Origin of the sequence: Candidatus Odyssella thessalonicensis L13, from assembly GCF_000190415.1 — a bacterium.
Classification (GTDB): domain Bacteria; phylum Pseudomonadota; class Alphaproteobacteria; order Paracaedibacterales; family Paracaedibacteraceae; genus Paracaedibacter; species Paracaedibacter thessalonicensis.
Genome location: NZ_AEWF01000002.1, coordinates 57,672 through 115,342, shown reverse-complemented (window position 1 = coordinate 115,342; position 57,671 = coordinate 57,672). Strand labels below are relative to the sequence as shown.

Below are 57,671 nucleotides of genomic sequence, written 5' to 3'. Positions count from 1 at the left end.
TGAGAAGGTCAGCTTTATCCTGAAGGGTAGAAATAGCCTCCTCGACGGCTAAACGCCACGCCTCCATCTGTGCGGAATCCTCTCCTTCCCTAGGAAGTATCGGATCCCCATATATAAAGATACCGCGCGAAAAGGGCAAGGGAAGTCGAAACTTATCCCAGCTCTTAAACTCAATAAAACGCGACGTTGCAAAGGCTAACGGCATAATCGGCGCTTGACTATGGCGGGACAACTGAATAATGCCAGGCGATAGCTTTTTAGCCGGCCCGCGTGGTCCGTCAGGAATAATTCCCGCAATATTCTTATCCTTTAAAACTTGTAAAAGTGACAGAAAAGCCCGTGCCCCGCCTTTATTAGTTGAGCCATTAATATAGTCAATTTTTAAACGCTTAAACGTTCGAGCCACCATCATGCCATCATCATGGGCAGAGATCAATGCGACAATCCGCTTATGGGGCCAATGGTTCATAAACGGAATCAGCGCCATACGGCCATGCCAAAAGCAAACAATTAAAGGACCTGTGTCAAAGTAGTGGTCAGCTTGCTCTTGCCCCATCCACGTCCAACGGGAGGTATAAAACACAAGTTTCAAATAAGCACTGATTAGCCCTGAGGTGAACTCTTGGAACCAGTTACTTTTTATGGCCTTCTTAAAGATTGTGCGCATTAAAGGAGCCTATCGTCGCCGGCAGACTGAGCCCGCCACAGATTCGCATAGTGGCCATTTTTATTGATAAGAGATTCATGGCTGCCCATTTCCACAATTTCACCGTGATCCATAACATAAATGGTGTCAACATTCACAATCGTTGATAGCCGGTGCGCTATAATAATGGTAGTCTTTCCTTTCATCAACGCCTCAAGAGCCGTTTGCACTTGACGTTCAGAATGGGTATCAAGGGCGCTGGTGGCCTCATCAAGCAATAAAATCGGTGCGTTTTTTAGCATAGCCCGGGCGATTGCGATGCGCTGACGCTGCCCACCAGACAACATAACGCCATTTTCTCCCACCACCGTATCATACCCGTGCGGTAACTTTTCAATAAACTCATGGGCTGCTGCGGCTTTTGCCGCTTCAATAATATCCGATCGGGTAGCAGAACTACGCCCGTACGCAATGTTGTTATAGATGGTATCATCAAACAAAGTCACTTCTTGACTGACGATTGCAATATGGTTACGCAGGGACGCTGTCATAATATTCTGCAGGGCAATGCCATCGACGCGGATCTCTCCTGCTGTTGTTTCATAGAACCGTGGAATCAGATTGATAAAGGTGGACTTTCCGGACCCACTGGCACCCACCAGGGCAATACTCTGCCCGGCCGCGGCCGATAAGGATACATTTTTTAAAGCTTGCGTCCCATTAGGATAGGAAAAATAAACGCCATCAAATTCCAGATCACCTTTGAGAGTGGCTATCTCTCGTGCATCAGGATGGTCGACAATGTTAGGCTGGGTATCAATAATATTAAAAACGCGCTGGGCAGCACTCAGCCCTTCTTGTAGGCTGGAATTAAGGTTGCCAAGCCGTTTTAAGGGATCGTAACACAGCAATAATGCTCCGGTGAAAGAGATAAACTCTCCCGCGGTGCGCTCGCCATTGATCACTTGCCAACCACCATAGGCAATAATTAACGTTACGGTTAATCCGCCTAAGACTTCAATAATCGGCGACGTGATCGCCCGGATACGTCCCGCCTTTATGATTAAATTATAAATCCTCTCGTTAGTCGTTTCGATACGATTAATCTCATAGGGTTCCATGCCATAGGTTTTAACCACCCGCATCCCTTGGAAGATCTGTGACAACTGGCCGGTTATCTTACCAAATTCGTCCTGGGTGTTATGGGTAACCTTACGCATGCGTCGCGATACCTTGGAGATAGGCAATACGACAGAGGGTAATAAAATGAAAGCGATACTGGCAAGCATCCAATCCCGGTAGAACATAATAGTAATTAACACTATTAGGCTGATGAAATCCTTTCCTAGCCCAACGACCACATTACTGACAGAATAGCGCATCAGCATAATATCATTGGTAAAGCGAGATATTAATTCACCACTGGATGTACGATGGAAAAAGCTAAGATCGAGGCGCATTAAATGGCTAAATAGCCGGTTTTGCAGATCACAAATAATCCGCTGACCAATCATTGACATCATTACTGCTTCGCCATAGGAGGCGGCGCCGCGGATAGAAAAGGCTAAAAAGACAGAAGCGCTAACAATAAAGAGAAGCTCCGGATTACCCTTATAGAAAATATCATCGAAAACATATTTTAAAATGAAGGGTACTGCACCATTAGCAACGGCTGCGACCATCATAAACATTAGGGCAATAATAAAGCGCGCGCGATAAGGGGCTACATGTTCTCTCAGAAGTCTTGTGGCAATCTGGCGCGTCGGCCCATCGCTAAGTATTTTTTTTAAAACTTTATTCATGATCATATTTTTAAACGATTTCCAATCTAAAATCCTAGCAAAAAATCCTGGCAAACGATATATAAAACGATTACAGAGACTGATTTTTTATTAAAAGAAAAAGGAAAGATCTAGCGCTTATCCGAGAAAACTTGTAGTTTCTCGAATAAATTCTCGACAGGAGCACCTGATATAATAAAATTTAAGAGTAGAGTTAAACTTTATGAGCATTTCAATTCATAAGCTGCTGATTATATTATTTTTCTGCAATCTATGCTTTGCCGATATTATACAAACGAGTGACATAAAATGCATCGAAACTACTCTTCAATCAGCCGACCAGGATACACTTGTTATCTTTGATATTGATGATGTATTGCTATTCCCAAAAGATCAAATTCTTCGCTCAGAGAATAGAAAATATCTTAAAGAATTAAGTAGCAGATTAGAGCGACTGGTTGGTGAAGAAGAAGCTCAATTACTTTACAGCATTATTTTTGAGCAACGGCAAAACGGTCCTGTTGATCCAAAAATGAGAGATTTGATTTCCAATTTACAATCTCAAGGGATTAAAGTTTTAGCTCTGACTAATTGCTTCACTGGAGCTTTTGGGAAAATTAAGTCTCTGGAAGAATGGCGGTGCCACGAACTCCACAAGCACGGATATCATTTTGATCAATCCTGGCCCGCTTTAAAGGCAAAGCAATTCCATGATCTTAACAAGCAAGAGAATGGCTTATCAACTAAAAACAATTCTATACCGATGTTTATCAGGGGGACTGTTTTCACAAGTAGTGTTTCCAAAGGAAAGGCTCTTCAAGCCTTTTTAAAATATGCTCAGCTTTCCCCTAAAAGGATTATTTTTATAGATGATAAAGAGAGACATTTAAAATCTGTCCAACGTGTTGCATTAGCTCACAATATCTCTTTTACAGGTATCAAGTATACTGCCGCCGACGATTTAGCAAGAGAGGCTTTAAATAAACAACGAGCAGAGTTACAATTTGAGGTACTGAAAAAAGATAAGAAGTGGATGGCAGACAGCGAAGCTAGTACCGTAGAAGCTAGTAAATCTATACTTAAGTGATTCAAATCCCTTTGATGTGGAGCAGCCTCTATTCTAAACTATGTAGAAATAATTCTATTTTGCTTCTTTGAGAAACATATTTGAGTTTATATTTTCAAGTTTACCAGAAAGCTTAAATAATAACTTTTTCAAGTATTATTAGCCACCAAGATTCTTGTAACATATCCCCTAGATATTCATCTGCCATATTTGTTGATGGGTTACATGCTCTGCTGTAACTTTGAAACAAATCGGCTTATATGAGGATCAGAGGCGTTTACAGGAATATTATCTAAGCTAAACCATTTGATGTTATTAAATTCTCGGGGATCAAATCTATACTGGCATCGATTATCTCCTTTTAAAATGTACCATAAACTGACATCCGTATGCCCAGCTGTTAGCCCTACTGTTTGAGTTACAGTAAGAAACAGAGGAGCTTCTCTCCAAAATTGGCCCTCTATGTCTAATTCTTCTAAGCATTCTCGTTTGACTGTTTCCCGCGGATCCTCGTCTATCTCTACATGTCCGCCTGATGGCAGCCAAAGCTGTGCCTTTTTATGATCTACAAGAAGAATTTGTGAAGCTTCCTCATCAAGTAGCACAAAATAGCAAACAAGATGCTTACTTGGTACATCGGGTTTCTTTATGCGAAACAATGGAGCACCGCTTTCAATCCATTCTAATGTTTCCCGTTTATGTTCTTCCTCAAGCTCATCATATGGATTAATATTTGCTATGATATTGTAGATTCTTTGGATAGAGGATCGCCAAGGCAGTTGCATCTGAGTATAGTGCATTAAAAGGCTCCTGTGTTGCGAAAGAAGTTTAGAATGAGCATATTCTAGCACAGCCTCCTATTCCCCTCCACTTGACAATGTCTCAACTAGCATTCGTTGATTACAAATAATTAAGAGGGCTGTTCACGATTTATTCCCTATCCCCAGGAATGGGCTCGTTATACAATATAAGTATTTAAAGGCCTAAGGGCATGGAAATTACTACTAAAAATATCGAGGTGAATATAATACCCCCCTGCATTATGGATTTAGCAAGCAAGAAAGCAAAGACATTAAATAATATCCTCTATACACATGCAAAATTAAAACTGGTTAAAGCCAGCGCAGGGTGGCCAAGCTATTGCTTTGCGGGACTTAATTCTGCTCCGTGCTTACTGATCACATTTGAAAAAGGCAGTGTTTCCAAGCTTTACTTGCCCCATATTTACGCATCACAATTTATAGAAAGCTAATTACACGATTCTTGGACAGCTATAAAAAAATTAGGCAGTATTAGGAATCTCTAGCCCATTCCAATCATGCGCGGCGGCTCATTCATTCCTTGACTATATCCATACGGCTGCGAAGCCCCATAAGGTTGGGAATAAGCAGAAGCAGGCAACGGCATTTGTTGAGCATAACCTCCCTGAGGCGTTGGCATCGGGGCAGGCGCCGGCTGGGGCTGAGGCGGAAAAGAAGGTGACCGAGCGACTGCAGCTGGGTACCCTTGCTGCGGGTAAGGTGTATCCGGATTACCTCTATATTGCTGTGGCACAGAGGGTGGTAACGGTTGTTGACGGACAAGCTGACCCGCTTGTCTAAAAGCTTGCTGCGAAGGGGTGTACTGCTTGCGATTAACAGGCATGGGCCGATAAGGTGGAGTGTTGGCCGCGCCATACCCACCCCTGTTCTGCAGGGGCATATTATTAGCGGATAACGGCGCCTGATAGGCCACTTGATTCGGAGCTGGCGGCGGTGGCAAGGCATTTAAAGATGAGGGATTAAAGGTCCCTTGCAGAGCACGACTACCGCCAATCACAACGGCTTGAGCTTGCTGAGTAAATTTGTTCTGCATTTCTAAAGCAAAAGGTTGCAGGGACATCGGCACCTTCTGCACGGCTGTATTTACCACATTACCACCGATCTTGCTTTCAATCATGGCTGCTTTCTGGTCAACGATGGTAGAGGCGACACTGCCCGCAGTTCGTAAAATAGAATTTTTAAAGGAAGAGTTTGCGGCAGCAGGTGCATTGGCTTGATGCCATGAAGGATGATCAGCTTTATCCTGCACATTTGATAGAGCCGCCAAGAATCCTACTCCAAAAAAGACGCTCCCCAGAAGCGATAAAACTAAAAACAATCCTAATAGTGACATTTTACTCATGATAATAGCTAACTCCTCTAACCAGCGCCAAACGCCTGTATGATGATAACGCCTCTTTGGGACGCCAGCACTCTTTTCATTATATAAAGCAGCGCGTTGTGCTGGCTCTGGTTGCTTTTCTTGTAGCAATCGCTTTTCTTGTAATGGTTGGTTTTCTGGCAGTGCTTGCTTTTCTTGCAAGAGTTGTTTTTCCTGCAAAATTTGCTTTTCTTGCTGTGATTGCTGTTTTATTTTTTTAAAATGCTGTGTTTTTTTAAGCTTCCTCTTGCGGACAGATGGCCCAGGCGCTGCGGCGTGCAAAGGATATCTATCCTGCTGATCCATATCTGCCCGCAACAATGTTAAGGGCGTGGGCTGATAAGTGCGCTTTTGCTCCGAGATAATATCTTTATTGATTAAGAATTGCGGCGGCGAAGAAGTACTAACGCCTGTTTTAACAAACGTCAAGGGTGAACGGTTTTGCTTTTGCCGCTCTAACGCCTTGATCATGGCTATCAGTTCATCATGATCTTCTTGTTGCTTAGCCAGTAACGCCGCCACACGCATCTCAATTTCCGATTATCCTTAACTTATTATGGCATTAACATCAAAAAATATAACAACTTTTTGAAAGTTTTTTATAAATTGTGAGGCTTTTAACAATTTTTTTACCGATCTGAGCCTAAAGTAAGATCAGAATTTTTGCTTTTTGGTTATATGATGATCCGTTTATTTCTAAGCTTATTCCTGTTAACCTCTTGCGCAGACGCCATTTTTGGTATTGGCGGCAATAAAAGTTCATCCTCGAGCTCCTCAAACACAGGTATTTTAAGTAAAATCAAAGGAGCCGTAAGTTCTTCAAAGTCATCGACCACCTCCTCCTCGTCAACTTCTTCTACCCAGCCCAAAACAGGCATCTTAGGAAAAATAAAAAGCGCGGTCTCTTCTAAGAAAACCACGACAACTTCGGGAGGAACCACAACTGGAGAAGCAAGTGCACCTAAAAAAGGCCTGCTCTCGAGCTTGAAAAGCAAGGTGACCACTTCGGTGCAATGCACCGCCGCTAAATGTGCGGACCCTACTTTCATGACAATTGAAAATCAGCACAAATGTCTGTCAACAATTGATCTGGCTAGAACAAATATTAACTGCTCTAAATCTTTTGTGGCAAAGTTTTGCCAAGCTGGCGAAGAAGAGATGTATCCTGAGACCTGTGAAACAGCCAAACAAGCGATTGGCCAAGGGGCCAGTGGTCTCGGCAAACTCACAAGTTCTGTGGGAGCCATCAAATCTTCAGTCGAGTGTACGGCTGCCAAGTGCGGTGATGCCACCTACATGACGCCGACTAATGCCAATAAATGTTTACCGAGTGTCGATCGAGCCCGAACCAATATCAACTGCTCGAAATCATTTATTGCAAAGTTTTGTCAAAACGGCGATGGCGGTGAATATGCCTCCACCTGTCAAATTGCTCACCAAGCGGCAGCACAAGGCGGCAACAAGCTCGGGAAATTGACCAATGCCATTGGCAGCGTTAAATCCTCGGTGCAGTGCCAAGCGGCCCAGTGTAGTGATCTGAGTTTTATGAACGTGACCAACGCTAATAAGTGCTTACCCAATGTGGATCGGGCTCGCACCAATATTAATTGTTCCAAAGCCTTCTTCACCAAATTCTGCCAAACCCCCAATCAAGGGGCCTATGCCGCTACGTGTCAAATTGCGGATCAAGCGATCAAAGCAGGCCCTGGCGGACTGGGTAAGTTAACCAGCGTTGCCGGTAAAGTTCAGGCCTTAAGTCAATGTACAGCTGCTCTTTGCAGCAATGCAGCCACCGCTCGAAATGATATTTTTAAATGTTTGGGAACCCCTGACTCAGTGCGGCAAAACCCCAATTGTTCCAACGCTTACTATACAACATTTTGTCAAAAACTGCGGATGAGCCCTCAAATGGCTACTCCTTTACCCCATGGGACCGAATTTTGTAACGTTATTGCTCAAGTTAGAGGCGAGCCTGGCTTTGGCAATATTCCTCCCAATGGCCTTGCGGGAACATGTTATGGGGTGATTACTTACCGTGATCTATCCATGGCGGGCGCTGCTGGTGCACCGGCTATGGGGGCTAATACAGGGGCCCCGGGGCGTATTACCGCAAGCGCGGCTGATGATAGCGATAGTGACGGCTATTAAGAGAAGTTTATTCTTAGGTGAGATTAACCTTTTGCATCTTGTACTCGCTTTAAAGTAAAGTTACAATTTTAATTGAATTATCAAGAAAGTCTGGTGATTTATGGCGACTCAAACCCTGACCTATGAACAAGTAGCACTCCCAAGATTTACCATAAATTCTGCTGATTTAAAGGATAACTTAGAACCCGTTACCTATTTCAACTTGACGTCGCATACGCGAGCAGGAACGGCTATCAGCACGAGCTTAAAGATGCGTCATTATGGGGCGAACGTCTTTGTCATCGGCGGGGATCGCAGTGCACGTATGGTCGCCACCATGCAATATCTTCAGGATTATATCAAAACCGTTCCTCCCTGTGGCGACTGGGTCTACTTAAATAACTTTGAAACCAGTTATCAACCCCTGCCTTTCCAATTACCCCGCGGTCAATCTTTCAAGCTTAAGCGAGCCCTCGCCGAGATGATCGAAGCGATCATCGATCTATTTAATAAGACCTTATCAGGGGGCACTTTTGCCAGTGAAGCTAATACCCTGACCAACGAATTAGAGCAACAATTCCAAGCTCAAATTGCTGAAGTGCAAAAATATGCAGCTACCAAAGGGTTAAGAGTTGACATCAATGATGATGAGTTCACGATTGCTTCTTTAAATGCACAAGCAAGTGATAAAAACCAATCTGCTTCTTTTGAACCTGACGACCTTCAATCCATCCGTGAAAAGTTAAGCCAGATTTCCTCCTTGGCTCACTTTCAAGAGCGCGAAATTGCTGAAAAGATTCAAGCATTAAAGGTGGGCGAAGTGGAGAAGATCCTCAAACCTTTAATGGTTCCTTTTCGTAAAACCTATGGCAAATATCTCGACAAATGGATTGATGCTGTTTATGACGACATTATTAACCATATTGATGATTTTCTTATAGATGGCTCTGATGCCTCGGATTTGGAAGAAATTCGCAATCGCTATGCTGTTAACGTCCTGGTTAATAATAAAAGTGCGCTCCATGCTCCTTTAATTTTAGACCCTGCTCCCACTTATGAAAGTATCTTTCAGCATTAAATACAAAAGTGGGCCTGCAGGCTACACCACAGACTTTACCATGATTCGTCCGGGCAATTTGCACCGCGCTAATGGAGGGATCCTTGTATTGCGGGCAGAAGCGATCGCTCAGGATCCAGGCTTATGGTTTGCCCTTAAAACTGCTTTGCGTGACAAGAAAATCCGTATCGAAGAATCCCATCGAGAAAATTCGATTCCTATGCTCGATGCACCTGATCCAAAACCCATCCCTTTAGATGTGCAGATATTTCTGGTCGGAGCCCCGGTCTGGTTTTATAATTTCTTCTACCTCGACCCAGAATTTAAAACATATTTCAAAATCAAAGCTGACATTGAGCCAGATCTGCCCGCTAACGCTCAAAATATCAGCGTATGCACTCGACTATTCCGGCAAATCTCGCAGCAGAATTCTGGTAAAGATCTCGATAAAGAGGCTATTCAAACTTTGTTAGGCTATAGTTCGCGTTGGTGCAACAATCGGACCTGGCTTTCTTCCAAATTTGAACTTTTAGAAGATATCATTAATGAGGCCAATGAACTAGCTATTGAGGACAATTCAGACAACACAACAGCAACCCATATAAAAACGGCGATCGTTCATCGACGCTTACGAACGTCGGGAGTTGAAGATCGTACCCATCGGGAAATAGAACGTAATGTGATGCTGATTGAAACCCATGGTAAGAAGCTGGGGATTGTCAATGGTCTATCTGTGCTATCGACCGGTGATCATTATTATGGTGTTCCTAACCGTATCTCTGCTCGCACTTTCGCCGGCGAGGAAGGCATCATCAATATTGAGCGTTTAACAGAAATGGCCGGCCCTATTCAACAAAAGGGAGCCATGATTTTAGATGGGTTTTTAAATGGAAAATTTGCTCAGAATTATCCCGTGTCATTTTCTTGTTCTTTAACATTTGAGCAAAGCTATGAAGAGATCGAAGGGGACAGCGCTTCTGTGGCCGAGCTTATTGCCATTCTTTCGTCTTTATCAAAGGTACGGGTGCGCCAAGACATGGCCGTTACAGGCTCCATCAATCAGTTTGGCGAAATCCAAGCGGTGGGCGGTTTAAATCATAAAATTGAAGGCTTCTTTAGGGTCTGCAAATACCGAGGTCTAACCGGCACCCAAGGCGTTGTCATTCCGGCGTCAAACGCAGAGCACATTATTCTGCGCGATGAGATCAGTGAAGCCGTCCGCGACAATAAATTTCACATTTGGACAATCACAACCATTGATGAAGCAATTAATCTTTTAATGAGTGCTGATGCCGGTAAGGCTGATCAGAAGGGTCGATATCCCAAAGGATCGATCTATGATCTTGTTCAAAATCAATTAAACCAATTTTCTAAATCGCTTAATAAACGCTAGTTGGTATTGTTATTCCTTCTCTAAAAGCCGCCTTATAAAGGCTTGGGGGGCCTGACAAAAACTTTTCATTACTTGGAAATGCTGTGTTTGTTCTAAGGCCAAGAGCTTAATGCCACAGCCACCAAATTCATATAACTCAGCCATGGGATATCCCATCAACAACGGCGAATGGGTCACAAGAATGACTTGAGCATTGCTGCGGCTTTCTATCTCTTTTAAGATTTTTAAAAATTCCATTTGATGCATCGGCGACAAAGCGGCTTCCGGTTCATCCATTAAATAAAGGCCGCCCCGTGATAGTCTATGCCTAAAAAAAGAAAGGAACCCTTCTCCGTGGCTCTGCGTTAAGAGATTGCCTCCGTAAGACGCTTCTAAATCCTGCCAACGGGGATCATGGATATATTCTAAAAAATTAAAGAAAGTTTCTGCTCTTAAAAAGAAGCCTTGCGAAACTTTGGGCAGCCACGCCAATCGCATACAGTCCGCTAGCTTCTTAAGATGGGGATAAGAGTCCCGCGCCAACGTTTGATAACAATGATCACGCGATCCCCCCAGTAAGTTAAAACCACACCTGTGAGCAATAAATTCAAGCAAGGTTGATTTACCGGTGGCGTTAGCTCCAGTAAAAATGGTCACTGGCTTTGAAAACTCTAAGGTAAAATCCTTTTGGAATGCTGGAATGTTAAATGGAAAATCCTGGTCAGCTGTGGGCCTATTAAAGGATATCTTCTTCAAGAAGGGGGGTAATAACCCTGACTTTTTAGGAAAGGTTTTGAGGAGCGACACGAGACTGTTCTATTCAACTTATATCTTTATATATAAACCTTGGTATTACTGCCTCTAAATTCAAGAAAGAATTAAACAGACTTCTATTAATTTAAAATGAACTCTCCCTTCTCCTCTGTTATATTAACAAGCATAAATTACGCTCATTTGCTCATAAAATAGTGGGAAGTTTAATCTTTTCAATTTCTCAATCCTTTAGTTTTAAATATTTTTTTATTTAGATTATTTCATTTTATATATTTTATTACTTTCCGCTAGTTTTTTTACCTTTTCTGCTTATATCTTCTATTAAGGAACACTCAAAAGGAACCAAAAAATGACCTCAGCTACCTTATCACAGATCATTGAGCTCTCTCAGTTTCCCGCACCCAAGACATTAGAGCAAACTGAGCAGAATAAGTTTTATCAAACGGCGTTCACTAAAATTGCCGCTGGCCAGATTTTCACCTGGAACTGGTCAGCCTTTCTTTTCTCCTACTTTTGGATGCAGTATAGAAAGATGTACTTGTTCTCTTTTATTCTGTTAATGATAGATTTCCTCGGGTTAGTAAATCTTTTCTCAACGGTTTATGGTCCTGAACTTCCCCACTTAACAACTGTAATGACCTTAATCCCCTGGGCGATTAGATTTGGGGTTATTCCTGCCCTTAGCAATTATCTATATTACCGTCATCTCTCTTATCAGCTGCGAAAAGGATACAACCTTATACATGAGCGTCCCACTCTTCCTTTATGGTTGACCGTTTTATTTCCCTTCACACTTGTATGGGGACTGTATTCATGGAGAGTATCTTTAAAGAAAATAAGAGACATTAAATGCCAGGCGGTCGACTCTAAAAACTCATAAAACTTAGCATGCTCTTCTTTAATCTTTAGCAGCCATTAACACCTAAAGATGCCCGATAAGTTCTATTAATTGAGAAGTAAGAATCATTTCTCTACCTTTCCATAACAATGGTGTCGCTGTGGTTAGATCTGTGGAGCTGGGGAGTAATTTATAAGAATTATTCACCACTCCCTCAGCTCTGCTGAATCGCGGTTCTGGCAGCATTTTCCGGGTAGGGATGCAGCGGCTCACCATCATCATTCTTTAGCCAAGTATTATCTACTTTGAACCTTAGAAAATGTGGCTTTAGTGCCCTATGAGGAGATGAAGAAAGAACAATATAATTTTTTCTGTCACGCTTATAAGGAAGCCTTGGAAGAATTACATCAGTATCAAGATCATCCCGACGCTTGCTATATCTTAGGTAACAGTTACAATTCTTACAGATCTGGCAAGATCAATATTTTAAAATATAATTCCGTAAAAGCTTATGACTTCTTTACTAAGGGAAAAGATGTACGAAATAGGTTGGCCGAGCTTGAACTTAAGCAGAACGATATTATTGATTTTCCTACCTCTCCTACAATTGAGGAATATCTTACTTTAGCTCGTGAAGAACACTATGGTCCTGCCACCCATGGGGCATATTATAAATATATTAAGCAGAAATTCTTAAAATAATGGCCTTATTCTTTGAACCCACAGAAAAATCCCTATCTCTAAAGCATCTATAGATTTTTAGCGAGCTCATAAGGATACAACCGTTGCCATTTTTCTTAACTTATGAAAACGACATAGGATGACTTTGTAATGTTTGGTAACAGGACCTCTCTATGAAGTCAGTTTGACCTCTTAACGGGGAGTCCTCTTTTAGGAGCAGGGCCAAAAAATACGTCAAGATGCTTCCAATTTTTATCTGTTATCTTTATCATTCTTTTGTGTGGTCGTTGGCTTTATTCGAAAATACTATTGCCACACATTTTTTCTAAATTGAATTCAAATAATCATTTTCGGATAGCTTCTAGCGGTATAGGAAATAATAATGACCGGCATAAAGAAAAAAATATATTAGGTCTTCTAAAAGATTGTGTCGCTACCTGGCCCCAGCAAGAGCTAGTCTTTTCTTATGATTTAACCTGTTTGATATCCGCTTCTGGTCCACAATTAAAATTACGCCAAAAGCAAACCGGATTTTCCTTAACAATGACGGTGCAGCCGTTGGTTAACGGTGCTTTGCAAGTGAGCCGTTTCACTCTTAAAGAGGATCTTTTACTAGAGGATAGCTGCCAATCTCTCTACGATGCTGCCCTGATTGAATTGGTGCTCCAAGGTTTAGTGATTACTGCTTTTTGTGCCCAATGCCTGCAGAAAAAAAGGGTTAACCTCGTGATCTCTGCCGAGGAAGCGGCCCATTTAACATCCCTAGATGAACTCTTTAACTTGGTTTCCACTCATATAACCGTGGATGGCAAACGGCAAATTTTTACTTTATCCGTGGACAACCAAGACTTCAGCATTTTTACAGACCGCGTTAAAACCATAAAAATATGCTTACATCAGCAGCTATGGAAACTTCAAAGATCAGACCCATTTTTAAGATGTTATCTACATCATTCAGAAAGACAGGAAATACCTCTCAGCCAGCTTCTGGTTAATCAGAAAAAAATGGAACCAAAGATAACTTCCGGAACGGTTATCACTTTTCCCTGCATCTTAAAAGCTTAAAACTCCTCTCTAACTGCTATAGAGCCTGGGAGCGTTCTCCAGAGCTCTAATTTTGCTTCATCCTGCAACGACAAACTAATAAAAAAGTAATAATCAATGATCATCGTTAAATCCCCTTCAATTGAAACCCATATTGGTCAACAGTTAAGACGACGCCGGGAAGAACTGAAAATGAGCCAGTATGAACTGGCCCAAGCTTTACAGATCACGCCTCAGCAACTTTCCAAATATGAAAACGGGATTGACCGTTTACCTGCCAGCCGTCTGTACTATATCTGTCGACTCTTAACTATAACACCCGATTATTTCTTTCAGGGTTTAGAAGATCAGTAGGAATAGCTTAAGGATTAGACGCCGCAAATGGCAGCAAATATATCCTTAAAGATTTGTCATCTAGTCTTTGCCATAATTAAGGATTATCTTCAGCAGGTGCTCTCAGGAGATTAATTTCACTAAGGTTCCAGGGGAGTATTACTGCTCATTGGACAGAAAAACACCCCCCCTACCAATACGTCTTTGTAAGCTTTCTTATCTTAAGCTTTAACCTCTAATCCTCCTGCCAGGTAAGCACCCAATTTCCGATTAGAGAAATCGTTCTCATCATCAAGCAGCTCAATTTTTCCTTTAAGCTCCTGCAGTTTTTTATTTAAGTACTCTTCACGTTTTCTAGTGGTGTTAATCTCATAGCCATAAGTAAGACTTTCATCTTCAATTGTCTCCGATGACTCCTGATTAGCTTGTATAAGGCATTCTGTAACCTTGTGAGCAATCTCTAAATCTTTAAGAACAGTTCCTCTTTGTTGTATCAGTTTAAGGTAAGTTACATATGTTTTATTCAAGCCGTTTAATTGGTCACTTGGTGACAACCGGAACACCTTATTGCTGTCTTGCAAAATGTGGATAAAAAATTGCTCCTCCTGATGATTCTTACAGGCGATTTTATAGTAACTTAATATGATTTCTTGGTAATTATCGATCAGGTTTGAAAAATAAATTTTAGCTTGCTCTAATCTTCCACTCAGCAGGGCAATCCTTTTAAATTTGGTTATCATCCTCTCTAAGCCATTCTTAAGATCAACAAAGGATAAATCTCCTATCTCCCTTACTCTTTCTTCTGGTGGGGAAGCTTTTTGCCTTTTAGGGGTATGCTGATATTTTGCCCCTCCACGCTTTTTGGGATCCTCCCGCACCATTTCTTCAGAGGAAGACAGATTCTCTATTTCTGTGAGCTCGTCTTTGTCACCATCTTGCTGGCAGTCTTTCTCGTCCTCACTTTCATCACTACTTGAAATAACTCTTTTTCTATTCTGCTTGCCGTCCTGATTTGAGGAGGAGAGAATGCTTGAAGAATCTATCTTCCTTCCTGAGGGATGATCAGCTCCCGCCTCATACCGACCAATTGAGAACTGTTGGGAGTCCACAGCTATAGCTTGCCTTTTTTCACTAATAAATGCTTTTAGGGTTTCTACAGTTATTCTTTTGCTTTGGATGGCTTTGAGCTTGTCCACTACCACCGCTGTTCTGTCAAGGTTTGCCAATAAGTTAGCCCCTACTGAGCGACTATAGCCATAATCTTTATAGCCAGAGATTGCGTCAATACTGTAAGGCATGCTTCCCTTTTTTCGGGACTTGGAGGCGGCTTCTTTTAAGGTAGTGATACGATTATCGAGACGTTTTTCAAAGGTAGAGAGAGCCGTGTCAGCTCTTGCAGACGTCCAATTTGTTATCCCTTCTAAAGAATATAAAAGGATGCCGTATAAGTCTTGTCGAATCAAAGACGTGTCTTGATGAGCATAAGCATATAAAGCGTCTGCAATAAAAAGAAGCCGAAATTTGGATTGCAGAGGCGTTAAATAAATTGGTATCTGTTCTGGGTTAATATTAAAAAGCAGTAGCGTTTTATAGGTAGCATTATTAAGGCACAGCTCGACTCCGTCCTTATCTTGAGACTGCTTAATCTCTATTCGCGCCCCTTCAAAAAAATAATTATCCACTTCTCTTGCCACCGTAATAGCTGACCTGATTTGATAATTGTAATTTCCTTTATTATTTAAGGTTACAAAGCGTGAGCCATCGTTCCTTAGCGGCATCGATAATTTTAAAGTCAAAGATGTCCTTTCAGAATCTTGGTCTGATTCGTTTTGCACTATAGGATGAAGGGCAGCGATCAGATCTTCACTTTCTTGAAAATTGATTGCATCATTTATCCATTTTGGCTGGTTGGGTTCCTGCGCATTAACCAAGGCAAACCAAGATTGGATGACTAAAAACAAAACTCTATGCATCTAGCTTTCTCTTAATTTTTATACTTGTAAAACTGTCAGGGTTAACTTTAAAAGTAGCACCATAAAAGTCTTAATCATAAAATCTCTTATGACTACAGGGTACTTTTATGGGGACTGATTGACCAAATAACCCAGATAGCAATCCTTCCCTATAGAGAATAATATTTAAAGTTTTAACATTAACGAGTGACAGTTTATATTTGAGTTTTTATAGCTAGAAATGATAACATTCACACTCATATAATATAGATACTAATATTTCGCTTGAGGCTTACCATGCAGATGTTTCGTTCTTACTTTACCTTATGCTCAACCTTAGTATGGTTACTGCTTGCCTTAATAAATGTTGGTGAAGCGCGCTGGGCCACCCATGAAGATGCTGCTGCAGAAATGGAGTTCTTCAACCGCGATATTATCACTAATGCTGAAGGAAAATCTGAGGAGATTATCGAGCAACAAATCAAAGTTTTAAATGAGCGGGGGCGAGCACATTTTGGAACGTTAAGCTTTGTTTATAATAGCAGTTTAGAAAATATCGAAATTATTGAGGCCAAAGCTATTCATCAAGGTACAGAGTTTAAAGTCACCCAAGATATGATTGAAAATAAGCCAATAGCAAGCCAACCTTCAGGCTTTGATAAACTGTATCAGGTCCTTGTCTCCTACCCTCAAGTCCAGCCTGGTTCTCAGTTATATGTGAAGTATAAAATTACCACTCACAAACAGCCTATCGCTAAATCTTATACGACTAAAGGATATTTCGGGCAAGAAGCCTATTGGAAAAAAGCCACTATTTCTTTACGATCAGAGATCCCCTTTAAGGTGCTATGCAATGATCCGCAAAATTGCTTAGAAATTCGCCAAGATAAAGATAGGAAGCATTATAAGCTCACTATAAATCTCAAAAAGCCGGTATATAATGCTGTGGTCAATGAGCCGCACAATAGTCTTATCCCTCCTGAACTGACCACGTGGTTCAGTGTCTCGACTTTTTCCAGTCCTGAGGACGTAGCTAAAGGTTTAGTGACAGGCTTTGAGGACGTGCTTAAGAAGGACTTGCCGGCCTTATTGTCATCAATTAAAGAAGAGGCAGCAAAATTAGATCATCCTGTAGCTCAATTCAATCGGATCACATCATTGTTATCGGAGAAAATTCGCTATCGAGGCGATTGGCGGACGGTAGAAGGACGCTTTGCTCCCCGTCCATTAGCGACTACAGCCGAAACAGGCTACGGGGATTGTAAAGATTTTGCTACGGCCACTGTCGCTGTCCTACGGGCTTTAGGTTATAAGGCGCACGTAGCGCTGGTCATGAGAGATGCAACCCATATAGTACCAACTAAGCAACAGCCCTCCTTAGATAACTATAATCATGCCATCGTCCATGTTATCGATCCTACAGGTAAAGTTTATTGGCTGGATCCCACTAATCTGGTTAGCATGGCAGAGGGCACCTTTCCAGATATTGCCGACAGGCCAGCTTTAATTCTTGACCCTGCGCAGCCTTCAATTGCAAAGATTCCCGGTATTGATCCCCATCACGCAGGTTCAGAATTAGATGCTACAATTTCTTTATCAAAAGACGGCGTCTTGACAACGGATGGCAATTTTATTCTCAAGGGTGAAAATGCCTTAATGTTAACAGCAGCAGGCCTATCAGATTCTTTAAAAAGCATTGAAGAAGCCTTAACTTATTTAATTTGTGATGAGGCTTCACCTGCGAAAAAGAAACTCGATATACCTCCCCTTAAAACCCGGATTGTGGAAGATGTGGTGGTCCGATATAGCTTTGAACAACACAATAAAGTTCTTTCGACCAATCTGGGACATGGAATCTTTTTAAAGATGCAGTCCATTTTGCCTTTTATTCATATTGCTGAGGATCAAGTAGGAACGCTGCACCTAGGTTACCCTTATCATATTAGCAGGAAGACCCTGATTAAGAATGCCGTCATTAATGGTATCGATAAGCTAAAGGTTAATATTAATACGCCATGGCTTTCTATTAAAAGGGATTTCCATCTTGAGGGGAAGAATATGCAAGTTACCGACAATATAATTATTAAGAAGAACCTCATCGCCCCTGAAGAAATACGGTCTAATCAGTATAAAGCCATGCGAGATACCTTGAAGAAGTATTGTGCGGAGGTTGCGTTAATCCTCTCACTGGAGTAACTTTACCTGGTGAATAAAGGATAAGTTCAATTGAGGGTCGCTATCGGCCCTCTTTAAATTCTTCCACGCCTTTATTCAAACCCAACACTTATGTTGAAGCCAGCATTTTAATGCCAAAAATCTATCATTCTGAAGGTTGCTGGAAGAACAGCCCTTAATTTTAGTCATAATGGTCATGGCCCCCTATCCTCTTTAAAAGCAAAGCTTAGTCTTACAGTGGCTGCGACAAGCCCACAAAGCTAGCTCCGGGTAACCAAGGGAGATGGACGGTTCTAGGATATTTATATCGCCTGCTATTTCTGATCCCCTTTAAATGAGCCCTCTCAGAGCTAATAAAAGTGAAAAGCCTAAGGTTATTGCAAACAAAACTCTGGTTTACAGCTGCTAATATACATGCATAGCAAATAAAAGAAAAGTTTTGGGAGTCTAAAACGCTTATACTTATCCCTTTCGGCTCCATTTGCCCAAGAGGTTGAGAAGCTGTCCCACGCAACCGAAGCAAAGGCGCGGGTCATTGCTCTCAAGGCGGGAATAACCGTTTTTATTAGTGGAGGGGGAAGAGGTATATACTAGTCGACTAAAATATAATTGCAACCAATACGCGTGTGAGAAGTAAGACGCTTTCTTAAGATTTTTTGTAAATATTTATCCATTTCAGTGAAAGAATCAAAAAGCATAAACTTGGTTTTACCCTTTTGGCCGATCCGACCAAACGACAGAATTAAAGACCAACTCCCAAACAAATCCCTAGTGCATTTGATTTCATACCATCTATAGATTCCCTTTTCAGGATCAATTGCTTTCAATCTATAATCACGCATCCTAATTATGCTGCCCTCAAGTCAGGGTTAAATTGAATATCTGGACGTCTTAAATATATTAAGTTTATAAGTATACTGTCTGTGCGTAAATATATTTATGAAATATTCTATTTTTTATTCTTTTTAAGGAGAGTTAAAATTATAAGGCTTAGAAACGGCTTACTCTTTAAAGCAATTAGATTTTTGGATATGCTTTTTAGAAACCATTTCTTATTAAGGAGAAGAAGCAGCCTACCTGACTTACTTTCTAACCCCTAATATTAGTACTCTCCTAAAAGCGGCATTAGTTAAGTTATATAATTAATGCTATTGCGCCATTCCTAAGCCTGTTATTGATATAGCATACTCTGTCAAGGAAGTGAGCGTGAAATGATAGTATAATTTAAACTGCTGATTCCATTCACTATTTACTCTGCCCTACCTTCTGGAGCTGCAGCTAAGCCTTAATCTGCACTTTTAGATTTTCTCTAGAAATAAAGTTAACAATGTTTCCTTTCTTAAAAGTACGCATAATAAAATTGCCTTTTTCAAAAAATGACTCTGATTTCTACTTATTCGATAATTTCATCTCTCTTCTTAATTATTAATTAAGCTTTACCCTTTAAAATTACAGTCATGATCTTACAATGTCCTGAAAATCAATAGAGGTAAGAACGTGAAGACTTTTATGCAGAATCTAAATATTCGTTTAAAACTTTGTTTTTTATTACTTGCGGTAGGCCTGCTCCCGGTGACGGCTGTCTTCCTTTTTTACCATACCACCCAGCACATTTACTATGAAGAAAAAGCCGTAACCTTACAAGACTCGGCGATCAGCGTTATGAAAGCTATTGATAAAAAACTAGCTGAAGCTTCCCACACTGTGAAGGCCTTTACTAATAATACATCCGTATATGATAGTAATAATTGGAAGAATCCCTCGCCAAAAAACCCTCTTATCAGTGCAATGAATAAATATATTGATTCCTATAATATTTACCGACTTAGCATCTTTGTTAATAACGAAGGAGAAGTTTTAGCGGTCAACAATAAAGATGCTAACGGCAAGCCGGTTGCTACTGAGAAGCTCTATCAGCAAAACTTTAAGAATGAGGATTGGTTTAAAAAGGTTATCAACAAAGAATTCCTTAAAGATAAAAACGGATCAACAGAGGTATGTTTGGTTGGTCCTTTTAGAGCCTCTTACGTTAGTGAGCTATTTAATGATGATGGCTTTGTTCTCGCCTTTTCTTCTGCTGTCAAAAATGAAAACGGTCAAGTTATCGGCATATGGGTCAACATTGCCAGTTTTGATTTTATTGATGCGGTCATCGAGCAAAGGTACCATGAGATTTGGAAAAAAACTTATCCGAGTTTAGGGTTTACACTTTTAGACGCAAACGGGACAATTTTAACAGACTATCGCGGTGACAAATTAAATGGGCAACCTTATAAGCGTGATTTAAGTATAGCTGGTCATGAAAATTATCACTCAGAAAATCCTGAGATTAATAAGATGATAGAAAAAAAACAGAAGGGGTTTGCTATATCGCCGGCTACTACCAAAGCAGCAGCGCAAGTTATTGGCTTTGCTCCTTCTGTAGGTGCAGAAGAATTTACTGGTTTAGATTGGTCAGTATTAGTCCATGGTCCCACCCAAGAAATTTTTGCTTCTTTAGACAAGCAATCCAGTGGCATGCTTAAATTGATAATCCTTTTCTCCATTATCACTGCCATCTTAGGTATCCTGTGTAGCCAACTTGCTGTAAAGCCAATCAAGGCCCTTACCCAAGCCATGCTCCAACTTGCCAATGGCCAGAATAATGAGCCCATCCCTTGCCAGGACCGAGCCGATGAAATCGGAGCGATGGCCCGAGCAGTTGGTGTGTTTAAGGACAATGCCCTTAAAATTGAGCAAATGGTTACGCAGCAGCAACAAGAAACCAAGCTGCGACAAGAACAACTCAAAAATCTGATGCAATTAACGAGTACGATTAAAGGGGAAGTCACCCAAGCGCTGCAACAGACAACCAAGAATGCTGAATCAGTTCTCAATAACACCGATGTAATGGCGTCTACCGCTGAAGACCTGATGCAAAGCAGCCAGCATGTGCAGTCGCTGGCCCGTGAAGCGAGTACAAATGTTGAGACGATGGCAGCCGCAACTGAACAGCTATCCTGCTCTATTCAGGAAATCTCGTCTCAGGTCACCCAGGCTTCTAATATTGCCCAAGGTGCGGTTAACATTAGCACTCTCACCAATGCAAAAGTTCAGAATCTTGTAGAAGCAGTTAGTAAAATTGGCGCCGTAATTAATCTGATTTCAGAGATTGCCGAGCAAACCAATCTGCTGGCTCTTAATGCGACCATTGAATCAGCGCGTGCTGGTGAAGCGGGCAAAGGCTTTGCAGTAGTGGCCGCGGAAGTTAAAAACTTAGCCAATCAAACGACAAAAGCCACCGGGGATATTACTGAACAAATTACCAGTGTTCAAGCCGCCACCAAAGAATCAATGCAATCAATTAATGAGATTACTCAAATTATCGAACAGATTAACCTTATTTCCAGCTCCATTTCTGCTTCCGTGGAAGAACAGAGCGTCGCCACCAATGAAATTAGTCGCAATACTCAGCAAGCCGCCCATGGCACTCAACAAGTTGAACATAAGATGGATGAACTGAATCAAGAATTTAATCAGGTCGCTAAGTTCTCTCAAGAAATTAAAGGCAAATTAGATTCCATCATTCAGGAAATAGAAAAAATGCAACACAATATAATGGAAAACCTTGAGAAGATTGAAAGCGGATCTTCAGTCTCCTTGTAATTTGATCAGCGTCTCTAAGACCTTAACCAGCCCCTGCGGGAAAGATAAAAAATTTCCGCCGAGGGTGAAGTTTATGTCGTTAATTGGAGCTCCTGTCTCCTATTTTTTTATTGCTGAAATTACCCAACTATTATGCCGATGGTTAAAGCAATTATAAGGGTCTCTAAGACTTTGGATGGCTGTAAACCCGTGCGCCATCAGAAACTTATATAAATGGCTTTGTGTCGGCTGACTTAATTCTAATCGGTTAAGCTCGATGGCAATCACTGAGGCTAAAGAACGCGAGAATAATGCGTACTTGATTGGAGAGTTCTCTTTCTGTTCCTGCACATCTGCTATTAATTGTGAATAAAAATCTTCCTCTTCAAAGGGCACTCTGACTTCAGTTTCCTGGCATAGCTGTTCCACATTTAATATGGCTTGACGACACAGATCTTTTTTCTGCTGAGCTTCAAGTAATAGAGCTTGCCTGTTGCTGACGGGGGCTTGTTGCTGAAGCATTTCTACCAGATCTTGCCATCCTTCATCCTCATTTGGGCACGAGGGCATAGCTGCTGCTAATAAATAGGGAAAAGTCGGTAGAACCCATAAGTGAAAGGGATTTTTTAGCGTCATTAAGGAAGCTATGGCCGGGGAAAGCTCAAAACCACGAAGGGTAACCAAGGGAATATGCTCAATATCTAACGTCGCCCCGCTTGGCATATACTTAGATAAGTGGCTGATGGTTTCTGCCAGCAAAGAATTGTATAAATTCGGCGTTTGAGAAGCCATGACTCGCAGCCTCTGCAGTCTTTCTTCAATCTCTTTAGGGTTAGAAATCTTCTCCATTAAATCGGCGCGAACACTACTAAGCATCGTTTCAAGGCGCTCAGGATATTGACTGAAAACGAGTCTCTCAAGATCTAGATAAGTTTTTACACCACGGCTGGGAAAGAGCTCCATAAATAAAGATTGAAGAGGCTGAGAGGGAATAAAAGAGCTCGCATCTTGATTGCTTATATGGTGGCCAGCAGCTGGACGTGTTGATTTCAGATCTAAAGTTGTTGCCTTTCGATTAAAGGTTTCTTGATGACTAAAATCCGCCATTGCCGACTGGTGTATGGCTGAGAGATAGGGATTATTGATCTCCCCTGCCATACGATCACTGCCCACCACTAGATATAAGTTATCCTGAGCGCTGGCAAGAAGATTGAACAAAAACAGTAAAAGATTTATGGTCTTCATTTGGATCCTTCCTTCTTTTAAGGAGGTTTAGGAGAAAAGATAACCACGCCGAGTCTTTACAGTTGGTGTTAATGCTAGTGGAACGCACTTTCGCCTATACCTATTTTTATAATTTTATTGATAGCATTCATATACGGCTTACCATGACCCACGATAATGGGATCTGCATTAAAAGCCATTTCTTTATTACGGGGCAACCGCGGACCGAGATCTAATCAATACCATTGAGCGCTTCACATTATCTTTCAAAGGTGAAGCTTATAAGTTTTACCAAAGAGCTTCACTCTGGAAAGCTGGAGAGAACAGGGACTTATGGTGTGCAGTAAATTCTTTTACGGGCTGTGCCAGCCTGACAAATTTCAGATTAGTAAAACTTCTAAAATATTTTTTGACCAGCAGGTGATCCTGCAGATCTCCCCTCAGAGCCAATGCTTGCACGCCTGTAAGAAGAACACTTTTAAAATCGTGATCTACTGCCGCATCAAGAAGCAGATTTTTGACCGTAGCACTAATTCTTTCTAAGATATATTTGTCTTCCCAGGCCAAGCCAGCCAGCATATTCCTTAACATTGCCATCAGTAGAAGCTTATCATTTTTATTTAAACCCGAAGAATTTATATTTACTAACTGATAAAGAGCCTCAATCTTGGCGTGATTATCGCCAAGATTATGAGCATATACCTGATACAGCAAGGGCGCTTCCCCTTGTCGACTATAAGTCGGAAACAGAGACCACAGAATTTGCTCAGTTGTCTTAGGATGAAGTATATCGCCTCTCCCATTTATAATCTTATCAATTAACGCTTGCAGGCTCGATTCTTTAAAGTTTACGACCTCCCCTACATAAGAATGATAGGGATACACAAATAAGGAGAACTCGAACAAGTCCCGGCCTTCGTCAGAGATCGTAATTTTAATTGTACCCACCAGATCTTGTTTGACCTCATCCCATACAATATCTTGAGGCTCTATCTGATAGTCGTGACCAGGGTGGATTAGTTGGGCATAAGATTTGAGCGCTTTTTTAAGAAATTTATTCTTTTCGTATGATGAACTATCTTTATCAGGTATCTGTTTGACCTTAAATCCAAATATTTTTTGATAGGTGCGAATAAAATTAATTAACCCAGAAGACAGCTCATTGTGGGCTTGTTTATACCTTATTTCATCACCACCTTCCCCTGTATTAAGATCTGCGACCACTCTGTTCCATGCCGAACGGATATGAGTATCGCCAGCATTGACAAGATCTAGCCGTTGATAGGTATAGAAATCGATAACTTTCTCAAGTCTTTGCCGTTGCAAATCACCTTCCGTTAGCTTAGCGTGCAGGCTTAAAAGGGGTTCAAGATCAAAATCATGAATTTTAGGATTAAACAACAGTAAGTTTAAGAAATGGCGGCCCGCCGTTTCAACGCAATCGGCAAAAGTCATCCCTTTGTGCGTGAATACATCTTGACGACGATTATAAAAGCGACAATTACCATTGCTCAATAATGTCATCCCAGAGCGGTAAGGAGTGATTGCTGTAAAAAGATCGGCATGGGCCAGGGCAAACAACTGATCGAGATCAAGATTGCAGGAGGAAGACATGATAGCTTGCACATCGTTCGGGGTAAGACACGCCTCAGTTGAAGAAAATGGCAGAGAATGGTCTACTATCTCTTCTGAAAGAGCACTCAATAATAGATTGATATGAGCTTGCGTGCTAAATTTATGGCAGAAGAAAGCATTTAATATTTGCTCGGGTGTAAAGGGAGGATAAAGACAGACCCCCTCCTCTGCTACAACAGCTTGAGTGATGTAGCGTAATAAGGGAATAAGGGTTTTCTTTTTTAAATTCTTGGCCCGATCATTTCTAGCCGATAGTGTCACCATTATCTGATTGGCATAATCGAGGATAAAACAATTATCACAGTCCCGTCCCTGGCGGATGAGATAGGAAAAATTCAATAATAACGCTACCGTTTCTGGACTGTCTACATAACGCCCAAAATTCGTATTTGACTGAGAGTCGGTCCCCAGAATGCCATTGGAGGAAGGAAACAACAGTTTTACCATATTCCACAGCGGCTCCTCTGAAGTGTCCTTATAATATAGCCTTTCTCCATTAAAAGTGCCTGGCTCAAAAGCACCTAAAAATCTTATGTTTTCAATGAGCCCTGTCTCAAGAGCAACCGCTCCGATAATCGGAGAATAAACCTCTTTATCCCTTTTAAAATGTCGAGTTATTTCTTTGAATACTTGGGGGTGAATAATTGCGCTAAGACTTCCGGGGTAAAAGAACAAAACCCCCACCACAATTAAACTAAGTTTTCTTCTTCGACAAAATTGGTAAAGTCTAGCCATGTCAGAATTAGCAACTGCTATTTAGTATTTATACTTATATTTTAGTAAAATTATATATAATTAACAGGAGATTTTAGTGTCCTTTTATGCGTTAGCCAACGTTAATTATACTTAGGATAAGAGAAAGGGACATCTATCCCCCTCTCCCGGGTGGAAGGCTCTTAAATATAGACTCTATTGTCTTGAGCACCCATCTTTCATTTTACATTAAAAGGTTTAACTGACCTGTTTTTTAATAAAGTGGGAAATTTTAGAGATAAGAACTCGGCTCTGACTGCTGAAAGGAAAGAGGATAGGCTGCACATGATACATTTCTTCACTTATTTCAAAGTACACGTTAACCCCCTGCTGAGCCGCCTTTACAGCCAAGGATTGACTATCTTCCAGAAGAATCTCTTTGCTGCCCACCTGTATAAAAAGCGGTGGCAAACCTTCTAAATCTCCTTTGAGGGGCGACGCAAGCGGAGAGGTAGAATGACTAGGTTCACAAACATAAGCACTGGCTACCTTAGCTAAATGTTCAATACGGATAAAAGGATCTTCTTGGCAAGTTTGAGGGCTAATAAAGGCTCTTGCCCCTAAATCGAACCATCCTGAAAAAATAATACTACAGGCGGGCATCGGCAAAGAGTTTTGTCTGGCTGCCACGAGAACGGATAAGGTTAGATTGCCTCCTGCAGAATCGCCAGCCACTACTAAGGATCCTGCCTCAACAGTTTCCAAGGTTTCTTTATAAACAGCAATACAGTGGTTAACGGCTGCTGGGAAAGGCGATTGCGGCAACAGGGGATAATCGACCAGAATAATCCTGGCATTCCAGACTCGCGCTATAAAGCACGCAAAGATCCGATAAATGTTATTTATGCCTAAAAAGAAAGCTCCGCCGTGCAGGTAGAGCACTGTAATATTATACTCTCGCCTTTGTGATTGGATAACTTCGACTGGAGTATCTGCCAACATTGTTTTGGTAAAGGTAAAACCTTTAGGCAGCCGAATCAGAGTATCTAGATAAGAAGAATACTTTTTTAAGCGTTTAAGCCACGGGAGGGGATCTTTAATATGTTTAGCTAGGCGAAAAAGTAGAACTATAAAGTATTTTACCATTATCAGGCTTATTTCTTCTCAAATAATTTATCTACTATTGGCTTACTGCGTAAGGAATTTTTATTATACCGAATAAATTTTATTCTGCATTGGTTAAGTTTTTTCTCTGTTTTAATGATGAGCTGGCCTCTGCCCTTCCCTTGTCAGCGGTTAACAAAGACATACAATTTATTGGGAACGCTCCAAACAACAAGAACTTAAGTAACAAATAAATCCTTTTTCACATTATCTTGCCCAAATTTTAAGCCCAAATTAACAATTAGCCTCTATGTAATAGCATGATATGGCATTATAAGAGAGGCTTACCGATGAATAAAATTAGTTTCACCCACTATTCCCTTGCGCTTCTAGCTTTTTTATTATTAACGAATAGTTGTTCAGCATCGCAAGTAGAGGATTCCGTATCCTCTGAAACTAGCAGCGATCTCCCCCGGGCTGCCCATTCCCCTGAAGAGAAGAAGCAGATGCTGCAGAATTTAAATAAGTTAGGAATGAATAAAAAAGATAATAAGGACCTCTTCAAATCTCCTTCCTCTCCTGTGGAGGTGACAAATAATAATCTTCCCCTTGATGCTTTTGACACTTTTGGCCCCGCTTCTACGCCTACTCCTCCAGAAGAAGCTCCTGTTTCTTCTGAATGCCCTGCAGAAAAAGGCTGTCCCTCCGCTGTTGTGGAATCAGTGAATAATCAGACTATGCCAAAACCGCCATTAACAGATCCCCTAGAGGAATCTACACTAAATGACGCTCAAATTGCAGACAACCAAGCAGAAGAATATTCCGATGGCAATTTCGCCCGGCTCCGCGATTTCTGGCAAGAGAAAGCCAACGATAAAATCCAGCGGAGGTAGCTCAGCGAGAACTCAAAGATAGTCCATTCCTACCTTCTTAAATAAGACGGTAGGTTTATGTATTCTTTGGTTAGACCCAGGGGGCGCTAAGCTCGCTTAGCTGCCCACCAGTGTCGCAAAGAGGGTAACTTGTAAGGAACTATCTAAGGTTATACCATCTGTTTTAACGATATGGCCTGTCCCGATATCTGAGATAAAACATTGATTAGATCTGAATCCATACAGATTAGCATAATGGCTAAGACTTTCGGGACTGAAGTAATTAATATGATTAGCCAATACGGCAAACTTAACATCTTCTGTGGTTTTTACTTCTCGGATTTCTGAAAGGTGTTCCTTAAAAAAGTTTCTTAATTTTTCCGGCATTGCCTTGATTTGTTCTATATTCATAGATAATCGGCCGTCCTCAATCGAAAGGGGATAGAATTTTTGGTAGTCCAAGGGATTTCCATCTTCTTCCGTAGGTTGCTCCACGCAGTAATAGGGAAGAGACTCAAACAGAGGACCTTGAGAATTAATGAAATATCCACGTATAGATTTTGATTTTGCCTGCCATTGATCAGTTATCAGGTTCTTTGCAGCTTGAGCTGTTAGCACAATTTTCCCCTGCGGTTTGAGAAGCCATTTAAGCTGGGAAAAGAAGGAAGCAAGCTGAGTATCTGGCAATAAATGAATAAAATTTCGACAATAAATAATATCACACTCTCCTGCCAGCCGCTGGGGTAGCTTAAACATGTCGCCGGCCATCATTTCAAACTTTCTTTTAAACTTAGAGGACAGCGGACTTATTAGCTCTCTAAGTTTATCAATTTCTTCTTGAGTTATATCATTAACATATACTTTTTTGGCTCCTGCTAAAGCCAAGAAAATACAATTACTGCCTGGTCCTGCGGCCAGTTCACAGACTACTTTACCACGGGCTTGCAGCATCAACTCCTTAAGAATTTCTGAGTTGATCGGAAAAGTTTGCCCATATTTATCACTGCCTACTGCTCTTATTTGAGTGTTTTTCAAAAGCCTGATAGCTAAGTGAATGAGTTTCTGATCATTTCTAAAGGCAGGATGAATAAGAGGCTTGAGAATAGTTATATCAGTAAGATCACACGTCGGTGTCGTCTCGGAGGCAAGTAAAGGTATGGTGTTGGGAGCATTTTGGTTTTGTGAATCAGGCCTTTCCATAGCCTGGGCCCCGCAAGAGGAATATAGACAGAGAAGTAATAGAATTTTTTTCATTTTATTTCCTTTAATTTTTTAAATTAAGTCTAGAAATTAATTATGTATAACATGCTTAATAATAAATAAAAATATTTATATATAATTATAAAAAAATGTAAAACTAGCATTATTGCCATATTTACTTTAAAATATCATGAGTGGATTATAACCATTGCTGCCCTGACTAAAAAGAATATTTATTGATCAGGTTTTACACTTCCCAGAGGCTAGTTTTCACTCAGCTTCTAAAAAAATATTTGCTTAAATTTATCTAAAATCGCAGGATATTACAGTTATTGACTAATTATACTCTGGAGAATTACATGATTTTAAGCCGGCTAATTTGTATCTTGGCCTTAATAAATACTTGTTCTGCAACGGATTCATTTTTCTCGTGGGGGAAAAGTGAAACAGAAATAACTAACCCGCGCGAGTATGCGCAAAACTGCCTTAAAACAGAGATTTATCCAGTATTAGATTCCTCTGAGGCTTTTGCTCAATGCCCCATTCGCCGCCAATTTATTCGTTTAGGGGAGCTGAAAACAGATATGTCTTTCAAAAGTTCTCCGGCAAGTATCTCTCTTAATATGAGCGACGGTAGCAAACAGCTGGAATGCTCGGTCGTTAAATTTAAAATGTCTCATTATCATACAGTCATTGACTATATGACCAAGTATCCTAAGGGATTTTTTGGCGGTTATATCGTCAGTTATTTCCTACCCACGATGATTTCTACCCCTGTTTTAACAGCCGGTCTTTTAGGTGGTGCAGGCTATGTGTATTGGCATAATCAAGCCAAAATTATGGCTACAGAGAGAAACTGGGAAAGTATTATTAATTTGTTAGGATTGACAACACCACTGGAAAAAGCTCTGGCTGACAGTAAAACTGCCATCGAACCGGCCTTTCTTGTAGATGGCAACCTATATTATGAGGGCTATATCCCTAATGGAATCCTGCCAGGACAGTCGCTGTATATCGAATTAGAAGCAAAACCTGAAAAAGAGTACAAAAGCCCTAATTAAGGGACTTGGCATCATTCTTGCTATCTCTGATCGACATAGTTTAATCAGAGGTAGACCATGGCGGTATCAAAGACATCGTCTCTTAATACAGCATCATTGAAACAGTCAAAGCAACCAGCGAGCGACTTGATGGAATCAATTAAGTCAGCAACGCTGGGCGATGGCAAAAAGCCGTTTCATGATCTGATCAACAATGATTCTTTCCGAAAGATTGCGACACAGCAACCTTCCCATTCTAAACAACCGAAAAAACAGGAACACGCGCTTCATTCTGCTAAGCGACAAGGCGATCCGTCGCAACAGCCAACTATTGAATCGCCTAAGCAGCCAATCGAGAAACATTTAGCTGGCTATAAAGACAGCATTAAACACTCTGACCTTAAAACAGAGAATAAAATTAAGCAGCGGGATGAGCTAAGTAATACAGCGTCAGATACTCTAATGAACGCTGAATTAGAGCAGACTACATCTTTAATTCAAGAAGACGAGGCTTCCATAGTCCTTTCTTCACTGCTGCCAAATATAGATTCGTCAGCCATTGCCGCTTTAGACGCTCGAGCTGGAATGCCTATCGAGACGCCCCTGCTTTTTGAAAACTCTGAAAATTCTAATCTCATGACAACCTCATTGAGGACGTCTAAGGATCAAGAGCTCCAAAATTGGATTCAAAGCGGACAGGTAAGAATTGAGAGTACCGCCCCTTCAATAAGAGGAGAAGTGTCTTTTGAGAGCGCAACACCTTTTATTCCGGAGATGTTAGCCGCATCTTTAGAAAACACCACTGCGTTGACGCCCCAAGATGCTTTAAACTTGTCCCAAGCCCGCGTTAATCTTCAAGGAGCAGACAATTTAATTGTTGATAATATCCTCTCGGAGACGGCGGCTCCCCCTAATTTTCAAGCAGTAAATCCTCAACTTATCCACTCAAAAGAGATTACTCCCTCAATTATTGAGACGGAAGGGATGCGGGAAAAGCCTGAAGTGACTCAAATGACGTCTCTTCAGACAGAGGGCGTTGAGGTGCTATCGTCCGCTGCTAAGCTTTCAGCAGGTACGCCCGAGGTCCGTCCCTCCACGGCCAGTCCTACTGTCACTTTGGCCTCGCTCACAGCCCCTCAAGACCAGGAAATCAATCTATTAAAGCCACAGGATAAAAGCATAGATCCTCTTGCTTCGGTCGAAAATAAGGCAGGCTTAGTGCGAGAAGGAGCTAAAATCCAAAAAACGGCGGGCTTCACGCCTTTGGAAAAATTAAATGCCTTACAACAAATTAAGGACAATTTACGCCAAAGTCTCCACAAAGGTGAAACCCACCTTAATATTCAGCTAAAACCCTATGAGCTGGGTAAAGTTGAAATTAAGCTCGACATCTCGCGCGACGGCATGGTATCAGCCCTGTTCAAGGCTGAAAATAAAGAAACGCTTGAGGTTTTAAATAGGCACAGCCAAGACTTCCAGAACATCTTCAAGGATGCTGGGTTGAACGCTGATGCACAGGGCATGAGCTTTTCCATGTCCCAGCAGCACAATACCCACGGCGAGGCTGAGTTTGCTTTCCAAACCCGTCCATCAGTACAAGAGGAAGAGTTAGAGGTAGCGGCAACACCGTCCATACCAATGTCTTCGACCTTGTCCACATCATCTATCGATATTTCAGTGTAGGAGATCATAATAATGGTAACCCCAGTTAACACAAGCATTATGCCACCACCGCCAGTTAAAGCTGAGCAGAATAAAGAAGCTAAGGGTGCAGCCCAAGAGGAGATCAAAGACCGCAGTGCGTTGACCCGCATGCTGGAAAAGAATCGCGATGAGCAGTACAACGTGTTCATGAAAATGTTCTTAGCTCAGGTTAAAAACCAAAACCCTGATGATCCAATGAGCACCCATGAAATGACGCAAACCGTGATGTCATTCTTTTCAGCAGCCGAACAAGCGCAAACCAATAAGCTTTTAAAGCAGAGCAATGATATGCGTCTCAAAGAACAGATGGCGGCTGCTAAGAGTTATTTGAATAAAGAGATCCTTTATGAAAGTAAAGTTATCAAATTTGAAGGAAACGCTGAAGAAATTCAGCTAATCATGCCCCCCGGTGTTAAAGAGGCAGAATTACAAATATATGATGCTGACTCAACTCTTATTAAAACAGTACCGTTGGCCACTCAACCGGGTTCAAAAACCATAACCTGGTCCGGTAACAGTGATATAAATCCGGATGGTATAGTCCCAACTGGTTTATATCGGACCACCGTTAAGGCAATTGATGACAAAGGTGAAAAAATAGAAATCGCCACCGCTCTTAAGGGAACAGTGCGACAAATTACTTATGATGAGGACGGTGAATTTTTACTATTGGTCAAAGATGACCTCGGCGTGGAGTTTGAGGATGTCCTCAGGGTCCGCAAACCCGCTTCCCAAGAATTGTTAGGCTTAAGCCAAACCATGCGCGATCAAATTAAGCATTATGAGGAGTTGAATCAGCTTCTGAAAAGCCAATTGCCCCTTGAGAGCGCAACAGAATTAGCATCGATCCCCAGTTATTTAAGTTAAGGAGAATAAAATGTCTGGATTAAATTCAGGAATGAACGCATGTGTGTCTGGTCTAAAAGGAGTCTCACAACGCGTTAATTGCCATACCCAAAACCTAGCGGCAGCAGGAGCCTATGGCTCTAAACAAAGAGCAGCATTTTTATCGGTCATCAATACTGGTAAATCTATGGATACATTTACACCGGGCGGTATTGCTGCGGCCAACCAGCACTTTATTACCACTGTTGGTTCGCCGGTCCAATCAGATGTTAGCACCCATATGGCCTTAGAAGGACAAGGGTTCTTCGTTGTTAACAGTAGTCCAAGTGATACGTCACCTGGAATCACCTCTTACACCAGAGTGGGAACATTTACAGAAGATAAAGACGGAAACTTTGTTAACCATGTGGGTGATTTTTTAAAAGTTTTCTATGTTGATCCAAGCGGGAATCCCCTTTCTAGCAACACCACGGACATAGCTTTCTTGCAAACTGCAAATACAAAAAGTCTCTCGGGAAACCCGATTGCGTCAGCAACTTGTGCCATGTCAGGCCTACTGAGCGCTCAGGCGGCAACACCAACCACCAAGGTGACAAACATGAGTGTGTATGATTCGCTTGGGGTGCTTCATACGCTCAATCTTACTTTTACTCAGATCAGTACCACGCCCACTCTGCAATGGGGATTATCAGTAACTACAGCTGATGGTACGGTTACAGCCCCTTATGATACGGCCCCCGGTATGACCATCGATTTTGATTCAGCCGGTCTGCCGACCCTTTTCAATGGTGCTGCTTCGCCACCCCCGAATCTCGATATTACGTGGACAAGTACAGCAGCGGCCCCTTCCAGCATAGCCATGAATTTGGGGACTATTGGTCAAAAAGATGGATTGCGCTGTGTGGGCAGTGCTACTGAACTGACTCAACCTACCGTGGATGGCCGAGGGGCGGGGAAATACCTACAAACATCAATAGATAGCGATGGCTTCATGACCGCGACCTTTGATAATGGCACCTCCCAAAAGTATGCACGTATTCCTCTGGCAACCTTTGCGAATGCTAATCAACTTGTCGAACAAACTGGCGGCAGTTTCACTGCTACCGATGCGTCAGGTTCTTATATCCTTAATTTTCCAAAGCTAGGTCAAGCGGGTGCTATTAATGCGGCTAGCCTTGAAGAATCGACCATCGATGCAGCTTCCGTCTTTACTGACCTGATTGTTGATCAGCAGCGCTATACAGCAAACCTTCGGGGGATCTCCACCATTGAGGAAATGCTGCAAGCCTTAGAACGGTCACTCGGATAGTGAAGCGAGTTAAGAATTGAAGGGCTCAAGGCCCTTCTTTTTTTTATTTATAAGTATTAAATATGCTGACCGCTAAAAGCTAATTCCGGCTCCGGCTCTTGGATAAGAACATGAATCGCTTCATCGGGTGTCGCCACAAATTTAGCAAAGGTGGCATGAGCTGGGGTTGCAAACTTTTCTTCAATAATATTATGAATTAAAGCTTTGAGAGGATCCCAGTAGCCATTGGTATTAATAATCACAATCAGCTTATCGTGCATTTGCAGCTGACGCCAGGTCAGGATTTCAAACAATTCATCCAAAGTTCCAAATCCGCCCGGCAGAATGATAAAAGCATCCGCTAATTCCGACATTTTACGTTTACGGGTATGCATTGTATCCACCACTTCCGTCTCAGAAAGACCAGGGTGCGTCCCCTCAATCTTCTCAAGAAGGGTAGGAATAATCCCCGTTACATGGCTGCCGTGGGCCAAAGCATTGTCAGCCACAATTCCCATTAAACCTAAGCGTCCGCCCCCATAAACCACATTAAAGCCAGATCTGGCTAAAAGTTCACCGGTCCGAGCAGCAGTTTCACGGTAAATTGCATCGACACGAGTCGACGCTCCACAATATACACATATGGTTTTAAGTGCAGACATTTTGATATCCTTTTTCAAGTTACCTTACCAGTATAGTATGGTTTAGTTACCCCAACAATTGATTAAGATTTTTATAGAAATCGTTAAAATTAAGCTTCTCTCGTAAGCCTAACTGTGAAAAGGTTATCATCATACCTAAGCCATATAATGGAATAAGCGATGAGAAAAATTATTGTGGTCTATTTAGATGTTAACGGTACTATTATGGCCGCTGATCTGGCTCAAGGAAAAACCGCAGAAATTGCCATTGCCCACGAATTAGCTAAGAAAACACGCGGCATCTGGCATCACGAGCTACCAGAAATGCGGTATCAAGATTATGTTGAACACCATTTAATCCCCGGCTCCGAAGCAAATGCTGCCATTAAAAAGCAACGGCGCGATCTCTATCTTCGATTCTTAGCCATGCTTGAAGAAAGTGGCCACCCCTTATTAGAGCAGACCCAAGCGACCTACCATCAGTTAGTCACTATTCTGCACACTCAGCAAAGTCCCTTATTTGCCAGTTTCTGGACGCTGCTTCAATGGGCGCAACAGTCTCCTTACGATATACGGTTTGTCTTTCGCACCTTTGGCCATGACCTTCCGCACATCATGACGCTTTTAGAGCACCAAGATTATAAGATTCAGAATTTATTTTGTTACGAGAATGACCAATTATTTCGAGGATATTTTAGCGACACATTATTTATTAAGCAGGAAGTTTGCCCGAGAGTAGAAGCCATATTCTCTGAGCAGTTTAATGCTGTTAAAGATGACTGGCAGCGCTGGAATCGCCACGGCGAGACAGAAGCCTACGCCAAGCCTTTTCATAACTTTCCAGAAGTGATTTCCATATTCTTTGATGATAATGCCTTGGAAAAGCAGATTATTGCACCCATTGGGTTTACTTCAGAAAATGGCACCCCTCTAACAACCGTTGACCTTATTGAGAGGGGCTATATTGTTCCGGTTAATCCGTTAAAAGCCATGATTCAGCCTGAGTTCTTTGTAAAAAAGATAGAAAACCTATTGCTAAAATAAGCTAAACTCCCTGCTATAAAGAGTTGATTTCGCTTGGACCGTCTCTAAGCCGCTGTCTGTATAGAGGGGGAGTTAAGCCAAGCCGAGCCGTATATTTAATTCAATTGCTACCGCATCCGCTTTAGCAGACTTATAAAATTCCTTAAGATTACGGTTCTGAAGGGAGTCCTCGAGCGCAAGGTGAATCACGCGCCGCTCCTTAGAACGCGCCCAGCCAAAAAGTGGCGCATTAAACGATGGTAAGGTGTCCCTTTTAAGCTCGTCCATGATCTGCTTAAAATCGGCCATCGATAAGTTACAGCAAACAAGCTCTATCTTTTTTAAATTTGGGCACATTCTCATCATTTTGCCTATCTCTCGCCCCAGAGAGGAGAGGTTGTTGTAAGATAAAGATAACTCAGTGATAGTGGTGTTGTGACTTACGGCAGCGAGTAAAGAGACCGCATTTAAAGCAGTTAACCCAATACCGCTTATTGCTAATCGCTTCAGAGAGATCCCTTCCCTTACTACCCCCTTTAAAGATGCTAAGGAGCTGTTATGGAAAGTATTGAAGCTTAACTCTAGATAACCTATGTGAGGATGTCCTTTTAGGCTCTCCAAGAGAAGAGTTAGGCAGGCATCTGTAAAATGGTTATTATGAAGATCTAAGTACTGGAGTTTTCCATTATGGCGGATCAATTGACTCAGGAGGCTTGCCGCCCTTTTACTAATTTCATTTATACTTAGGTTCAGATATTGGAGCTGTGTGTGATGACTTAGAGAAGAAAGAATAAGCTCAGCTTCTTGGTCTTCCAGATTGCAAGCACTCAGGTCGATACTGGTTAGGTGTTTACGCCCCTGAATAAAAGATCCCAGAACAATCGCTTTTTGGGAGCCAAGAGGGGTGCCCGCATAATTAAGCTGATACGGTGCCAGCGTCTCCTGCGACATTAAATGCTGGTAAAGCGGATGACGGGAGACGGAGGATAAACTATGAGCTGGCAGCACCTCCACAGCGGGAGCAAAGTGCAAAGACAACCACAAGAAACAAAAGAAATATTTTTTCATGCATAAGCGTAATTATATTTCTATAATTACATCTTACCAAAACAATATTGCTAAATAATTAAAAACTGGCGAGTCCCGTTTGATAGCGCCCTAAGATTAGAGCATGGATATCGTGGGTTCCTTCATAGGTATTAACTGTTTCTAGGTTGGCCATATGCCGGATCACGTGATATTCATCTACAATACCATTGCCACCATGCATATCTCGAGCTAGCCGCGCAATATCTAAAGCTTTGCCGCAAGAGTTGCGCTTTAGCATCGAAATAACCTCAGGAACATCATATCCTTCATTTTTTAACCGCCCTGCCCTCAAACACGCTTGCAGTGCTAAGGTAATTTCCGTTTGCATATCTGCCAGCTTTTTTTGAATTAATTGTGTTGCCGCCAACGGACGGTTGAACTGCTCTCGCTCCATAGTGTAGGTTCGAGCCGCATGCCAACAAAACTCAGCGGCGCCTAAAGCGCCCCAGGAAATGCCATAACGCGCATTATTCAGGCAACCAAATGGGCCCTTGATACCTTCTACATTAGGCAGCAGATTTTCCTCAGGGACAAAGACATTATCCATAACAATTTCGCCCGTTACCGAAGCGCGCAGTGACATCTTACCTTCAATTTTGGGTGTACTCAGTCCTGCCATTCCCTGCTCTAGAATAAAGCCGCGAATCTTATTATCCTCACACTTGGCCCAGACCACCATGACCTGCGCTAAAGGCGCATTTGTAATCCACATTTTGCTGCCTTTTAAAAGATAGCCCCCTTGAGTAGCGGTCGCCCGCGTCCGCATACTGGAAGGATCTGAGCCTGAATCGGGCTCAGTTAAGCCAAAACATCCAATAAATTCGCCGCTCGCCAATTTAGGCAGGTATTTTTGGCGCTGATCTTCTGAACCGTAAGCATAAATGGGATACATTACTAAAGAAGACTGGACACTCATTGCCGAGCGATAAGCTGAATCAACCCGTTCTATTTCGCGGGCAATCAGACCATAACTGACGTACCCCGCATCGGTACAGCCATAACCATCAATCGTTACCCCTAATAGACCTAAACTTCCCATTTCTTTCATAATGTGAGGATCAAATTCTTCACGTCGATTGGCTTCTAAGATCCGTGGCATCAGCTTATCCTGGGCATAAGCCTGCGCCGTATCACGAATCATCCGCTCCATATCAGTAAGTTGGTCTTCCAATAATAAGGGATCGCTCCACGGTGTCGAACGTACAGAGGACTGAGAGGATTTAGCAGAAATGGCAGCTGGCATAGGATATAACTCTTATATTCAGATTAGATAACTATAGTTTAGCTCATCCAAACTCCTGCTCGCAAGGTCAGGCTTGTCAGGACAGAAGCTTAACGGTTATCTCTTCCTCAGGAAAATAATTTTAACAACAATTATCCCTTCTCTAATCTTCTGCTTTTTCTGCTGCGAAAATCGCATCCCTAAACACGGCTATCCCTAAGCCCAAATTTGCTATTTTTAGTGATAATTTTTTCCTAACTGTACGGTAATTTTCTTGTTGAGGTTCCTAATATTTTTTTCTGACAGCACGGTATCTTGGTATAGTATGGGGACAGGAAGAATTTAGAAGCTAGGAAAATGAATAATTGCCCCTTCCCGACAGGGAGCCCTTCTCCTGCTTTAACAAACATTTTATTTTTGCTCAATTAACTCAATTATATCAGTTCGGGCTTAAATTGATTTTTTGAGGCTAAATACCCTATAATTTGAGAAAATTTTTCCCCATTCTGCCCGCTCAGGGAGAAGGCAAATTTTTTACGAGAGGAAGCATGTTTTACTCTGTTCAGGGATCAAAAGTTGTGATTTATATTCGCTTATCACCAAAATCTTCTAAAGATGCTATTGGTGGCATTTATAAAGATGATCGAGAAAGGAGGATGTTGAAAATAAGTGTCACAGCACCGGCGGAAGATAATAAAGCGAACCAGGCACTGATCAAATTTCTTGCCAAGAAACTCAAAATTGCTCCATCTCAGCTAACTCTTCTGCAAGGGCATACTCATCGCAATAAGACGGTAGCCATTGAAAGTAACACTATAAGCCAAATTGTCGATTTCTTTTCGACCATCAGTTAAGTTGAAAGTTTTAAAGGGATTGGTTTAATTTATGAAGGATAAACTTACTGCCAAACCAGGCAGCTCCGCCAGTTACAGCAGCTAAAGCGGCGGGCACCACAATCGGCGCCCCTGTTAAAGCTAAAGGAGGAACCGACAAAAAGGCTGCTTTTGTTGCCAGAAAGCTTGTTGTTCCGAGCAAAGCCCCCGCCCCTAAGGGAATACCATCTTGAAGCAGTAAAAATTGTAAGAAATTGGCTGTTTTCTGCTGTTTTGCAGCTTCAAGATTTTCGACAGCTGCTGCAGTTTGCTGGGTACTTTTTATCACGAAAGCCTCAGACTGTGCTAAAGGCAAGGCATTTTCGCCGACCATTTGCTGTAATACTTGCTGAATTTCTTTCAACTCTTTTAAGTCGTTTTGCAGATAACACAGCTCCCGATTGGATTCTTCGAGGAGTCGATGATCAATATCTAGTGGCGTCAAAATGGTAGAATCAATAAGGATTACTTTATCTGAAAAGGTATCCATGAAGGTTGCATCCCTCTGATTTCCATAAGTCCAGCTAACTAATAGGCTTAGGCTGGGGAAAATTAGCTTAAGCATACTGCCTCCTTAAGTACATGTTAGGTCAGAAAGTAATTATTAGCCTCACTTTTACCTAACACTAAACCCTTTTTTTATTATTATAGAGATTTTTCTGAAGTAAAAGAGTTTATCGCGAGCCAATATTAATATTAATTTGATTGGTGCCGCGTCGTAAAACCAAACTCTTCAAACCATCACTGGCCAACTGAGCAAAATGCTTAACAGAGGTTACTTTTTCGCCATCGGCCTCAACAATTATATCCCCGGGTTCAAACAAAGATAATCCGAATAAGCTTTGACTTGGAGGGCTTTCAAGGATAACAACCCCGGTTTGCATCATGTCAAAACTATACTTTAAAGCAAGAGCGGGTGAAAGATTGGCAATTTTTAGACCCGAAAGCGGGTTGTTTCCCTGGATCAAGGTCTCTTCCGCCTTTGGCAACTCAGGAGGTGCAATGGTCTTAAAGTTAATTGTTTTTTCTTCACCTTTGCGTTTGACGCTATAGGACAGATCCTGATCTGGATTGGTCTCTAATATTTTAAGGAGATAAGTTTCCTCAGATTCTATTGCCATCGCATTAACTTTAGTAATCACGTCACTGACTTGCAAACCTGCTTTTTTGGCGGGGCTGTTATCATGAATGGCTGTAACTAATACCCCTTTACCATCTTTCATGCCAAAGGATTCAGCCTTTTCAGGACTCAAAGTGGCCACTTTAATGCCATCCCACGCTCGCACGACTCTGCCATTAGTGCTTTTTGAGGAAAGCAACGGCATGACCATTGAGACTGGTATAGCAAAACCAATTCCTAAATTTGTCCCTGTTTTCGATAAAATTGCATTGGGTATCCCAATTAGTTCCCCCTTCATATTGACCAACGCCCCTCCAGAATTTCCTGGATTGATGGCACTATCAGTTTGCATGAGAACCCGACCGCCAACCATACGCGTCGCTCTTGAGATAATACCACTGGTAACTGTATGGCCGATTCCAAAAGGGTTACCAAAAGCTAAAACTAAATCGCCATCCTCGACATGGCTGGATTGTCCTAAGGGGATGAAAGGAATGTCTCCATGAGTTTTCAAAAGCTGGATAATCGCCAAATCATTCTTTTCATCAGTAACAATGACTTTTCCTTGAAGAGACCGATTATCAGATAATTTAATTTCTATAAGCTTTGCATTTTGAACCACATGGGCACAGGTGACAACAATGCCGTCTTTACTAACAATAACCCCTGAGCCCATGGAACGTCCCAGCTCTTGGCGAATAGGGCCTTGAGGGTGATCAAAGAAGTTGCTAAAGAAGTCGTCATTAAATAAAGGATGAAATTTATGTTCTATAACTTGGAGGGCATAGATACTGACAATAGCAGGGGCCACTTTCTTAACCACTGGAGAGAAAGATAGCTTGACCTCGTCTACCGACTCTGGAGCTTTTGTAGCCTCACAGGCTGCAAACAGCAGATGAAAACTTGCAACAATTAAAAAGAGAAAACGACACATCTTGTCCTCCATGAGAACAGATTAGCATGATCATTCTTAATGAGAAGTTAAAAAAAGAGGCCTTTTATGCCTCTGAACCGTCTTCGCCTTCGGAAATATTGAGATGGGATTCAGCATCGGCCTCGATCATTTGGGCTGCTGACACATCATCCTCGTCATCATCTTCCATTGACGACAATGAAGTTGAGAAGGCATCAAGAAATTCATTTTCGAGTTCTTCATCACTAGCATCGGCAAAGGAAACCCGTTGCAGCGACCGCACCAAGCTGTCTTTTAAGGCATCAACAGCAATCGTCTCTTCAGCAATTTCACGCAGCGCCACCACTGGATTGCGGTCATTTTTACGGTCAATAGTCATTGAAGCGCCGGCTGAGAGCTCACGGGCACGGCGAGCCGCAACCATTACGAGTTCAAAGCGATTGGGAATTACTTTAACGCAGTCTTCAACTGTTACGCGAGCCATGGATCCTCACAAAATTCTTTATATATTGAGCAACTTAATATCCTATGCAAACTATGAAAACCAACGGACTGCATGGAAACTGGCGCGCCCAGGAGGATTCGAACCCCCGACCTGCGGCTTAGAAGGCCGTTGCTCTATCCAGCTGAGCTATGGGCGCATATAGTTTATTACTAATCAATTTTTAGGTCCGGTGCAAGAAAATTAGTATTTACGATCTGTTAGATCGTCAGCAAATGCAAATTCTTCCTAACCTCGCCCGTCCTAAGTTAAGGGTAATTGGTGTACTTTTATATAGTCAAAATAACTTGCGAATACACGTGTACTTTGCCATTACTAAGGATAATTCTTCAGATAGGAATGTAATCCATGTCCGCAGAACAGCTTCCAATACTCTACTCCTTTCGCCGGTGCCCATATGCCATGCGCGCTCGCTTAGCCTTGTATTCTGCCTTAATCTCCCATGAGCACCGGGAAATTGAGCTAAAAAATAAGCCGACAGAGATGTTACAAGCCTCCCCTAAAGGCACTGTACCGGTCCTTATTTTGACCGACAATACGGTCCTCCAAGAAAGCTTAGATATCATGAAGTGGGCTTTGAAGCTTAATAATCTTGGGACAGAAGAGCATAAACTGATTCAATTAAATGATTGCTCTTTTAAACAGGCTCTCGACCGCTATAAATATCCAGGGCGCTACACTGAAGAAGATGGAGCAGATTATCGTCAGCAATGTACAGTGTTTATTGAGGTTCTAGAGGCTCGCTTAAATCCGTTCCTCAATGGCAAAGAAATGGGCGGGCTAGATATGGCTATCTTTCCCTTTATCCGTCAGTTCTCAATGGTAGACCCGCAATGGTTTGACACTTTACCCTTTTCTGCTGTTAAGACTTGGCTGAAGATGATCAGCAGCAGTGAAATCTTTGCACAGGTTATGGCAAAGCATCCCCGGTGGGATGCTTCTCAGGCACCGCTATATATTAGTTGGAAGGAGTCATAAAAATTGGTTACAACAATCCATTATCTCTGACATATTCGCCCGGGGCCTCAGCAATAACAGCCTTAGGGTCTATCGTCGGAGCAGGTACTTTATTGCCCGCATACTGCTCCATCCATTCTTTCCATGTCGGCCACCACGAACCTGTCTGTTTATGGGCATGCTCAAGCCACTGCTCGGCCGTATCATACAGCTTATCAGCTTCCATAAAATAATATTTATTTTTATCAGGGTGGTTGAAAACTCCTGCGACATGGCCAGAGCCTGACAAAACAAACTTTTGTGCTTGCTTAACCGCTTGGGTGAGTGGATAGACAGCACGCCATGGAGCAATATGATCATCGAGCGCTGCCATAACAAACATGGGCAGATCAATGGTACGCAAATCCACAGGCACATCGCCAACCTTAATGCCCCCTGGTTTAAGCAAGCGGTTTTCTAGATACATTTGCCGCAGGAACTGAGTATGCATTGTGGCTGGCATTCGCACAGCATCCCCATTCCAATGCAGCATATCAAAAGGCATCGGTTCCTTACCCATCAGATAATTATTAACATAGAAAGACCAAATCAGATCATTTGCCCGCAATAAATTAAAGGACTGCACCATAGCGTTGCCTTCAAGATAGCCACGCTTGCTTACATGAGCTTCCAATTTCTTTAATTGCTGCTCACAGATATAAACAAGCAAGTCCCCGGCTTCGCGAAAATCTATGGGAGCTGCGATAATGGTGGCCGCATCAAAGGGCTTTTCCCCTTTTGCTTTTAAATAAGTCAACAAGCTATTCAGCAGCACACCGCCGGTACAATACCCAATGACATTAATGACATCCCTTTTAGTGTAACTTAACACAAAGTCTAAGGCCGACTTAACACCATCCAGCACATAATTCGATAAAGTTTTATCGGCGTGCCACTGGGTTGGATTCGCCCATGAAATCATAAACAACGTAAATCCTTGATCTACAGCCCACTTTACGAAAGAATTTTCTGGCTTTAAGTCAAACACATAAAATTTGTTGATCCAGGGCGGAATAATAAGGATCGGCTTTTCATAAACCTTTTTGGTCGTGGGGCTATATTGAATCAATTCAAGATATGGATTGCGGTAAATGACTTTTCCTTTAGTGGTGGCAATATCACGCCCGAGCTGCAAAGCCTCCATGTCGGTCATCTTAATATTAAATGTTCCTGTGGCCGAATCTTTAAGGAAGTTTTTAAAGCCCTGGATTAAATTTTCACCACGCGATTCATAAGTTTCTTGAATCACATCCGGATTTGTTAAAGGAAAGTTGGTGGGTGCCATCGCATCAATTAGATGGCGCGTATAAAATTCTAACTTATTGAGTGTCTGCTCATCTAGCCCATCAATTTGCGCTAGTGTATTGTGTAGCAACTTGGCATTAATCAAATAAATTTGTTGCATAAAGAAGAAGGCGGGATTGGTGCGCCAGATCTCATTTTTAAAACGTTTGTCACGGGGATCAACTTCGACGATGGGCTGAGCTTGCCCTCCCTTTAGCTGTTCTCCCACTTCTTTAACGATCGCCATAACATCTTTTAAATGCTCTTTTTGCAACTCAATCATGCGATCAGGCCGCTCTGAAATCTTTTGAGCGGCTTTGGCAATGGTATCTTGTACAATTTCAGGATCAAATATTGTCATCACGCCTTTTTGCGGGGATGGTTCGGGACGTAGGGAGCGTCCATAATCTACCCAAGTTCTCTGATTTGCATCGATAATTTTTGTCCAAATTTCTTGCCATTCACGGGCAAAATTTTGGTAAATTTCTAAAGGCGTTTCATTCTTTTGTGGTGACATGCTACAATACTCTCTATGACCTTCTAATTCCAATTTAAAGACAGACACTTAATAAAATGCTAACATATTTTAGTAAAATTTTAATTACTTTGATGCCTATAGGAATACTTTTAGGCTGTACAACCCAAACCCCGGATGATGAAAAATACGGAAAAATAGAGGGCGGCTTTCCGCGCTTGGTTGACGTGCCAGAGCGCCCAACTCCGCCTGATCATGGCTTTATTGCAAAAAAATTAAACGACCTTGAACATGACCGTTTAGATGCTCAACGTCAAGCCGACAAAAATTTAGCTCTCATTAAGAAATGACAAACATTCAGCAACCCCTCTCTAATTCTTATCTATTTGATGGCCAGATCTCCGTGGGCGGCCGCCGTTGGGTCTTTGATGAGGTTAATCCTCGCGAGGCATTACAACTAGCCCAAAATCATCAAATCAGCACCTTCGCCGCCACTATCCTGTTAAAACGGGGCATAAATTTTCAAAATGCGGCTTCTTTCCTTCAGCCAACGTTAAGAGAATTAATGCCCGACCCATCCCATCTTAAGGATTTGAGTGTCGGGGTTGACCGGGTAGTGAAAGCCATTCAGAGCCAAGAAACGATCGCTGTATTTGGAGATTATGACGTTGATGGTGCTACCGCTACTGCTCTATTAAAACGTTATTTCCGCGATATTGGTATCTCATTGCGCGTCTACATTCCGCAGCGGATTGAAGAAGGATACGGACCAACGGTCCCAGCCATGCAGCAACTGGCCAAGGAAGGCACCACCACCCTATTAATGGTAGATTGTGGCACAACTGCTTTTACCCCTTTAGAAGCAGCGGTCCAACTGGGAATGGATGTGATTGTGCTGGATCACCATGTCTCGCAAGCTTCTTTACCCCCTGCCACAGCCATCATCAATCCCAACCGCATTGATGAAAATAGTCCGCTAACCAATTTGTGTGCCGCCGGCGTCAGTTTTATTTTCCTGGTGGCTTTACACCGTCAACTCAGGCTTGAAGGGTGGTTTGCCCAGCGTCCCGAACCAGATCTACGCCAATATCTCGATTTGGTTGCGCTTGGAACAGTTTGTGATGTCATGACTTTGACAGGACTCAATCGCGCTTTTGTGGCGCAAGGCCTTAAAGTTATGGCACGGCGCTCCAATCACGGCTTAAGATGTTTGGCTGATCTTGCAGGCATGGATGATACCCCGTCTGCCTATCATTTGGGATTCTTATTAGGCCCTCGCATCAATGCCGGTGGACGGGTTGGCCGCGCCGAATATGGCTCACGCCTTCTGTCAACCTTGGATGAACTCGAAGCACAACAATTGGCCCGTGAATTGGATCTCTATAATAAGGAGCGCCAAGCCATCGAGACTCTTGTCCTCGAAGAAGCAATTCACCAGATTGAGACTCAAGGCCTCCATCGGCAGCCTCTCATTCTTGTCGGTCAAGAAGGCTGGCATCCAGGCGTCATTGGCATTGTGGCAGGACGATTAAAAGAGCGCTATAATCGACCGGCGTGTGTGGTCGGGTTCGATGCGGATATTGGTAAAGGCTCTGGTCGCTCGATTGCTGGGGTGAACCTAGGCGCTGCGATGCATGCCGCTTGCCATCATGGTCTACTTACGGCCGGCGGTGGGCATCTCATGGCTGCAGGTTTCACAGTTATGCGTGATCAATTCGATAACTTTTATAATTTTCTCAAAGATAATCTGAAGCATCAACTTGAAACCCTAGAGCCGACGCTGGAAATTGATGGCATATTAACGCCCTCTGGCGCAACGCTGGATCTGGTGCACGAACTTAAACGCTTAGAGCCTTTTGGGAATGGTAATCCAACTCCTAAGTTCTGCATTCACAAAGCCAAAGTTACTTATGCTGAACCTGTCGGCGTCAATCATATTCGCTGCACCCTAGAAGGGGAAGATGGAACACGCCTTAAAGCTATGGCTTTTCGTGCTTTAGAAACGCCTTTAGGCGATGCCATTATGGCCCGTAGCAATAAATCGATTCAAGTGGCCGGTACCTTGAAGGTGGATACGTGGAACGGGCGCTGTAGCGTGACCTGCTTTATTGACGATGTGATGTAAAACAGCTAACTATTTTGGAAGGGCACCTTACAAATCGTCATCCACAAGATTTGGTAATCCCAGATATTGATCTTCGATTGTGCTTGCTTCTGGCGCTCGTGGGCCAGAACGCCCATCCCCATCAAGAATGTCCTTACCTTCTCCCTCCAGAAAGCTAATTATCTGCGGCACATATTTTAGATATATCGGATTTTTAAGTTGTGGGGGCAGCTGTGTTTCCCCTAGGTAAACTTGAACAAAGTTACGATATTCTAATAAGTTGATAATACTTCTGGGTAACTTACACAGAGGGTTGTTGCCGGTATTGAAAAACTTTAACTGAGTTAAATTGCTAATAGAGGCAGGTAAACAGAGCAGTTGGTTGTGAGCTAAGCTAAGCTGCGTTAAGCGCGATAGATTCCCAATCGCAGCGGGCAAAGATGAAAGCCGGCTCTTAGCTAAGTTAAGCTCGGTTAAGTTAATAAGATCACCAATAGCTGACGGAAGAGAGGAAAGGCTGGTGTTACAGAGTTCTAAGTGTTTTAAAGCGGTTAGCTTTTTTATACTGCACGGAAGATAGGTTATCGGCTTATCGCGGTAACTAAAATTCTCAACGGAGGAAGAAGTACTAAATATTGTCAGTAATAAGTCGAGGTTATAAGGATTTGCAATAACTTCCTTAATTGATTGCACGATATGGATTAAACTTGCTCCTTTGTCGCGAAACCCTCCCGCATAAACTTCCTTTAAAATCAAATTTTCAAGATTAGCAGAGTTATGGCAAAGAAGGGAGTGAAGACTGACATCCCTCTCTGTACCGCTTAGTAAGTCTTTCCATATATTATGGCTAATAGCTTGTTGGATGGCCGTATAAATAGCAGCTTCCAGCTTTTCGAAATATAATTCGCTTACAGCTTCGTAATGAGTGCTATCAACCTGTGCCATCATAGCAGCATCTTCAAAGCTCAGATTAGAAATAATCTCTGTGAATAGCTCTGGAGGCACTCGATCTCCTAAATAACAGAAATGAGTAGCGGTTAGGGAAGAGGATTCATCTAGCGATGCCTCCATTCCGCTGCTATTCATCCCCTGTCCCCACAAGAGACCTAAACAAAGTAAATATTTCTTTATCACACTAATAAAACTCGTTATTTAAACTTATCAGTTTTATAGGTATTAAAAAAATATTTCAAGTATCTAATTAAATTACTAGAACAGATAAATAGATTAAAAATTATTTAACTATTTAAACAGATCTCTTTTTGCGAGCAACAATAGACCAGAGGGCCTCTCTGCTGCGCCCGGCCTTTTTCTTCTCGACCAGGCTCTTAGCAAGAAAGAGGTCAGACTTATCCTTTCCTACGGGGCGAGGAGCATTTAGGACTGTCATCAAAGACATTGATATCTTGGTCTTCCAGCTTTTTAATTACCTCTAAGCATTTAGGGGCGGATGAAAATTTCACTCTGATCTGTAAGGGTAAGTCAGTATTTTCGAAGTTAAGGCCTTCCAACTTCTGCCTCGTTAAAAGCTGCCGAAAGCTTTGGGGCAAATATTGTAAAGGGGTATCTGATACACATAAATAGTTAAGACTCCGCAGCGCACCAATTTGAGAAGGAAGTTCGATTAAGGGATTGCCCTGAAGATTTAGCGTTTGCAAATTAATTAAGTTACAGATCCCAGCCGGTAAAGCTGTTAACTTATTTCCCCCCAGAAATAATTCTTTCAAGTTTACCAAGTTGCCGATCTCTGCCGGCAAAGCTAAGAGCTTATTATGATTTAGCTCCAACGTTTGTAATTTAGCCAACCAACCGATTTCGCGCGGCAGATATTTGAGCTGATTATTATTGAGTTCAAGTTCTTGCAAATTCTTTAGCTTACCAATTTCAGCAGGCAGGGAGGTCAGCTGATTTTCCATGAGCAAAAGATTCCTTAAATTATAACAGTATTTAATTGTGGGAGATAAAGACGTCAACTTATTCGTGGCAACTCCTAGCGTGACTAAGTGTGTCAGGTTTTTGATGCTGTAGGGGAGATAAGTTAAATCCAGCTGCGCCGATGTGACTGACTTGGGTTTATGCGGATAAAAGTAAGATGTCATCAACAGCATGCTTAGGTTAGCAGAATGCATGACCACGTTCTTGATGGATTGAAGAATTGCGATCTTGCTTTTCCCATCCTCCATAAAACCGCCGCACTGACCCTCATTTAAAATTATAGTTAATAATAATTCATGGGGCTGTTTTACGCTTCTTTTAAGCTTAACCTTGCCTTCAGATAGGCGCGGAATTATTCTTACAGCCTGATTTAAGATCCCTTGGCGCACAGACTCATCAATTAGTTTAGGGATCACAATTTCTAATTTCTCAAAGTATAGATCCTTTACCGCCTGATGATGCATCTGATTAGTCGCCCCTAAGCTTGCAGCTGCCGAAGGAGATAAATGCTGCACCACATTTGCTATCATTTCAGGGGGTAAATCATGGCCTAGATATCCCACTTCTACAGAATCTTCCCCCGCAAAGAGGCAGCTCGATAAGATAGTTAAAAGACCAAAACAAAATAAAAATTTATTCTTCATTGTTTATTATCCCACTCCATGGAATCGTTGTCAGTAACAGGTGAATTGTTCAAAAAGCCACCTAATATAGCTTCACTGTTTTATCAGCGGTCTGCTCTGATAAGTCATCAAATCTCAGCCCCTTCTTAAAGTTACTCAAGCAATTAAGGTTAAATCTAATTTATAATTCTTATTTTTAGGCTAAATGCTCTCGAGAACACCTTTAGAAAGGAAGGATAGCATGTTTAGTGCCCTTGGGATTGCCCCTAAAGCAGGCAATACTTAGCCAAGAAGCCTACTACTCTTATCAGGGAAGGTCACACCATTTTCTTGCTTTTATTATTATCATAGTGTAAAGGGCTCTAGCTGCCAAAGATGACAATAGCAAGCAATGTCACCTTTGAATTGTTGACTAGTGAAAAGTATTGGAAAGCGAGATTAAGGATTAAGATTCGCTCGAAATCTGCTGAGCCATCGTCTGCGCCCGCCACTTAACATTCTCTGGCGCATTGCCTAACTGGACAATCTGAACAAAGATATCAGCGGCTTCAGACTTCTTACCTGATAAATAGAGGATAAGGCCTTTCTGCTCAAGCGCTAAAGCTTGTAAAGGGCGGCCGGGCTCACATAGCGGCTCTATCTTTGCCAGCAAAGTCTCAGCTTGTTGAGGATCCTTTTCAAAGCTTAGACTGACTAACTGTAAAGCGGCCGTATCTCGCCAAACTTGTTCGAGACGCGAATCATTAGCAATTTCTTGATATAAACTAAAAGCTTTATCGAGATCCTGGTCTTTACCGGGTTCTGAAAGGATGGCAGCCTGAGAAAACTTAGCAAATGTAGCATAGGCCTTATTCCCAGCACTAAGCTCTTTCAATAGGGATAAGGCTTTAGTGGGCTCTCCCTGTTCAAGATAAGTTTGCGCTTTAACGTAAAAATCAGATTGGCGCTCTAATTCACGTGTTTGATAATTGGACCACAGTGAGTAAGAAGCTACAGCAACAAGGAGTACTGTGATAGCAGAACTTGCTTGCTTGCCATACTTATCCCAAATTTGTTTAAACTTTTCTTGACGAATATCTTGCTCTACCTCATCCAGAAATTCGTCAAACTTGTCCTTTTCTGCCATTTTTTTCCAACACTTTTAAACATTTGTTATGACATTCTAACCCACAATAAGCTATGATAGAAGTAGAAAATCGTTGTGTCGAGACTATCTTGTTTTACAGGAGGTTTAACCCATATGACAACAATGCTACCGACAGCACCTTCTTACACTCAAGAATCAGAGCAGATTCGTGTGACTGTTTACCCTATTTATCTGGATAGCCAGTCTTCCCCAGAAGAAAACCATTATTTATGGGCTTATCATGTGCGGATAGAAAATCTTGGATCTTCACCGGTACAACTCAAAAATCGTCACTGGGAGATTACCGATAGCTTTGGCCGCACCCAAGTCGTCAAAGGGGTTGGCGTCGTTGGTGAACAGCCCACCATCCAGCCGGGTGAAACTTATGAATACACCAGCGGTACGCCTCTGGCAACACCGTCAGGGATTATGGTTGGCCGTTATCATATGACGCGTCAAGATGGCGAGATGTTTAGTGTCGAAATCCCAGCATTTTCTTTAGATAGCCCCTATCAACCCATCACTTTGAACTGAGTTATATGTTAAGACCTACTCGAGAAGAGGCCGAAGCTGCCATCCGTACCTTAATATCCTGGGCTGGGGACAACCCTGACCGAGAAGGGTTGAAACAGACGCCGGAACGCGTTATTCGTGCTTTTGAAGAATACTTTGCAGGCTATGGCGAAGACCCTGCCGCCTATTTATCACGTACCTTTGAAGAAATAAACGGCTATGATGAAATTATCCTATTAAAAGATATCCGCTTTGAATCCCATTGTGAACATCATATGGCCCCTATTATTGGCTATGTTCATATAGCTTATTTACCTAATAAGCGTGTGGTTGGCATAAGTAAATTAGCGCGCGTGGTCGATATCTTTGCTAAGCGGTTACAGATCCAGGAAAAGATGACAGCAGAAATTGCCCAGGCCATTAACAGCACTCTGCGCCCTTTAGGGGTGGCAGTCGCAATTAAAGCGACTCATCAATGTATGACCTGTCGCGGCGTCCATAAAACTGAAGTTACTTTGATTACCACCCAAATGATGGGGGCCTTCCGCGATAATAGTGAATTACGGCGCGATGTTTTATCACTCATTAAGGGGTAAATGCTTATCTTAAATTTAAGGGCAAACTTTGAAGGATCTCCTTTTATAACCAACATTTCTTACTTAAACCTAACTATTTATTAAAAGGATCTATTTTATTTTGACACAAGGTTAGGCGAGCTCTAATCTTAGAAAAGAATTAATTTTAAATTTTAGTAAAAAAATATAATATTCTTACGAGGGTTCGATGAAATTAATAGCATTTCTAATTTTGACAGCCACCCTTCACGCAGAGGAAATCTCTTCTGACTGGTTAGATCCGTCTAAACAAGCTCAGCTTTATCAAAGGCTAGCTTTATTATATGCACCCCAGAGCAATAATAATAGCAGCGACATTTCTAGTGACTCTGCCTCCTCTTTTGGCACCCTTGACACTTTTACTCTTAACAGTGCCATCCCAACTTCAGAATTTGATAGCCAAGCTCTGCCCTTTAAGCAATTCTTTATGGACAATACCTCTCCTTTACAGGACGATCTAGCCGAAGACAAGGACTTCGTTCATCTTACGTCAGACTCCCTTCCGCAACAGCAAATGCAGCTCCTTCTACCTAGGGAAGATGCTTCTCTCACAAATATAGCAGATTTAGAAGGTGAACTCGATCAACTGAGACAAGAAAACCAAACGCTCAGCCGACAGCTTGCGACTATGACTCAATTATTAGAGAAGAACAATCAGATGCTGGTCACATTATTAACAGCATTGCAGGAGCACGGGGTTCAGATTGAAGGAATTGAGAACAGCCAACTGCGGATTGAAAATGACCTCCTTACCTTAGCCGATAAACTGAAAAACTGGAAAAATGAAATGCTTCACTCTAATGAACATCTTCTGACCAAAACACTGCGTTATGTGAAGCTAATCTTTAATATTACCAGCAGTACCGGGACCGCCTTATCTACTTATTACACTCTTAACTTGTGTACCAGTATTTTACCTGGCGTGTTAACACCACCAGGCTGGGTATTAGTTACCTCTTCTGCGGCTATAGGTGCCCTTTACTACTGTGTTTACGCTCTATAAGCCATCCTTAATTTGCCCCAAATGATAAAGGTAATCTGTTACGTGGACCAAGCAGTACAGGAAATTAAATGATATTACCGTCACGCCTTAGAACATTCATAGCTGCAGCTTTATTAGGACTTCTTAACACTGCACATGCGGCCGACATACCGGAGCCGGATAAAGATATTTATCAGGATCAGGATCTGTATCCTTACAGCCCCTCACTTCCTTCGCTTGAGAGCCAAGCTGAATTGCGACTTGTTAAAACTGATCTAAATAAATATCTTAGGCGCAAACTTCTCTGGCAAGGGAGCCTTGATATTCCTTATGAATATTGTGACTTTATTGAAAGTCTCATCTCAAATGAGATCCATAAAACCCTTATCTGGTTGAAACGAGGACTAGGAATGAGGCGAGATTTGCAAGATCTTACTCTTCCGGACGAGCTTCAAGAACAGATTAAGAAAGCATCAAGCAATGTCATCAAAGGTTTTGATAAAATTGCCCCTTTAATAATTACCTCGGCGGACAAAACTATTAATGAGCAAGAATATCACCATCAATATGCTCTGTTAATTATGATCTTTGATACATATTTTAAGGATCAACTATTATGGATTGCTTACCATTTACTTCAGCCTGTGCCCCCTAGTAAAACTGATAGCCATCATAAGAGTCCCCAAATTAAGCGCCTGGTCGCCTATGATTTACTTATACCGCCTCTTACGGGCGATTCTCTAGCATTATGGCAATCAAAGAGAGATCACTTTTATCTATTAAATCAAGTCGTGCGTATTTCGACAGCGTCGTTTACTGAATTCGATTTACAACAAATAAAAGAGAAGACTAATATTAGTCTCAATTGCACTTTAGATGATCGGCAACTAATCCGTTATTTTGATAATAGCTGCACTTTCCTAGGCGAGACATTTCTGCTTGAAAAGCAAAATCTTGAAAATGTTAATGACTTCCTTTGTTTGAGCGAAAAAATATTAGGAGCAGAATTAGATTTATACCGACATTATCAGGAACTATTTCCCAACCTGATGGTTCAAGATAAAATTAAAATTGATGTGCAAGCTTCTCTTGCCCCTCACTTAATTACTCTACATCAGACCTTCTTTGAGAACCTTATTCATCTTTATCTTAATACTGTGACACGCGTTAACGAAATTAAGGAGGCCCAAGCCATAGCTGAGCAGAGTCTATTTTTTGCAGAAAAAATCCATAATCAACTTATTCGTCACGTAGGAAATTTAGTGACCAATAACGTTAAAGCGACCACTCATAAGGAAATGAGCAACCTTTATAAAACAAGTATCCATAATCTCTTTACAACAACTCTGAATTTTCTAGAACAGCATTATCAACAGCGAAGCCTTTTTACTAAAGCCCTTACATCTTTAGGTGGGCGCACCTCACAGACCCAAGAATTTTTTAAAAAACTTAAACAAATCTGTGAAGAAAGATTTCTTTTTCTTGCGGCCCCGAGTGTATCCCCTAATCTTTGCTTAGTGGATAGCTTTGAACGTCTTGAAAAACAAATGCTAGAAACGGACCAATCTACTGTCGAGCCCTTTAAGAAGGTTCTCTCTGGTTATTGGTAGAGCATAGCAATATCCACACCAGAAAAGTATGTAATAAATGCGCAAAAGCCCTGCTTTCTCAGTATTACCTGTCTTCCTTGTAAAGGATACTTATAACTTGAGCGGCAAGAGCAAGTGATCTCCCCTTGTATCTTTCTGTCCTAAGAGAGAGTAGGATCCTCGAAGATAACTAGAACCGATAATTGAACTCGAGAAGCAATCGATTTAAGCGCTCAGAAGAGGACCACTCATTATTATAGTTGAGGCTTAAAGACAAGTCTTCGGTTAAGGCGGCAGCAATGCCGATACCCGTCTTTAAAATTCGCTGCTGCTTGTCGTTGACTTTGACGGTAAAGGTATCTTCATAATCGCTCATGGACGCTCTTACCTGCTGAGGATTACCCAGATGACGTCGATAAATATAGGCTAACGTGCCCTGCAGATAAATTGGTAGATTACGCCACAGCATAGCATACGAAACTTGAGCTCCAATCTTGCTCTGAACAACACGGCTGGTACGGCCCGCTACCTTCAAAGCAGGGTTAAGACCTTGGCTGATTTCGCGATAATTGTTCTCTTTCAGAAACAGTCCACTTAGGCCGCCATAACCAGTTACCGTCATAGCGGGTGTTAATTCGATATCATGCCCTCCTTCGACCGCTCCGCTTACATGCTCTCCTTTATGGTGCTGGTTGTTCGCATAAATGGCTGAGCTTAATTGAAGATGACGGACTCCTTCAAAAGCGTGATGGCCGTAAAATCCTGCCGCCTTTATGTACCAACTGGCCTGGGGCCGCCACTGGCCATGAAGGCCCAAGCTATAGCTATTGATCTGGCCATGACCATAATTTCTTTGCAAATGATACCACCGTTTAGTATAGCCCAGGGAACCACCCAACAATAAATTCTCTAGAACTTTAATCGTGCTTCCGATTGTCGTTGTTGACAGCTTACTCTTCACTCCTGGCGTTCCTATGGTTGGACTGCCATCTGGGACAGCATGGCGCTTACTCTCCACGGCTGTTTGTTTTAACCATACTGTCGTATTGCCATAAGCAACCTTCATATGTTGGGGCGCCTCTTGACCTTGTGATAACAGCGTATGCTGACTTGCATAACTGTCAGCACTTTTACTGGCATATAAACTGTTCAGGCTTTGAGTCATCGGCATTGCTAGCCGGGAGATCATCTGGGCAATCTGCTTAGAGGCAGTGCTTTTCTTCTTAGTGTTGCGCAGACGCTTTAAAGTGTCTTCAGTCGCAAATGAAGAGAAGAGCTCATCAACTTGGCCTAGTTCAGACTTTCCAATCGTCGCACCAAGTAAGACATTGGCAGATGGCTGCAGCTGATTTAAGGCTTCGTATAACTCACTTAAAGATAAGGTAGGAAAGATACGTATCAATTCACCAAGCTGGGAGCTTGCTGGTGGCTTTTGACGGAAAATATAATCAGCCACTATTCCAGGATTACCGTCGGTTGCCACCTCGTTGAGTGTAAAGGCCTGGACAGCCGTTAGCTGAACACTATTAGCTAGATAATTAAGCGTGTATTTAAGCATAGCTGACGAGGTCGTAACCGCATTAAACTGGGTGGCGATAGGGTTGCCAGCCGTCAAGATGGTATAAGTCTTAGGTGTTATGTAGTTGCCAGCCTGAGGCAGAATGTTGAGTGTCCCCCCTAAAGTTGCTGTCCCCGTCACTTGGATGAGATCTGATTGGCTGGCATCATTAATCTCACAAGCATAAGTTCCATTACTATTATCAAAGTTGGATAGCACCTGAATGATACCAATAGAATTACCCGGTTTGACAATTCCTGAATTTGTCAGATTATTAACCGTCGCATTACCGGTAAAGCGTGCGACATTGGCCACAGTAACAGTGGCATTCGGCAAAGACCCATTAATTTTCAATTCGTCTGCGTTAGCGATCAAGGTTCCTGAATACCCTGGGCTCACACTCGAAATTTGCAGCAGTCCAACCCCTTGCTTTTCTAAGGTGGCGTTGCCGCTAAGAGCACCTGTCAAGTTCGCCATATTACCATTGGTGTCAATAATTCCATTAGCCGTCACAGCGATGGGATTGGCAACATTAGTTAAGTTGGCGGCAATGACCAATTTGGTGCCAGCATTATTAAAAGAAAGCGCCCCTGATCCTAAACCCTGATCATTTGCTAATGCCACCGTATCACCGTCAAGAATAATGCCATTAAAAGCGTTAGCACTGGCCAGAGTTAAGACACCACTGCCAAGCTTTCTTAAGGTCGACGTTCCAGTGATCGTACCGCTTAAAGTTACATCATATCCTTGAGTATCCAAGTTACTGTTGGCATTAACAGTAATAGCATTGGCAATAGGATCTGTTAAAGCTGAACCAATTTCGAGTGTTGTCCCTACCCCAGCAAAGATAATGGTCCCCGTCCCTACTCCTTGCTGATGCGTAATGCGGACTGTCCCATTGGTAAGCGTCGTACCACCGCTATAAGTTTGCGCACCATTAATGGTCAGCTTTCCGGACCCTTGCTTTTCTAAGGAGCCAGTCCCGGAAATCACATTGCTATACGAGAGATCATCAGCGCGATTAAAGATCACAGTAGCCGCGTTGACCATGTTTCCGGCAACACTGCCCGTGGTGCCGCCATTACCGATTTCTAGAGTTCCGGCACTAATAGTGGTGCCGCCGCTATGGGTACTGGCTCCAGTCAGGGTCAACGTCCCCGCCCCTTGCTTTTCCAGCGACCCAGTTCCCGACATATTGCCACCATAGGTTAAGGCATTGGAGCGGTCAAAGATCACAGCAGCATTGTTAATAATATCACCGGCCAAACTTCCTGTCGTGCCGCCATTACCTACTTGTAACGTGCCAGCCGTAATTGTCGTCGCCCCGGTATAGGTTTGAGCCGCATCAATCGTGATTTTTCCGGCGCCTTGCTTTTCTACCGTGCCGCTACCTGAGATCACATTGCTGTAAACAAGATCATCAGAGCGATTAAACCTTAAGGCAGCATTGTTGGTAATATTGCCAGCCACACTTCCCATCGTACCACCATTGCCAATTTGCAACGTGCCGGTGGTAAGGGTGGTGCCGCCGCTATGAGTGTTGGCGCCGGTAAGCGTCAGCGTGCCGGCGCCTTGCTTCTCTAGGGACCCCGTTCCTGTAATGGCACCCCCGTAAGTTACCACATCTGAACGGCTAAAGATTAACGCTGCATTGTTAAGAATATCTCCAGTCACATTTCCCGTCGTGCCATTGTTACCGATTTGCAGAGTTCCAGCGGTAATGGTGGTACCACCCGCAAGGTATCGCCGCCGCCACTAATAATTCCGGTGAAAGTTCCATCGTAGTTATTGAGATCAAGCCCGCTTGGTTGCGCCGCCGCAAGAACGAGAGGATTCGCCACAGTATAAGCACCTGCGAGTTGAAGCCCTCCGCCCCCCAAGGTAACGCTACTTGTTCCTAAAGCGTTAGCATGGCCAATCGCAATTGTCCCGGCATTCACGCTGGTGCCGCCGCTATAATTATTGTTCCCAGAAAGAGTAAGTATGCCTGAGCCTGTCTTGCTAAGGCTGCCCCCCGTTCCTCCGGCAACTCCCCCATCTTGGATGGTGCCACCGAAGGCGGTAGCTGAGTTGCTACCAAGGCTAAGGGTCTTGGCCCCTAAACTGATCTGCCCTTGAGCACTGTTGAGACTACCCATGGTTAAGGAAGAGGCACTGATGCCACTGATATCAAAGATTGCGGTATTATCGGCAAAGCTTAAAGCAGAGGTTCCTATCGTGCCATTATTATTTAAAGCTAGGACCACTTTAGAGCCAATCGATGTCGTCCCACTATAAGTGTTGACCCCCGTTAAGGTTAAGGTCTTGGCCACACCCCCACTATTGGTGACAGAGAAGGTATTACCGCCGGCACTAATAACTCCGGTAAAGGTTCCATCATAATTATTGAGATCAAGCCCGCTTGGTTGCGCCGCCGCAAGAACGAGAGGATTCGCCACAGTATAAGCACCTGCGAGTTGCAGCCCCCCGCCGCCAAAAGTAACGCTACTTGTTCCTAAAGCGCTAGGATTGCCAATAGCGATTATGCCCGCATTCAGGCTAGTACCTCCACTATAATCATTGACCCCAGAAAGAGTGAGGGTCCCCGGCCCGGTCTTGGTGACACTCGCCCCCGTTAAAGTGCTCAAGCCGCCATCTAAGAGATTACCGGCAACAGTTCCAGACCCCAGGCTCAAGTTCTGGTTGCCTAATTCAATGCTACTGCCTGCAACAGCGTTAATGCTGCTCAAGGAAGGATTAGCCGCTCCATTACTAATATCATAGGTCGCGCCATTAGCAATACTGATGCTGTTGGCAAGACTCGCTCCGGTATTCAGAGCCAAAGTGCCCGCCGCAATTGTCGTTGAGGACGGCGTATTTGCCCCGCCAATAACAGTGGTCCCAGTGCCTTGGAAAGTTACTGTATAGGCGCTCGTAATCGGATTACTAAAATAGCCGGTATAGCCGCCATTATCGAGGGTAGCATTGCCGGTCAAGATGACATTATTTGCGACCGGATTAGCCGCCGTAATAGTGTTTCCCAGTGCCAGCGTACTTCCTGACGCTAAGGAAACATTACCCGTGCCTAATGCTTGATAATGACTTATGGCTAAGGTTCCAGCACTAATAGTGGTGCCACCCCGGCAGAGAGAATTCCACTCAAAGTTCCATCGTAGCCGCTCAGATCAAGGGTACTGGTCTGTGCTGTCGATAACGCAACTGGGTTAGCAAGACTATACCCCCCGCCAAGGCTT

General features: G+C 42.5%; 51 protein-coding genes and 1 tRNA gene (2 of these 52 cut by a window edge). 26 read left to right on the top strand and 26 right to left on the bottom strand.

The genetic code is table 11. The features are described from left to right. Both HMO_RS13700 and HMO_RS0103965 read right to left on the bottom strand, forming a co-directional pair. Positions 1-667, bottom strand: the 5' portion of a protein-coding gene (locus tag HMO_RS13700; RefSeq protein ID WP_010298927.1) for a lysophospholipid acyltransferase family protein. 11 nt of this gene lie to the left of the window's left edge; the window shows 667 of its 678 coding nt (coding positions 1-667); it begins with the start codon at positions 665-667; its stop codon lies off the left edge, out of view. Then, the gene (locus HMO_RS0103965; RefSeq protein ID WP_010298926.1) at positions 667-2,448 is read right to left on the bottom strand and encodes an ABC transporter ATP-binding protein; all 1,782 of its coding nucleotides are present in this window, start codon (positions 2,446-2,448) and stop codon (positions 667-669) included. The genes HMO_RS13700 and HMO_RS0103965 overlap by 1 nt, the downstream gene beginning before the upstream one ends. A gap of 202 nt (positions 2,449-2,650) precedes the next feature. On the opposite strand from HMO_RS0103965, the gene HMO_RS0103960 reads away from it, so the two are divergent. Then, positions 2,651-3,514: a DUF2608 domain-containing protein gene (locus HMO_RS0103960; RefSeq protein ID WP_010298925.1), complete on the top strand. Its 864-nt coding sequence runs from the start codon at positions 2,651-2,653 to the stop codon at positions 3,512-3,514. 200 nt (positions 3,515-3,714) lie between these two features. Here HMO_RS0103960 and HMO_RS0103955 read toward each other — a convergent pair whose 3' ends face one another. Beyond that, a complete protein-coding gene (locus HMO_RS0103955) occupies positions 3,715-4,293 on the bottom strand; it encodes an NUDIX hydrolase (protein WP_010298923.1) in 579 nt (192 codons plus the stop codon). 191 nt (positions 4,294-4,484) lie between these two features. On the opposite strand from HMO_RS0103955, the gene HMO_RS0103950 reads away from it, so the two are divergent. Further along, entirely contained in the window at positions 4,485-4,745 is a 261-nt protein-coding gene (locus HMO_RS0103950) for a hypothetical protein (protein ID WP_010298922.1), read from the top strand. A gap of 50 nt (positions 4,746-4,795) precedes the next feature. Here the strand turns inward: HMO_RS0103950 and HMO_RS0103945 are convergent, their stop codons facing one another. Continuing rightward, entirely contained in the window at positions 4,796-6,202 is a 1,407-nt protein-coding gene (locus HMO_RS0103945; RefSeq protein WP_029448374.1) for a polyadenylate binding domain-containing protein, read from the bottom strand. A 135-nt stretch (positions 6,203-6,337) separates the two neighbouring features. On the opposite strand from HMO_RS0103945, the gene HMO_RS0103935 reads away from it, so the two are divergent. The 3 genes from HMO_RS0103935 (at position 6,338) to HMO_RS0103925 (ending at position 10,251) form a co-directional block, all read left to right on the top strand. Beyond that, a complete protein-coding gene (locus tag HMO_RS0103935) occupies positions 6,338-7,822 on the top strand; it encodes a hypothetical protein (protein WP_217490982.1) in 1,485 nt (494 codons plus the stop codon). A 100-nt stretch (positions 7,823-7,922) separates the two neighbouring features. Continuing rightward, positions 7,923-8,879, top strand: coding sequence for a Lon-like protease helical domain-containing protein (locus tag HMO_RS0103930; protein WP_010298917.1), 957 nt, complete (start codon positions 7,923-7,925; stop codon positions 8,877-8,879). Continuing rightward, positions 8,857-10,251, top strand: coding sequence for a Lon protease family protein (locus HMO_RS0103925; protein WP_010298915.1), 1,395 nt, complete (start codon positions 8,857-8,859; stop codon positions 10,249-10,251). The genes HMO_RS0103930 and HMO_RS0103925 overlap by 23 nt, the downstream gene beginning before the upstream one ends. A gap of 9 nt (positions 10,252-10,260) precedes the next feature. On the opposite strand, the gene HMO_RS0103920 is transcribed toward HMO_RS0103925, so the two are convergent. After that, positions 10,261-11,037: an AAA family ATPase gene (locus HMO_RS0103920; protein WP_010298913.1), complete on the bottom strand. Its 777-nt coding sequence runs from the start codon at positions 11,035-11,037 to the stop codon at positions 10,261-10,263. Positions 11,038-11,353: 316 nt separating this feature from the next. Between HMO_RS0103920 and HMO_RS0103915 the strand changes: the two genes are divergently transcribed. After that, the gene (locus HMO_RS0103915; protein ID WP_010298912.1) at positions 11,354-11,884 is read left to right on the top strand and encodes a DUF2628 domain-containing protein; all 531 of its coding nucleotides are present in this window, start codon (positions 11,354-11,356) and stop codon (positions 11,882-11,884) included. A gap of 42 nt (positions 11,885-11,926) precedes the next feature. On the opposite strand, the gene HMO_RS0103910 is transcribed toward HMO_RS0103915, so the two are convergent. Next, on the bottom strand, positions 11,927-12,124 hold the full coding sequence (locus HMO_RS0103910; protein ID WP_139016820.1) for a hypothetical protein: 198 nt from the start codon (positions 12,122-12,124) through the stop codon (positions 11,927-11,929). 63 nt (positions 12,125-12,187) lie between these two features. On the opposite strand from HMO_RS0103910, the gene HMO_RS0103905 reads away from it, so the two are divergent. The 3 genes from HMO_RS0103905 (at position 12,188) to HMO_RS13695 (ending at position 13,921) form a co-directional block, all read left to right on the top strand. Beyond that, positions 12,188-12,544, top strand: a complete 357-nt coding sequence (locus HMO_RS0103905; RefSeq protein WP_029448370.1) for a hypothetical protein — start codon at positions 12,188-12,190, stop codon at positions 12,542-12,544. Between the two features lie 288 nt (positions 12,545-12,832). Further along, positions 12,833-13,588: a hypothetical protein gene (locus HMO_RS0103900; protein WP_010298903.1), complete on the top strand. Its 756-nt coding sequence runs from the start codon at positions 12,833-12,835 to the stop codon at positions 13,586-13,588. Between the two features lie 96 nt (positions 13,589-13,684). Then, positions 13,685-13,921 (top strand): helix-turn-helix domain-containing protein, encoded by a 237-nt coding sequence (locus tag HMO_RS13695; protein WP_010298899.1) that lies wholly within the window; start codon positions 13,685-13,687, stop codon positions 13,919-13,921. A gap of 200 nt (positions 13,922-14,121) precedes the next feature. Here HMO_RS13695 and HMO_RS0103880 read toward each other — a convergent pair whose 3' ends face one another. Next, positions 14,122-15,873, bottom strand: a complete 1,752-nt coding sequence (locus HMO_RS0103880) for a hypothetical protein (RefSeq protein WP_010298897.1) — start codon at positions 15,871-15,873, stop codon at positions 14,122-14,124. A gap of 276 nt (positions 15,874-16,149) precedes the next feature. Here HMO_RS0103880 and HMO_RS0103875 point away from each other — a divergent pair, with 276 nt between their 5' ends. Continuing rightward, positions 16,150-18,048 (top strand): DUF3857 domain-containing transglutaminase family protein, encoded by a 1,899-nt coding sequence (locus HMO_RS0103875; protein ID WP_029448369.1) that lies wholly within the window; start codon positions 16,150-16,152, stop codon positions 18,046-18,048. 569 nt (positions 18,049-18,617) lie between these two features. On the opposite strand, the gene HMO_RS0103870 is transcribed toward HMO_RS0103875, so the two are convergent. Continuing rightward, positions 18,618-18,869, bottom strand: coding sequence for a WGR domain-containing protein (locus tag HMO_RS0103870; protein ID WP_010298893.1), 252 nt, complete (start codon positions 18,867-18,869; stop codon positions 18,618-18,620). A gap of 667 nt (positions 18,870-19,536) precedes the next feature. On the opposite strand from HMO_RS0103870, the gene HMO_RS16445 reads away from it, so the two are divergent. Next, entirely contained in the window at positions 19,537-21,672 is a 2,136-nt protein-coding gene (locus HMO_RS16445; RefSeq protein ID WP_010298892.1) for a methyl-accepting chemotaxis protein, read from the top strand. A 99-nt stretch (positions 21,673-21,771) separates the two neighbouring features. Here the strand turns inward: HMO_RS16445 and HMO_RS0103860 are convergent, their stop codons facing one another. Further along, complete coding sequence (locus HMO_RS0103860; protein WP_010298890.1) at positions 21,772-22,896, bottom strand: hypothetical protein; 1,125 nt, start codon at positions 22,894-22,896, stop codon at positions 21,772-21,774. Between the two features lie 71 nt (positions 22,897-22,967). Between HMO_RS0103860 and HMO_RS16975 the strand changes: the two genes are divergently transcribed. After that, entirely contained in the window at positions 22,968-23,111 is a 144-nt protein-coding gene (locus HMO_RS16975; protein ID WP_217490981.1) for a hypothetical protein, read from the top strand. Positions 23,112-23,163: 52 nt separating this feature from the next. On the opposite strand, the gene HMO_RS13685 is transcribed toward HMO_RS16975, so the two are convergent. Together HMO_RS13685 and HMO_RS13680 are read right to left on the bottom strand one after the other, a co-directional pair. Then, on the bottom strand, positions 23,164-25,245 hold the full coding sequence (locus tag HMO_RS13685) for a hypothetical protein (protein WP_175282083.1): 2,082 nt from the start codon (positions 25,243-25,245) through the stop codon (positions 23,164-23,166). 216 nt (positions 25,246-25,461) lie between these two features. Next, entirely contained in the window at positions 25,462-26,349 is an 888-nt protein-coding gene (locus tag HMO_RS13680) for an alpha/beta hydrolase (RefSeq protein WP_010298887.1), read from the bottom strand. 308 nt (positions 26,350-26,657) lie between these two features. Here HMO_RS13680 and HMO_RS0103845 point away from each other — a divergent pair, with 308 nt between their 5' ends. Then, positions 26,658-27,200 carry a hypothetical protein gene (locus tag HMO_RS0103845; RefSeq protein ID WP_010298885.1) on the top strand — a complete coding sequence of 181 codons (543 nt, stop codon included), beginning with the start codon at positions 26,658-26,660 and terminating at the stop codon, positions 27,198-27,200. A gap of 96 nt (positions 27,201-27,296) precedes the next feature. Here HMO_RS0103845 and HMO_RS0103840 read toward each other — a convergent pair whose 3' ends face one another. Continuing rightward, the gene (locus tag HMO_RS0103840) at positions 27,297-28,433 is read right to left on the bottom strand and encodes a class I SAM-dependent methyltransferase (RefSeq protein WP_010298883.1); all 1,137 of its coding nucleotides are present in this window, start codon (positions 28,431-28,433) and stop codon (positions 27,297-27,299) included. Between the two features lie 305 nt (positions 28,434-28,738). Between HMO_RS0103840 and HMO_RS0103835 the strand changes: the two genes are divergently transcribed. From HMO_RS0103835 to HMO_RS0103820, 4 genes are read left to right on the top strand one after another with little or no spacing between them, the layout of a single operon-like run. Next, the gene (locus HMO_RS0103835; RefSeq protein WP_010298880.1) at positions 28,739-29,440 is read left to right on the top strand and encodes a hypothetical protein; all 702 of its coding nucleotides are present in this window, start codon (positions 28,739-28,741) and stop codon (positions 29,438-29,440) included. A gap of 57 nt (positions 29,441-29,497) precedes the next feature. After that, entirely contained in the window at positions 29,498-31,102 is a 1,605-nt protein-coding gene (locus HMO_RS0103830; protein WP_033444500.1) for a flagellar hook-length control protein FliK, read from the top strand. A gap of 12 nt (positions 31,103-31,114) precedes the next feature. Beyond that, on the top strand, positions 31,115-31,990 hold the full coding sequence (locus tag HMO_RS0103825) for a flagellar hook assembly protein FlgD (protein ID WP_010298876.1): 876 nt from the start codon (positions 31,115-31,117) through the stop codon (positions 31,988-31,990). Between the two features lie 10 nt (positions 31,991-32,000). Then, positions 32,001-33,278 carry a flagellar hook-basal body complex protein gene (locus HMO_RS0103820; protein WP_010298874.1) on the top strand — a complete coding sequence of 426 codons (1,278 nt, stop codon included), beginning with the start codon at positions 32,001-32,003 and terminating at the stop codon, positions 33,276-33,278. A gap of 56 nt (positions 33,279-33,334) precedes the next feature. Here HMO_RS0103820 and HMO_RS0103815 read toward each other — a convergent pair whose 3' ends face one another. After that, complete coding sequence (locus tag HMO_RS0103815) at positions 33,335-33,919, bottom strand: LOG family protein (protein WP_010298872.1); 585 nt, start codon at positions 33,917-33,919, stop codon at positions 33,335-33,337. Between the two features lie 159 nt (positions 33,920-34,078). Here HMO_RS0103815 and HMO_RS0103810 point away from each other — a divergent pair, with 159 nt between their 5' ends. Further along, positions 34,079-34,942, top strand: a complete 864-nt coding sequence (locus HMO_RS0103810) for a vWA domain-containing protein (protein ID WP_010298869.1) — start codon at positions 34,079-34,081, stop codon at positions 34,940-34,942. A gap of 72 nt (positions 34,943-35,014) precedes the next feature. Here the strand turns inward: HMO_RS0103810 and HMO_RS0103805 are convergent, their stop codons facing one another. Continuing rightward, on the bottom strand, positions 35,015-35,989 hold the full coding sequence (locus tag HMO_RS0103805; protein WP_010298867.1) for a leucine-rich repeat domain-containing protein: 975 nt from the start codon (positions 35,987-35,989) through the stop codon (positions 35,015-35,017). Between the two features lie 58 nt (positions 35,990-36,047). Beyond that, positions 36,048-37,253, bottom strand: coding sequence for an acyl-CoA dehydrogenase (locus HMO_RS0103800; RefSeq protein WP_010298865.1), 1,206 nt, complete (start codon positions 37,251-37,253; stop codon positions 36,048-36,050). Between the two features lie 527 nt (positions 37,254-37,780). Here HMO_RS0103800 and HMO_RS0103795 point away from each other — a divergent pair. Next, positions 37,781-38,086 (top strand): DUF167 domain-containing protein, encoded by a 306-nt coding sequence (locus HMO_RS0103795; protein ID WP_010298863.1) that lies wholly within the window; start codon positions 37,781-37,783, stop codon positions 38,084-38,086. A 10-nt stretch (positions 38,087-38,096) separates the two neighbouring features. Here the strand turns inward: HMO_RS0103795 and HMO_RS0103790 are convergent, their stop codons facing one another. The 4 genes from HMO_RS0103790 to HMO_RS0103775 all read right to left on the bottom strand — a co-directional run bounded on the left by HMO_RS0103790 (position 38,097) and on the right by HMO_RS0103775 (position 40,778). Next, on the bottom strand, positions 38,097-38,669 hold the full coding sequence (locus HMO_RS0103790) for a hypothetical protein (RefSeq protein ID WP_010298861.1): 573 nt from the start codon (positions 38,667-38,669) through the stop codon (positions 38,097-38,099). Positions 38,670-38,778: 109 nt separating this feature from the next. After that, positions 38,779-40,158 carry a trypsin-like peptidase domain-containing protein gene (locus tag HMO_RS13675; RefSeq protein WP_010298859.1) on the bottom strand — a complete coding sequence of 460 codons (1,380 nt, stop codon included), beginning with the start codon at positions 40,156-40,158 and terminating at the stop codon, positions 38,779-38,781. Between the two features lie 64 nt (positions 40,159-40,222). Then, a complete protein-coding gene (gene rpoZ / locus HMO_RS0103780) occupies positions 40,223-40,621 on the bottom strand; it encodes a DNA-directed RNA polymerase subunit omega (protein ID WP_010298857.1) in 399 nt (132 codons plus the stop codon). An 80-nt stretch (positions 40,622-40,701) separates the two neighbouring features. Next, positions 40,702-40,778, bottom strand: a tRNA-Arg gene (locus HMO_RS0103775). 209 nt (positions 40,779-40,987) lie between these two features. On the opposite strand from HMO_RS0103775, the gene HMO_RS0103770 reads away from it, so the two are divergent. Beyond that, entirely contained in the window at positions 40,988-41,617 is a 630-nt protein-coding gene (locus HMO_RS0103770) for a glutathione S-transferase (protein WP_010298855.1), read from the top strand. Positions 41,618-41,624: 7 nt separating this feature from the next. On the opposite strand, the gene HMO_RS13670 is transcribed toward HMO_RS0103770, so the two are convergent. Beyond that, on the bottom strand, positions 41,625-43,436 hold the full coding sequence (locus HMO_RS13670) for a PHA/PHB synthase family protein (protein WP_010298853.1): 1,812 nt from the start codon (positions 43,434-43,436) through the stop codon (positions 41,625-41,627). Positions 43,437-43,492: 56 nt separating this feature from the next. Between HMO_RS13670 and HMO_RS0103760 the strand changes: the two genes are divergently transcribed. Both HMO_RS0103760 and recJ read left to right on the top strand, forming a co-directional pair. After that, positions 43,493-43,744, top strand: a complete 252-nt coding sequence (locus tag HMO_RS0103760) for a hypothetical protein (protein ID WP_010298850.1) — start codon at positions 43,493-43,495, stop codon at positions 43,742-43,744. Then, positions 43,741-45,519, top strand: coding sequence for a single-stranded-DNA-specific exonuclease RecJ (recJ, locus tag HMO_RS0103755; protein WP_010298848.1), 1,779 nt, complete (start codon positions 43,741-43,743; stop codon positions 45,517-45,519). The genes HMO_RS0103760 and recJ overlap by 4 nt, the downstream gene beginning before the upstream one ends. A 27-nt stretch (positions 45,520-45,546) precedes the next feature. Here recJ and HMO_RS0103750 read toward each other — a convergent pair whose 3' ends face one another. The 3 genes from HMO_RS0103750 to HMO_RS0103740 all read right to left on the bottom strand — a co-directional run bounded on the left by HMO_RS0103750 (position 45,547) and on the right by HMO_RS0103740 (position 49,182). Further along, positions 45,547-46,584 carry a leucine-rich repeat domain-containing protein gene (locus HMO_RS0103750; protein WP_010298846.1) on the bottom strand — a complete coding sequence of 346 codons (1,038 nt, stop codon included), beginning with the start codon at positions 46,582-46,584 and terminating at the stop codon, positions 45,547-45,549. Positions 46,585-46,847: 263 nt separating this feature from the next. Next, a complete protein-coding gene (locus tag HMO_RS15440; protein ID WP_010298845.1) occupies positions 46,848-48,077 on the bottom strand; it encodes a leucine-rich repeat domain-containing protein in 1,230 nt (409 codons plus the stop codon). Between the two features lie 424 nt (positions 48,078-48,501). Next, entirely contained in the window at positions 48,502-49,182 is a 681-nt protein-coding gene (locus tag HMO_RS0103740; protein ID WP_010298843.1) for a tetratricopeptide repeat protein, read from the bottom strand. A 114-nt stretch (positions 49,183-49,296) separates the two neighbouring features. Here HMO_RS0103740 and apaG point away from each other — a divergent pair, with 114 nt between their 5' ends. The 4 genes from apaG to HMO_RS0103715 all read left to right on the top strand — a co-directional run bounded on the left by apaG (position 49,297) and on the right by HMO_RS0103715 (position 52,901). Continuing rightward, a complete protein-coding gene (gene apaG / locus HMO_RS0103735; protein ID WP_010298841.1) occupies positions 49,297-49,716 on the top strand; it encodes a Co2+/Mg2+ efflux protein ApaG in 420 nt (139 codons plus the stop codon). A gap of 5 nt (positions 49,717-49,721) precedes the next feature. Continuing rightward, positions 49,722-50,291, top strand: a complete 570-nt coding sequence (gene folE / locus HMO_RS0103730) for a GTP cyclohydrolase I FolE (protein ID WP_010298838.1) — start codon at positions 49,722-49,724, stop codon at positions 50,289-50,291. A 187-nt stretch (positions 50,292-50,478) separates the two neighbouring features. Next, a complete protein-coding gene (locus HMO_RS0103720) occupies positions 50,479-51,312 on the top strand; it encodes a hypothetical protein (RefSeq protein WP_010298837.1) in 834 nt (277 codons plus the stop codon). A 68-nt stretch (positions 51,313-51,380) separates the two neighbouring features. After that, complete coding sequence (locus HMO_RS0103715; RefSeq protein ID WP_010298836.1) at positions 51,381-52,901, top strand: hypothetical protein; 1,521 nt, start codon at positions 51,381-51,383, stop codon at positions 52,899-52,901. Positions 52,902-53,070: 169 nt separating this feature from the next. Here the strand turns inward: HMO_RS0103715 and HMO_RS0103710 are convergent, their stop codons facing one another. The 3 genes from HMO_RS0103710 to HMO_RS15435 all read right to left on the bottom strand — a co-directional run. Beyond that, positions 53,071-56,112, bottom strand: a complete 3,042-nt coding sequence (locus HMO_RS0103710) for an autotransporter outer membrane beta-barrel domain-containing protein (RefSeq protein WP_010298835.1) — start codon at positions 56,110-56,112, stop codon at positions 53,071-53,073. Then, positions 56,109-57,413 carry a beta strand repeat-containing protein gene (locus tag HMO_RS0103705; protein ID WP_010298833.1) on the bottom strand — a complete coding sequence of 435 codons (1,305 nt, stop codon included), beginning with the start codon at positions 57,411-57,413 and terminating at the stop codon, positions 56,109-56,111. Before HMO_RS0103705 ends, HMO_RS0103710 begins: the two co-directional genes overlap by 4 nt. Positions 57,414-57,526: 113 nt before the next feature. Beyond that, positions 57,527-57,671, bottom strand: partial view of a beta strand repeat-containing protein gene (locus tag HMO_RS15435; protein ID WP_010298831.1) — the 3' portion only. It continues 3,107 nt past the right edge of the window; 145 of the gene's 3,252 nt are visible here — the last part of the coding sequence; its start codon lies beyond the right edge, outside the window; the stop codon is at positions 57,527-57,529.

Coding starts and splice junctions, on each gene's coding strand:
- HMO_RS0103965 (WP_010298926.1), bottom strand. CDS start 2,448: ATGAATAAAGTTTTAAAAAAAATACTTAGCGATGGGCCGACGCGCCAG.
- HMO_RS0103960 (WP_010298925.1), top strand. CDS start 2,651: ATGAGCATTTCAATTCATAAGCTGCTGATTATATTATTTTTCTGCAAT.
- HMO_RS0103955 (WP_010298923.1), bottom strand. CDS start 4,293: ATGCACTATACTCAGATGCAACTGCCTTGGCGATCCTCTATCCAAAGA.
- HMO_RS0103950 (WP_010298922.1), top strand. CDS start 4,485: ATGGAAATTACTACTAAAAATATCGAGGTGAATATAATACCCCCCTGC.
- HMO_RS0103945 (WP_029448374.1), bottom strand. CDS start 6,202: ATGCGTGTGGCGGCGTTACTGGCTAAGCAACAAGAAGATCATGATGAA.
- HMO_RS0103930 (WP_010298917.1), top strand. CDS start 7,923: ATGGCGACTCAAACCCTGACCTATGAACAAGTAGCACTCCCAAGATTT.
- HMO_RS0103925 (WP_010298915.1), top strand. CDS start 8,857: ATGAAAGTATCTTTCAGCATTAAATACAAAAGTGGGCCTGCAGGCTAC.
- HMO_RS0103915 (WP_010298912.1), top strand. CDS start 11,354: ATGACCTCAGCTACCTTATCACAGATCATTGAGCTCTCTCAGTTTCCC.
- HMO_RS0103910 (WP_139016820.1), bottom strand. CDS start 12,124: ATGATGATGGTGAGCCGCTGCATCCCTACCCGGAAAATGCTGCCAGAA.
- HMO_RS0103905 (WP_029448370.1), top strand. CDS start 12,188: ATGAAGAAAGAACAATATAATTTTTTCTGTCACGCTTATAAGGAAGCC.
- HMO_RS13695 (WP_010298899.1), top strand. CDS start 13,685: ATGATCATCGTTAAATCCCCTTCAATTGAAACCCATATTGGTCAACAG.
- HMO_RS0103880 (WP_010298897.1), bottom strand. CDS start 15,873: ATGCATAGAGTTTTGTTTTTAGTCATCCAATCTTGGTTTGCCTTGGTT.
- HMO_RS0103875 (WP_029448369.1), top strand. CDS start 16,150: ATGCAGATGTTTCGTTCTTACTTTACCTTATGCTCAACCTTAGTATGG.
- HMO_RS0103870 (WP_010298893.1), bottom strand. CDS start 18,869: ATGCGTGATTATAGATTGAAAGCAATTGATCCTGAAAAGGGAATCTAT.
- HMO_RS16445 (WP_010298892.1), top strand. CDS start 19,537: ATGCAGAATCTAAATATTCGTTTAAAACTTTGTTTTTTATTACTTGCG.
- HMO_RS0103860 (WP_010298890.1), bottom strand. CDS start 22,896: ATGAAGACCATAAATCTTTTACTGTTTTTGTTCAATCTTCTTGCCAGC.
- HMO_RS16975 (WP_217490981.1), top strand. CDS start 22,968: ATGCTAGTGGAACGCACTTTCGCCTATACCTATTTTTATAATTTTATT.
- HMO_RS13685 (WP_175282083.1), bottom strand. CDS start 25,245: ATGGCTAGACTTTACCAATTTTGTCGAAGAAGAAAACTTAGTTTAATT.
- HMO_RS13680 (WP_010298887.1), bottom strand. CDS start 26,349: ATGGTAAAATACTTTATAGTTCTACTTTTTCGCCTAGCTAAACATATT.
- HMO_RS0103845 (WP_010298885.1), top strand. CDS start 26,658: ATGAATAAAATTAGTTTCACCCACTATTCCCTTGCGCTTCTAGCTTTT.
- HMO_RS0103840 (WP_010298883.1), bottom strand. CDS start 28,433: ATGAAAAAAATTCTATTACTTCTCTGTCTATATTCCTCTTGCGGGGCC.
- HMO_RS0103835 (WP_010298880.1), top strand. CDS start 28,739: ATGATTTTAAGCCGGCTAATTTGTATCTTGGCCTTAATAAATACTTGT.
- HMO_RS0103830 (WP_033444500.1), top strand. CDS start 29,498: ATGGCGGTATCAAAGACATCGTCTCTTAATACAGCATCATTGAAACAG.
- HMO_RS0103825 (WP_010298876.1), top strand. CDS start 31,115: ATGGTAACCCCAGTTAACACAAGCATTATGCCACCACCGCCAGTTAAA.
- HMO_RS0103820 (WP_010298874.1), top strand. CDS start 32,001: ATGTCTGGATTAAATTCAGGAATGAACGCATGTGTGTCTGGTCTAAAA.
- HMO_RS0103815 (WP_010298872.1), bottom strand. CDS start 33,919: ATGTCTGCACTTAAAACCATATGTGTATATTGTGGAGCGTCGACTCGT.
- HMO_RS0103810 (WP_010298869.1), top strand. CDS start 34,079: ATGAGAAAAATTATTGTGGTCTATTTAGATGTTAACGGTACTATTATG.
- HMO_RS0103805 (WP_010298867.1), bottom strand. CDS start 35,989: ATGAAAAAATATTTCTTTTGTTTCTTGTGGTTGTCTTTGCACTTTGCT.
- HMO_RS0103800 (WP_010298865.1), bottom strand. CDS start 37,253: ATGCCAGCTGCCATTTCTGCTAAATCCTCTCAGTCCTCTGTACGTTCG.
- HMO_RS0103795 (WP_010298863.1), top strand. CDS start 37,781: ATGTTTTACTCTGTTCAGGGATCAAAAGTTGTGATTTATATTCGCTTA.
- HMO_RS0103790 (WP_010298861.1), bottom strand. CDS start 38,669: ATGCTTAAGCTAATTTTCCCCAGCCTAAGCCTATTAGTTAGCTGGACT.
- HMO_RS13675 (WP_010298859.1), bottom strand. CDS start 40,158: ATGTGTCGTTTTCTCTTTTTAATTGTTGCAAGTTTTCATCTGCTGTTT.
- rpoZ (WP_010298857.1), bottom strand. CDS start 40,621: ATGGCTCGCGTAACAGTTGAAGACTGCGTTAAAGTAATTCCCAATCGC.
- HMO_RS0103770 (WP_010298855.1), top strand. CDS start 40,988: ATGTCCGCAGAACAGCTTCCAATACTCTACTCCTTTCGCCGGTGCCCA.
- HMO_RS13670 (WP_010298853.1), bottom strand. CDS start 43,436: ATGTCACCACAAAAGAATGAAACGCCTTTAGAAATTTACCAAAATTTT.
- HMO_RS0103760 (WP_010298850.1), top strand. CDS start 43,493: ATGCTAACATATTTTAGTAAAATTTTAATTACTTTGATGCCTATAGGA.
- recJ (WP_010298848.1), top strand. CDS start 43,741: ATGACAAACATTCAGCAACCCCTCTCTAATTCTTATCTATTTGATGGC.
- HMO_RS0103750 (WP_010298846.1), bottom strand. CDS start 46,584: ATGAATAGCAGCGGAATGGAGGCATCGCTAGATGAATCCTCTTCCCTA.
- HMO_RS15440 (WP_010298845.1), bottom strand. CDS start 48,077: ATGAAGAATAAATTTTTATTTTGTTTTGGTCTTTTAACTATCTTATCG.
- HMO_RS0103740 (WP_010298843.1), bottom strand. CDS start 49,182: ATGGCAGAAAAGGACAAGTTTGACGAATTTCTGGATGAGGTAGAGCAA.
- apaG (WP_010298841.1), top strand. CDS start 49,297: ATGACAACAATGCTACCGACAGCACCTTCTTACACTCAAGAATCAGAG.
- folE (WP_010298838.1), top strand. CDS start 49,722: ATGTTAAGACCTACTCGAGAAGAGGCCGAAGCTGCCATCCGTACCTTA.
- HMO_RS0103720 (WP_010298837.1), top strand. CDS start 50,479: ATGAAATTAATAGCATTTCTAATTTTGACAGCCACCCTTCACGCAGAG.
- HMO_RS0103715 (WP_010298836.1), top strand. CDS start 51,381: ATGATATTACCGTCACGCCTTAGAACATTCATAGCTGCAGCTTTATTA.